This is a genomic window from Massilimicrobiota sp. SW1139, assembly GCF_012027715.1.
GTDB lineage: Bacteria > Bacillota_I > Bacilli_A > Erysipelotrichales > Coprobacillaceae > Allocoprobacillus > Allocoprobacillus merdigallinarum.
In genome coordinates, this window is the sequence record NZ_SJOR01000014.1 from 1 (window position 1) to 54,028 (window position 54,028).

The 54,028-nt window shown below is 32.7% G+C and carries 56 protein-coding genes, 1 riboswitch and 3 other annotated features; of the genes, 46 read left to right on the forward strand and 10 right to left on the reverse strand.

Features of this window, described 5'->3' with window-relative positions:
- The 7 genes from E0K96_RS08305 to greA all read left to right on the forward strand — a co-directional run.
- Positions 1 to 920: IS1595 family transposase (locus E0K96_RS08305; RefSeq protein WP_168082500.1), on the forward strand; the 920-nt coding region annotated here is incomplete at its 5' end.
- Between the two features lie 322 nt (positions 921 to 1,242).
- The gene (mltG, locus tag E0K96_RS08310; protein WP_168082502.1) at positions 1,243 to 2,283 is read left to right on the forward strand and encodes an endolytic transglycosylase MltG; all 1,041 of its coding nucleotides are present in this window, start codon (positions 1,243 to 1,245) and stop codon (positions 2,281 to 2,283) included.
- Position 2,284: 1 nt separating this feature from the next.
- The gene (locus E0K96_RS08315; RefSeq protein WP_087243150.1) at positions 2,285 to 2,884 is read left to right on the forward strand and encodes an O-methyltransferase; all 600 of its coding nucleotides are present in this window, start codon (positions 2,285 to 2,287) and stop codon (positions 2,882 to 2,884) included.
- A complete protein-coding gene (locus tag E0K96_RS08320; protein WP_168082504.1) occupies positions 2,881 to 3,813 on the forward strand; it encodes a peptidase U32 family protein in 933 nt (310 codons plus the stop codon). Before E0K96_RS08315 ends, E0K96_RS08320 begins: the two co-directional genes overlap by 4 nt.
- Positions 3,788 to 5,038, forward strand: coding sequence for a peptidase U32 family protein (locus E0K96_RS08325; RefSeq protein ID WP_168082506.1), 1,251 nt, complete (start codon positions 3,788 to 3,790; stop codon positions 5,036 to 5,038). Before E0K96_RS08320 ends, E0K96_RS08325 begins: the two co-directional genes overlap by 26 nt.
- Positions 5,035 to 5,661 carry a uridine kinase gene (udk, locus tag E0K96_RS08330; RefSeq protein ID WP_087243153.1) on the forward strand — a complete coding sequence of 209 codons (627 nt, stop codon included), beginning with the start codon at positions 5,035 to 5,037 and terminating at the stop codon, positions 5,659 to 5,661. Before E0K96_RS08325 ends, udk begins: the two co-directional genes overlap by 4 nt.
- A 73-nt stretch (positions 5,662 to 5,734) precedes the next feature.
- On the forward strand, positions 5,735 to 6,220 hold the full coding sequence (gene greA, locus E0K96_RS08335) for a transcription elongation factor GreA (RefSeq protein ID WP_087297165.1): 486 nt from the start codon (positions 5,735 to 5,737) through the stop codon (positions 6,218 to 6,220).
- A 46-nt stretch (positions 6,221 to 6,266) separates the two neighbouring features.
- On the opposite strand, the gene E0K96_RS08340 is transcribed toward greA, so the two are convergent.
- Entirely contained in the window at positions 6,267 to 6,587 is a 321-nt protein-coding gene (locus tag E0K96_RS08340) for a PTS sugar transporter subunit IIB (protein WP_087297164.1), read from the reverse strand.
- A gap of 108 nt (positions 6,588 to 6,695) precedes the next feature.
- On the opposite strand from E0K96_RS08340, the gene E0K96_RS08345 reads away from it, so the two are divergent.
- The gene (locus tag E0K96_RS08345; RefSeq protein WP_206080660.1) at positions 6,696 to 7,040 is read left to right on the forward strand and encodes a hypothetical protein; all 345 of its coding nucleotides are present in this window, start codon (positions 6,696 to 6,698) and stop codon (positions 7,038 to 7,040) included.
- Between the two features lie 65 nt (positions 7,041 to 7,105).
- On the opposite strand, the gene E0K96_RS08350 is transcribed toward E0K96_RS08345, so the two are convergent.
- The gene (locus E0K96_RS08350) at positions 7,106 to 7,459 is read right to left on the reverse strand and encodes a DUF3792 domain-containing protein (RefSeq protein WP_168082510.1); all 354 of its coding nucleotides are present in this window, start codon (positions 7,457 to 7,459) and stop codon (positions 7,106 to 7,108) included.
- Positions 7,460 to 7,500: 41 nt separating this feature from the next.
- Between E0K96_RS08350 and E0K96_RS08355 the strand changes: the two genes are divergently transcribed.
- Positions 7,501 to 8,145 carry a DUF421 domain-containing protein gene (locus E0K96_RS08355; protein WP_087243158.1) on the forward strand — a complete coding sequence of 215 codons (645 nt, stop codon included), beginning with the start codon at positions 7,501 to 7,503 and terminating at the stop codon, positions 8,143 to 8,145.
- Here E0K96_RS08355 and E0K96_RS08360 read toward each other — a convergent pair.
- From E0K96_RS08360 to glmS, 6 genes are all read right to left on the reverse strand, one after another.
- Positions 8,142 to 8,936 carry an ABC transporter ATP-binding protein gene (locus E0K96_RS08360; protein ID WP_087243159.1) on the reverse strand — a complete coding sequence of 265 codons (795 nt, stop codon included), beginning with the start codon at positions 8,934 to 8,936 and terminating at the stop codon, positions 8,142 to 8,144. The genes E0K96_RS08355 and E0K96_RS08360 overlap by 4 nt on opposite strands.
- Positions 8,929 to 9,855 carry an ABC transporter permease gene (locus E0K96_RS08365; RefSeq protein WP_168082512.1) on the reverse strand — a complete coding sequence of 309 codons (927 nt, stop codon included), beginning with the start codon at positions 9,853 to 9,855 and terminating at the stop codon, positions 8,929 to 8,931. The genes E0K96_RS08360 and E0K96_RS08365 overlap by 8 nt, the downstream gene beginning before the upstream one ends.
- Before the next feature lie 2 nt (positions 9,856 to 9,857).
- The gene (locus E0K96_RS08370; RefSeq protein WP_206080662.1) at positions 9,858 to 10,835 is read right to left on the reverse strand and encodes an ABC transporter substrate-binding protein; all 978 of its coding nucleotides are present in this window, start codon (positions 10,833 to 10,835) and stop codon (positions 9,858 to 9,860) included.
- Between the two features lie 48 nt (positions 10,836 to 10,883).
- Positions 10,884 to 11,106, reverse strand: a binding site (T-box leader).
- A 127-nt stretch (positions 11,107 to 11,233) separates the two neighbouring features.
- Entirely contained in the window at positions 11,234 to 12,022 is a 789-nt protein-coding gene (locus E0K96_RS08375; protein ID WP_168082514.1) for a ZIP family metal transporter, read from the reverse strand.
- A 69-nt stretch (positions 12,023 to 12,091) separates the two neighbouring features.
- Entirely contained in the window at positions 12,092 to 13,345 is a 1,254-nt protein-coding gene (locus E0K96_RS08380; RefSeq protein ID WP_087243162.1) for a hypothetical protein, read from the reverse strand.
- A 142-nt stretch (positions 13,346 to 13,487) separates the two neighbouring features.
- Entirely contained in the window at positions 13,488 to 15,290 is a 1,803-nt protein-coding gene (glmS, locus tag E0K96_RS08385; RefSeq protein ID WP_168082516.1) for a glutamine--fructose-6-phosphate transaminase (isomerizing), read from the reverse strand.
- Positions 15,291 to 15,660: 370 nt separating this feature from the next.
- Here glmS and E0K96_RS08390 point away from each other — a divergent pair, with 370 nt between their 5' ends.
- The 4 genes from E0K96_RS08390 to E0K96_RS08405 all read left to right on the forward strand — a co-directional run bounded on the left by E0K96_RS08390 (position 15,661) and on the right by E0K96_RS08405 (position 21,758).
- Positions 15,661 to 16,182: a hypothetical protein gene (locus tag E0K96_RS08390; RefSeq protein ID WP_087243164.1), complete on the forward strand. Its 522-nt coding sequence runs from the start codon at positions 15,661 to 15,663 to the stop codon at positions 16,180 to 16,182.
- 40 nt (positions 16,183 to 16,222) lie between these two features.
- The gene (locus tag E0K96_RS08395; protein ID WP_087243165.1) at positions 16,223 to 16,918 is read left to right on the forward strand and encodes an AzlC family ABC transporter permease; all 696 of its coding nucleotides are present in this window, start codon (positions 16,223 to 16,225) and stop codon (positions 16,916 to 16,918) included.
- Positions 16,918 to 17,229, forward strand: a complete 312-nt coding sequence (locus E0K96_RS08400; protein ID WP_087243166.1) for an AzlD domain-containing protein — start codon at positions 16,918 to 16,920, stop codon at positions 17,227 to 17,229. The genes E0K96_RS08395 and E0K96_RS08400 overlap by 1 nt, the downstream gene beginning before the upstream one ends.
- Positions 17,230 to 17,381: 152 nt before the next feature.
- Positions 17,382 to 21,758, forward strand: coding sequence for an MSCRAMM family protein (locus E0K96_RS08405; RefSeq protein WP_168082518.1), 4,377 nt, complete (start codon positions 17,382 to 17,384; stop codon positions 21,756 to 21,758).
- A 63-nt stretch (positions 21,759 to 21,821) separates the two neighbouring features.
- On the opposite strand, the gene E0K96_RS08410 is transcribed toward E0K96_RS08405, so the two are convergent.
- Entirely contained in the window at positions 21,822 to 23,012 is a 1,191-nt protein-coding gene (locus E0K96_RS08410; RefSeq protein WP_087243168.1) for an acetate/propionate family kinase, read from the reverse strand.
- Positions 23,013 to 23,122: 110 nt separating this feature from the next.
- Positions 23,123 to 23,222: riboswitch (TPP riboswitch) on the forward strand.
- 66 nt (positions 23,223 to 23,288) lie between these two features.
- Between E0K96_RS08410 and E0K96_RS08415 the strand changes: the two genes are divergently transcribed.
- The 24 genes from E0K96_RS08415 to E0K96_RS08530 all read left to right on the forward strand — a co-directional run bounded on the left by E0K96_RS08415 (position 23,289) and on the right by E0K96_RS08530 (position 45,045).
- Positions 23,289 to 23,837 carry an energy-coupled thiamine transporter ThiT gene (locus E0K96_RS08415; RefSeq protein ID WP_158093962.1) on the forward strand — a complete coding sequence of 183 codons (549 nt, stop codon included), beginning with the start codon at positions 23,289 to 23,291 and terminating at the stop codon, positions 23,835 to 23,837.
- Between the two features lie 108 nt (positions 23,838 to 23,945).
- Positions 23,946 to 24,509: a DUF402 domain-containing protein gene (locus E0K96_RS08420; protein WP_087243171.1), complete on the forward strand. Its 564-nt coding sequence runs from the start codon at positions 23,946 to 23,948 to the stop codon at positions 24,507 to 24,509.
- A gap of 7 nt (positions 24,510 to 24,516) precedes the next feature.
- Positions 24,517 to 24,945: a tRNA (adenosine(37)-N6)-threonylcarbamoyltransferase complex ATPase subunit type 1 TsaE gene (gene tsaE, locus E0K96_RS08425; RefSeq protein ID WP_206080666.1), complete on the forward strand. Its 429-nt coding sequence runs from the start codon at positions 24,517 to 24,519 to the stop codon at positions 24,943 to 24,945.
- Positions 24,930 to 25,535, forward strand: a complete 606-nt coding sequence (gene tsaB / locus E0K96_RS08430) for a tRNA (adenosine(37)-N6)-threonylcarbamoyltransferase complex dimerization subunit type 1 TsaB (RefSeq protein ID WP_087243172.1) — start codon at positions 24,930 to 24,932, stop codon at positions 25,533 to 25,535. Before tsaE ends, tsaB begins: the two co-directional genes overlap by 16 nt.
- Positions 25,526 to 25,975: a ribosomal protein S18-alanine N-acetyltransferase gene (gene rimI / locus E0K96_RS08435; protein ID WP_168082520.1), complete on the forward strand. Its 450-nt coding sequence runs from the start codon at positions 25,526 to 25,528 to the stop codon at positions 25,973 to 25,975. Before tsaB ends, rimI begins: the two co-directional genes overlap by 10 nt.
- Entirely contained in the window at positions 25,972 to 26,982 is a 1,011-nt protein-coding gene (tsaD, locus tag E0K96_RS08440) for a tRNA (adenosine(37)-N6)-threonylcarbamoyltransferase complex transferase subunit TsaD (RefSeq protein ID WP_087243174.1), read from the forward strand. The genes rimI and tsaD overlap by 4 nt, the downstream gene beginning before the upstream one ends.
- Entirely contained in the window at positions 26,982 to 27,620 is a 639-nt protein-coding gene (locus E0K96_RS08445) for a redox-sensing transcriptional repressor Rex (RefSeq protein WP_087297153.1), read from the forward strand. Before tsaD ends, E0K96_RS08445 begins: the two co-directional genes overlap by 1 nt.
- A gap of 38 nt (positions 27,621 to 27,658) precedes the next feature.
- Positions 27,659 to 27,871, forward strand: a binding site (T-box leader).
- Between the two features lie 38 nt (positions 27,872 to 27,909).
- Entirely contained in the window at positions 27,910 to 29,295 is a 1,386-nt protein-coding gene (gene asnS, locus E0K96_RS08450; protein ID WP_087243176.1) for an asparagine--tRNA ligase, read from the forward strand.
- An 82-nt stretch (positions 29,296 to 29,377) separates the two neighbouring features.
- Entirely contained in the window at positions 29,378 to 30,859 is a 1,482-nt protein-coding gene (locus E0K96_RS08455) for a metallophosphoesterase family protein (RefSeq protein WP_168082522.1), read from the forward strand.
- Positions 30,831 to 32,225, forward strand: a complete 1,395-nt coding sequence (locus tag E0K96_RS08460; RefSeq protein ID WP_168082524.1) for a D-2-hydroxyacid dehydrogenase — start codon at positions 30,831 to 30,833, stop codon at positions 32,223 to 32,225. Before E0K96_RS08455 ends, E0K96_RS08460 begins: the two co-directional genes overlap by 29 nt.
- A 144-nt stretch (positions 32,226 to 32,369) precedes the next feature.
- Positions 32,370 to 33,185, forward strand: coding sequence for a folate family ECF transporter S component (locus E0K96_RS08465; RefSeq protein WP_168082526.1), 816 nt, complete (start codon positions 32,370 to 32,372; stop codon positions 33,183 to 33,185).
- Between the two features lie 202 nt (positions 33,186 to 33,387).
- Positions 33,388 to 33,831: a stage V sporulation protein AC gene (spoVAC, locus tag E0K96_RS08470; protein WP_087243180.1), complete on the forward strand. Its 444-nt coding sequence runs from the start codon at positions 33,388 to 33,390 to the stop codon at positions 33,829 to 33,831.
- Positions 33,809 to 34,816: a stage V sporulation protein AD gene (gene spoVAD, locus E0K96_RS08475; protein ID WP_087243181.1), complete on the forward strand. Its 1,008-nt coding sequence runs from the start codon at positions 33,809 to 33,811 to the stop codon at positions 34,814 to 34,816. Before spoVAC ends, spoVAD begins: the two co-directional genes overlap by 23 nt.
- Positions 34,813 to 35,163, forward strand: coding sequence for a stage V sporulation protein AE (spoVAE, locus tag E0K96_RS08480; protein ID WP_087297148.1), 351 nt, complete (start codon positions 34,813 to 34,815; stop codon positions 35,161 to 35,163). Before spoVAD ends, spoVAE begins: the two co-directional genes overlap by 4 nt.
- Positions 35,160 to 36,431: a spore germination protein gene (locus E0K96_RS08485; RefSeq protein ID WP_168082528.1), complete on the forward strand. Its 1,272-nt coding sequence runs from the start codon at positions 35,160 to 35,162 to the stop codon at positions 36,429 to 36,431. The genes spoVAE and E0K96_RS08485 overlap by 4 nt, the downstream gene beginning before the upstream one ends.
- A 67-nt stretch (positions 36,432 to 36,498) precedes the next feature.
- Complete coding sequence (locus E0K96_RS08490; RefSeq protein WP_168082530.1) at positions 36,499 to 36,855, forward strand: hypothetical protein; 357 nt, start codon at positions 36,499 to 36,501, stop codon at positions 36,853 to 36,855.
- Between the two features lie 73 nt (positions 36,856 to 36,928).
- Positions 36,929 to 38,197, forward strand: coding sequence for an L-cysteine desulfidase family protein (locus tag E0K96_RS08495; protein WP_168082532.1), 1,269 nt, complete (start codon positions 36,929 to 36,931; stop codon positions 38,195 to 38,197).
- A gap of 585 nt (positions 38,198 to 38,782) precedes the next feature.
- Positions 38,783 to 39,511, forward strand: coding sequence for a segregation/condensation protein A (locus E0K96_RS08500; RefSeq protein ID WP_087297145.1), 729 nt, complete (start codon positions 38,783 to 38,785; stop codon positions 39,509 to 39,511).
- The gene (gene scpB / locus E0K96_RS08505; RefSeq protein ID WP_087243187.1) at positions 39,511 to 40,077 is read left to right on the forward strand and encodes an SMC-Scp complex subunit ScpB; all 567 of its coding nucleotides are present in this window, start codon (positions 39,511 to 39,513) and stop codon (positions 40,075 to 40,077) included. Before E0K96_RS08500 ends, scpB begins: the two co-directional genes overlap by 1 nt.
- Positions 40,078 to 40,099: 22 nt before the next feature.
- The gene (locus tag E0K96_RS08510; protein ID WP_168082534.1) at positions 40,100 to 40,915 is read left to right on the forward strand and encodes a metallophosphoesterase; all 816 of its coding nucleotides are present in this window, start codon (positions 40,100 to 40,102) and stop codon (positions 40,913 to 40,915) included.
- Positions 40,916 to 41,012: 97 nt separating this feature from the next.
- Positions 41,013 to 42,734 (forward strand): ABC transporter ATP-binding protein/permease, encoded by a 1,722-nt coding sequence (locus tag E0K96_RS08515; RefSeq protein ID WP_168082536.1) that lies wholly within the window; start codon positions 41,013 to 41,015, stop codon positions 42,732 to 42,734.
- Positions 42,727 to 44,376, forward strand: a complete 1,650-nt coding sequence (locus E0K96_RS08520; RefSeq protein WP_168082538.1) for an amino acid ABC transporter ATP-binding/permease protein — start codon at positions 42,727 to 42,729, stop codon at positions 44,374 to 44,376. The genes E0K96_RS08515 and E0K96_RS08520 overlap by 8 nt, the downstream gene beginning before the upstream one ends.
- Positions 44,376 to 44,663 (forward strand): nitrous oxide-stimulated promoter family protein, encoded by a 288-nt coding sequence (locus tag E0K96_RS08525; protein WP_087243191.1) that lies wholly within the window; start codon positions 44,376 to 44,378, stop codon positions 44,661 to 44,663. The genes E0K96_RS08520 and E0K96_RS08525 overlap by 1 nt, the downstream gene beginning before the upstream one ends.
- A gap of 10 nt (positions 44,664 to 44,673) precedes the next feature.
- Entirely contained in the window at positions 44,674 to 45,045 is a 372-nt protein-coding gene (locus tag E0K96_RS08530) for a YbaN family protein (protein ID WP_168082540.1), read from the forward strand.
- A gap of 33 nt (positions 45,046 to 45,078) precedes the next feature.
- Here E0K96_RS08530 and E0K96_RS08535 read toward each other — a convergent pair whose 3' ends face one another.
- Positions 45,079 to 45,288 (reverse strand): cold-shock protein, encoded by a 210-nt coding sequence (locus E0K96_RS08535; RefSeq protein ID WP_087304846.1) that lies wholly within the window; start codon positions 45,286 to 45,288, stop codon positions 45,079 to 45,081.
- 215 nt (positions 45,289 to 45,503) lie between these two features.
- Between E0K96_RS08535 and E0K96_RS08540 the strand changes: the two genes are divergently transcribed.
- The 9 genes from E0K96_RS08540 to rplT all read left to right on the forward strand — a co-directional run bounded on the left by E0K96_RS08540 (position 45,504) and on the right by rplT (position 54,018).
- Entirely contained in the window at positions 45,504 to 46,721 is a 1,218-nt protein-coding gene (locus tag E0K96_RS08540; RefSeq protein WP_168082542.1) for an aminopeptidase, read from the forward strand.
- A gap of 61 nt (positions 46,722 to 46,782) precedes the next feature.
- Positions 46,783 to 48,372, forward strand: a complete 1,590-nt coding sequence (locus tag E0K96_RS08545) for a peptide chain release factor 3 (RefSeq protein WP_087243195.1) — start codon at positions 46,783 to 46,785, stop codon at positions 48,370 to 48,372.
- 77 nt (positions 48,373 to 48,449) lie between these two features.
- Positions 48,450 to 48,692, forward strand: a complete 243-nt coding sequence (locus E0K96_RS08550; RefSeq protein ID WP_087297141.1) for a hypothetical protein — start codon at positions 48,450 to 48,452, stop codon at positions 48,690 to 48,692.
- Between the two features lie 56 nt (positions 48,693 to 48,748).
- The gene (locus tag E0K96_RS08555; RefSeq protein ID WP_224759472.1) at positions 48,749 to 50,692 is read left to right on the forward strand and encodes a P-type ATPase actuator domain-containing protein; all 1,944 of its coding nucleotides are present in this window, start codon (positions 48,749 to 48,751) and stop codon (positions 50,690 to 50,692) included.
- A 36-nt stretch (positions 50,693 to 50,728) separates the two neighbouring features.
- Positions 50,729 to 51,850, forward strand: a complete 1,122-nt coding sequence (locus E0K96_RS08560; RefSeq protein ID WP_168082544.1) for a glycerate kinase — start codon at positions 50,729 to 50,731, stop codon at positions 51,848 to 51,850.
- Complete coding sequence (locus tag E0K96_RS08565; protein ID WP_168082546.1) at positions 51,840 to 52,676, forward strand: RluA family pseudouridine synthase; 837 nt, start codon at positions 51,840 to 51,842, stop codon at positions 52,674 to 52,676. Before E0K96_RS08560 ends, E0K96_RS08565 begins: the two co-directional genes overlap by 11 nt.
- A 77-nt stretch (positions 52,677 to 52,753) precedes the next feature.
- Positions 52,754 to 52,874, forward strand: a sequence feature (ribosomal protein L20 leader region).
- A gap of 16 nt (positions 52,875 to 52,890) precedes the next feature.
- On the forward strand, positions 52,891 to 53,430 hold the full coding sequence (gene infC, locus E0K96_RS08570) for a translation initiation factor IF-3 (RefSeq protein ID WP_087243199.1): 540 nt from the start codon (positions 52,891 to 52,893) through the stop codon (positions 53,428 to 53,430).
- Between the two features lie 15 nt (positions 53,431 to 53,445).
- A complete protein-coding gene (rpmI, locus tag E0K96_RS08575) occupies positions 53,446 to 53,640 on the forward strand; it encodes a 50S ribosomal protein L35 (protein ID WP_087243200.1) in 195 nt (64 codons plus the stop codon).
- Positions 53,641 to 53,658: 18 nt separating this feature from the next.
- A complete protein-coding gene (rplT, locus tag E0K96_RS08580) occupies positions 53,659 to 54,018 on the forward strand; it encodes a 50S ribosomal protein L20 (protein WP_087243201.1) in 360 nt (119 codons plus the stop codon).
- Positions 54,019 to 54,028 lie beyond the last annotated feature (10 nt).

Sequence of the window (54,028 nt, forward strand, 5' to 3'; positions counted from 1 at the left end):
CTTTCAATAAGCTTTTCTTCAATAATGATGATATGTGTAGAAATTTCTTTTTGAATGTTTTTCATCCTTTAGGACTTGTTTGTCCTGAATGTGGTTGTGTTCATTTTACTTTACTCAAGTGTAGAAATAATGTCTACACTTGTTCTCAATGTTCACATCAAGTCTATCTTTTTGCAGGAACTATCTTTCAGGACAGCAAATTACCATTAAATACACTTCATTATGGTATATTCCTTTTTATCACTTCTACAAAGGGTATTTCCGCAGAAGAACTGTCACGTCAACTGGGCATCAACAGAAAAAGTGCTCAGTTGCTATGCCAAAAACTGCGTTATTTGATGTCTTTGGATAATGGCTGTTTTGATTTGAAATCAAAATTCATTGAAATAGATGGATTTCACATTGGTGGCAAATCTCATAATGGTAAGAGAGGGTTGGGAACTGACAAACAACCCTTTTTAGTGGCTCTTGGTACAGATCAGCTTAACAACTATCCCAATAGAATAAAACTGCTTCAAGTAAAAAGCGAAAACAAGGAAGAAGTAAAAAGGCTCATGAAACATATCTATTACGATAAGGATACAACAATATGCACTGATGGTGACCCGGCATATCACTATTTAAAGGATAGAGTACATCTTATCAATGGCGTTATAGATTACAGAGAATCAGATCATCTTATGTATTGGATAAATATACAGATATCAAATATAAAAAGTAATATAGATGGAATCTATCATGGCATAGCGAAAAAATATATCAATGGATATATACAGGAACATGCCTGGAGATTCAATCATAGATATAGAGGGTTCAAGCTTATGTTTTCCATGATGAGAATTATCAGTTACTCAATTGTAATGACTAGAAAGATGCTTAAAGATTACTACAATAAAGCAAGTGTGTCTGATGGTCTATGATAAAATAATTAATCTTAAATATCAAATTAAAAAATATGTATGGTCCATAAAATGGTCCGTAAAATGGTCCGTAAACAAGTAAATGGTCCATAAAATGGTCCGTAAACAAGTAAATAGTTAAAAATAGAAGATTCCATAATCTCATTATACAAAAACGACAATGATAATCATTAAAGATATTCAATGTCGTTTTCTTATTTAAATGACCATACTAATATTTATTTTGTTACAGCCTCTTTTTTATCTATGATGATAAAAAAAGAAGGAAAGTTGATAAATCCTGTCAAATAACCTATAATAAATAAATGATGGAGGATATTTTATGAAGAATAAAAAAATCATTTATATTGTTGGTGGCATCATTATTGCTTGCATGATTGGTATAATAGTTTTCTATAATTGGGGTATTTCTGCATCTTCATCAAAAGATGAAGAAGTGATTGTAACCATTGAACAAGGTTCAACAGCTTCACAGATGCTTAATACTTTAGAAGATGCTGGACTTGTGAACAATAAATTATGTGGTCAGATTTTTCTCAAATTAAATCACTATGATCGTTTACAGGCCAATACATATGTACTCAATAAAAATATGTCATTATCTGAGATTTTCTCTATTATTGAAAATCCAGACTTTAAGTATATATTGTCGTCTAAATTGACAATTAAGGAAGGAACAACGATTCCAGAAGTTGCTGAAAGTTTTGCTGAAATTTTAAATATATCTGCTGATGAAGTGATTAAGCAGTGGGATGATCAGGAATATTTACAGTCATTAACTGAAGAATACTGGTTTTTAGATGAAAGTATTTTAGATAAAGATATTTTATATCCATTGGAAGGTTATCTCTATCCTGAAACTTATTATATTACAGAACAGGAACCTGATTTAAAAAGTATGACAAAACTCGCATTAGATATGATGGATGAGCGTTTATCTGAATATAAGGATGATATTGAAAAATTAGGTTGGACACCACATCAGTTTTTAACATTTGCTTCTATTGTAGAAAGAGAATCATTATTTGATGAAGATCGTCCTAAAATTGCAGGTGTTTTTATCAATCGTTTAAATAAAGATATGTTATTACAAAGTGACATTACAGTGAATTATGCATGGCAAAGAACTGGAGTTGATGTGAGTGTTTCACATACACAAATTGACTCTCGATATAATACATATAAATATACTGGATTACCAATAGGACCTATTAGTACAATCTCTAAAGTCACAATAGAAGCATGTATTCAATATGAACATCATGATTACTATTACTTCTTTGCAAAAGAAGATGGTACAGTGATTTATAGTCGTACTTATAAGGAACACCAGAAAATAGTAGAGGAGAATAGATGGTATTAATATGATGACATTAGAAGAATTAGAACAGGATGCATTAAAAAGAAATATACCAGTTATGCAAAAAGAGGGAATCCTCTTTTTGATTGAACAACTTCAAGAAAGAAAAGCAACATCATGTCTGGAAATAGGTTCTGCTATTGGTTATTCAGCGATGATGATGACAACACATGTTGAACATTTATGTGTAGAAACCATTGAACTTGATGAACAGCGTTATTTAGAAGCTGTAAGGCATATTCATGAACATGGATTAGAAAAAAGAATTACAATTCATCATGATGATGCTTTAACTTTTCAAACAGATAAACTTCAATTCGCTCCTTATGATTGTTTGTTTATTGATGCTGCTAAGGCTCAGTATCAGAAGTTTTTTGAAAAATATGTTCCTTTTGTGAAAAAAAATGGAATCATTATTGTTGATAATTTAGATTTTCATGGTATGATTTTTGATATTGATCATATTAAAAATCGTAATACACGACAGTTAGTTAAAAAAATCAAAAGATTCAAGGACTGGATTTTTCAACATGATGCATATGATGTTGAATATTATGCAGTTGGTGATGGAATCTGTGTAATTCGAAGAAAGGATGAACAATGAAATTAATAATATCACTCAATCGTAAAGAAAGACTTTATGACTATGTATCTATGGGTATTGATTGTTTTATATTAGGTGGCCAATATTCTTTCTATGCTCCCTCTTATTTTTCATTAGATGATATATATCAAATGGTGAAACAATACCCACAGTGCTCATTTTATGTGGCAGTGAATGCTTTATATGATGAACATGAAATTGAAGCAGTTGAAGCTTATATAGAGGCTTTATCAAAGATGGCAATACATGGCATTTTATTCCAAGATTTTGGTGTTTTACAGATTGTGAAAAATAAGGGATATCACTTTGATATGATGTATGCCCCAGAAACATTAAATACCAATGCTATGACATTAAATGTCTTAAAGCAACAAGGTGTGACAAGTGCTCAACTGGCACGTGTCATTCCATTAGAAGAGCAGTTATCAATTCATCAGCAAGTTCACATGCCATTGATGCTACAAGTTCATGGTGTAGAATATATTGCAGCAAGTAAACGTGCTTTATTGACAAATTATCAGGAAGCATCAGGATTGGCTTTTGATCATAAGAGTCAGACACGTTTAACTATTCAACCACGAAATTCAGATTATGTTTTTCATATTTATGAAAATGAAAGAGGAACACATATTTTTTCAAAGACAAGATTATATATGTTAGATTTATTGAATCAAATTCAAAGTTTTGAATATTTATACATTGAAACTTTGATGATGAGTGATGAAGAGGCTATTGAAGTTGCTTCGTTATATAGTGATGCTTTAAAGAGCTTTGAAAAACAGACTTATGATAGAGATGTCAAAGCTTATATGCAACTTCTTTATCAGTTAAAAACACCTATTGATCGTGGCTTTTTATTTGACCAGACAGTTTATAAATTAGAAGATGTAAGGAAGATGGATCATGAGAAAAATCAGTCAAATCATTAATGGAAAAAGAAAAATTATAAAAAAGCCAGAGTTGCTTGCGCCAGCAGGAAACTTAGAAAAATTAAAGGTGGCTATTATGTATGGGGCTGATGCTGTATTTGTAGGTGGAAAAGAATTTTCGTTACGTTCTCAGGCTTCAAACTTTTCGTTAGAAGATATTCAAGAAGGTGTAGAATTTGCGAAAAAGTATGGAGCGCATATTCATGTCACTTGTAATATTATTTTACATCAGGATAATTTAGAGGGATTAAAAGATTATTTAAAAAAATTAGATGAGATAGGGGTAACAGCTATTATTGTGGCAGACCCATATATCATGAAAATAGCTAAAGATATGAAACTTGGTTTGGAAGTTCATGTGTCTACACAGCTTTCGACTTTAAATAGTCAGGCGATTTCTTTTTATCAGAATATGGGAATGGATCGTGTTGTCTTAGGGCGTGAAGTGACATATGATGATTTAAAATGTATTATGGATAAAGTTGATGTGGATATCGAATATTTTATCCATGGAGCCATGTGTATCCATTATTCAGGAAGATGTATGCTTTCTAATTATTTAAGTCGACGTGATGCCAATCGTGGCGGTTGCTCACAGTCTTGTCGCTGGTATTATGACTTGTATCAGGATGGTGAATTGGTTAATCAGGAAAATGATATGCCATTTAGTATGTCCAGCAAAGATATGTCACTTGTTGCACATATTGGAGAGCTTATTGAGCTGGGAGTAGATTCATTTAAGATTGAAGGAAGAATGAAATCAGTTCATTATATTGCGACAGTCGTATCGACTTACCGTAAATTAATAGATACCTATTGTGAAGATCCTGATCATTTCCAACAAAGTGATTATTTTGAAAAAGAATTGTTGAAAGCAGCCAATCGTGCTTTCTGTCATGGTTTTTATTATGAACATCCTACTGTCAATGAACAGTTGTTTAATATGCGTGATGAACATCCAACACAGGAATTTGTTATGCGTATTGTAGATTATGATAAAGAAACAAATCTGGCTAAGATTGAACAGAGAAACTATTTTAAACTCGGTGATCAGATTGAAGTTTTCTCACCTCATCATGATAATCTTTGCTTTACTGTCAAAAAACTTTATAATGAAGATATGGAAGAGATTGATGTAGCTAATCATCCAATGGAAATTCTTTATGTAGAAATACCTTATCAGGTTTTAAGCAATGATATGGGAAGAAAGGTGAGAAATGTATGAGAGAGCAAGCCGTTATTATTGGAATAGCAGGAGGAAGTGCATCGGGGAAGACGTCTATCGCAAAGCAACTTTATGATTATTTTAAAGGGCATCACAAAGTCAAAATTATCAGACAAGATGACTATTATAAAGATCAGAGTCATCTCACTTTTGAACAACGTGTAAAAACAAATTATGATCATCCACTGGCTTTTGATACAGATTTATTAGTCATGCATTTAAAGAAGTTGAAGAATAAAGAACGTATAGAAAAACCAACATATGATTATACTTTACATACACGTAGTCAAGTCACAGAAGTGATTGAAGGTCGCGATGTTATTATTTTGGAAGGAATCTTTGTTTTGGCTGAACCGACTGTAAGGGAACTTTGTGATATTTTGGTTTATGTAGATACTGATAGTGATATTCGCTTTATTCGACGTTTAAGACGTGATATTGAAGAAAGAGGAAGAAGTTTGGACTCAGTATGTCAACAGTATTTAAAGACTGTTAGACCAATGCATGAACAGTTTATAGAGCCATCTAAAAAATATGCACATATTATCATTCCAGAGGGTGGAAGTAATCATGTTGCTGTTGATTTATTGATGACAAAGATTAAAAGTATTGTCGATGAATAATGAAAATTTACATGAGAAATGCTAGTATTTTCAAGGTATTTATGTTATAGTATAGTCTGCGAGGTGAATAGATATGGATCATGATGCAGTTTTATTAACCCAAAGTGGGGTTGAAAAATTAAAACAGGAAAAAGAACAATTAATTAATGTTGAAAGACCAAAAGTTATTGAAGAGTTGCAATTAGCACGTTCTCAAGGTGACTTGTCAGAAAATGCTGATTATGATGCAGCTAGAGATAAACAGGCACATATTGAAGCGAGAATCAAAGAAATTGATCAAATGTTACTACATGTGCAAATTATTGATGAATCACAATTAGATAGCACTGTTGCGAAACCTGGTGCTACTGTTACAATTTTAGATTTATCTGAAGCAGATGCTCAAGAAGAAACTTTTACAATTGTTGGGACATTTGAAACAGATCCATTAAATGGTAAAATTTCAAATGAATCACCTCTAGCAAAAGCTATTCTTGATCATGGTATCAATGAAATTGTTTCAGTCGGGGTGGCTGAACCATATGAAGTCAAAATTTTAAAGATTGAATATATGGCTTAGATGATGTACTGACATCATCTTTTTTTATTTCAATAAAAAAAGATGGTTATCCCATCTCATCCGATTTATTTTGTTCAATCATTGCCATAGCATTTTGGAATACGTTTTTACCATTCATTGTTCCATAATCACGCATAGAAATATCCATAACTGGTATATCTGGTAAAGCTTTTTGTAATTGTTTTTTAATATATTTCACTTGTGGAGCTAATAAAATGATATTGGCATCTGTAGCCTGATGAACATCATGAACTCCAACAGCTCTTATATCAACACGAATTCCTTGGTAATCCGCTTCTCTTTTCATTTTTTCTACCAATAAGCTTGTTGACATGGCAGCTGCACAGCATAAGACAATATGTATCATTGACAACCCCTCACTTTCAATTTTTCATATTTCTTTCTTATATTATAGGGGAATTTAATAAAAAATCCAATAATTTTATAGTGAAACGTTTGTATGTTTGTTATTTTTATGAAAATAGTATATAATAATTATGGCAAAGAAGTAGGTGGTGATCATATGCAAGAAAGTCGTCAATTTAATCGAACAGTGTTAACATTGTGGGTTGTCTTTTTAATCATTGTTGTTGTTGTCAACGGCATCTATGCTTTTATTCTTCCTATGAGTACACTGGAACTTTATTTGGGACCATTAAATTTCTTTAATATTGCTCCAGCAACATTGTTTGTAGGAGTATTAGAAGATTCTATGGTTAATGATTTAAAGAAAAATACAGCGTTGGCTTGTTTAGTACGTATACCTTATGTCATATTAATAGTAGTAGCAGTATTCTTTTCATGCTTATTATTATTTTAAAAAGGAACTGTCCTGAAGTGAATCTTTATGATTGAATTTGGATTCATTTCAGATAAGTTCCTTTTTTATGCAATCTTACGTGTTTTGATTTCTTTAAAAAAGCCAATCAATAAAAATATGCATGACTTGAAAATCAAATGTACATATTGAATATCATCAAGATGAAGGCATAAGCTTATTAAAAAATACAAGAGAGAAAAGAATAAACAGTGTTTCATGCGATGATCAGGTAAATGTGATGTCAAATATAACGCTGCAATAATAAGTGTCATATAAGCGAATACTTGCAGAATGATTTGAATAAATAAATGATTGATTTGCATGAAATAAGATAAAAGGGAAAGAATAAGAGAGATAAGTATAAAAGGAATAAGAAAAATTAAACATGTATAAATATAAGTACGTAGTGTTTGTTTCATGGTTTCCTCCTAATATACTGTATGCAAAGGAGTTTTCTTTTATGAAATATATAGAAATCTTTATAGAAAGTTTTGGAACGTATATTTTACTTGTCTTGATGATTCGTTTTTTAGGTAAAAAAGAAATGAGTAAACTCAGTGTTTCAGATTTAATTGTATTTTTAATTATTAGTGAATTGATGACAATTTCAATTGGAAATGAAAATGTTAACTTTTTACAGGCAGCACTTGCAGTTTTAGTCATTGTTTTTATGGATAAGCTATTTACGCTGATTTCATTAAAGAGTCCATTTTTTAAAAAGATGGTAGAAGGACATCCAACCTTTATTGTCTTTCAAGGAAAACTGAATCAAAAGAAAATGGCTTCATTAAAATATAGTGTTGATGATCTTTGTCATCATTTAAGAGAGCAGGGGATTGGCTCTTTATCAGAAGTTGACTTTGCAGTGTTAGAAACAGATGGTCAGTTATCTGTGATTGAAACGAAAAACAGTGAAGTGAAAGCACCAGCAGCCATTATTAGTGATGGTCAAATTAATTATGAAATCTTGCAGTTAATGAATCGTGATGAAAATTGGTTGATTAAAAAGTTGAAAGAAGCTGGAATTCATGATTATCATGAGGTTTTTTATTGTGTTGTGGAAAAAGAACGTTTATTTGTCATTAAAAAAAGGCTAGATAACTAGCCTAATAACATTCTATCATTGACAAATTCTTCACCAATGGCTTCTTCAAATTTCTTAAGTAAATCATTCACAGTTAATTGTTTTTTCTCTTCACCCTGAACATCATAAATAATACGACCATCATACATCATAATGAGACGATTTCCAATATCTATGGCATCTTTCATATTATGTGTAACCATCATGGCAGTTAAATGTTGCTCAGTCACGATCTGTTTTGTCAGAGTTAAAACTTTTGTACTGGTAGCAGGATCTAATGCTGCTGTATGCTCATCCAGTAATAACAGCTTAGGTTTATTGAGCGTAGCCATTAAAAGTGTTAAGGCTTGACGCTGTCCACCTGATAATAAGCCAACTTTCGTTGTTAAACGGTCTTCTAAGCCTAACCCTAATGCTTTAACAATTTCATAGTATTCTTCTTTTTCTTTTTTTGTTACACCCCAGTGTAAACTACGTTTTTGACCACGACGTGCAGCCATCGCCAGATTTTCAATAATTTGCATATCAGAAGCCGTCCCCATCATAGGATCTTGAAAAACACGCCCAATGAATTTGGCACGCTGATATTCAGGCGATAAAGATATATCTTGACCATCTAAAGTCATGATTCCACAATCAATAGGATAAACCCCAGCAATAAGGTTTAAAAGGGTACTTTTCCCAGCACCATTGCCACCTATCACAGTCACAAAATCTCCCTGTTTGAGTTCTAAATCTAGTTTGTTAATGACACATTTTTCATTTGGAGTTCCAACATGGAAAGATTTAGAAACTTTTTCTAATTTAAGCATGATTTTCAAATTCCTTTCCTGTTAATTTTTTATACATTGTTAAACGTTTCTTTTTATCAATAATGACAGGAACAGTCAGTGCAATGGCAACAATCAAAGCAGTTAAAAGCTTTAAATCATCTGTATTTAATCCCATCTGTAAAACAATTGCTACAATCATACGATAGATAATAGAACCCACAACAATAGATGTTAAACGTAATTTAAAACCAGCTTTTTTACCAAAAATCACTTCACCAATGACAATGGAAGCCAAACCAATGACAATGGCACCTGTTCCCATTTTGACATCAGCTACACTTTGTTGTTGAGTGACCAAAGCACCACTCATAGCGACAAGTCCATTACTTAACATTAAACCAAAAAGTTTCATCGTATCAGTATTGACACCATTGGCTCTCACCATATTTTCATTATTTCCAGTTGCTCTTAAACATGAACCAAATTCGGTTCCTAAAAACCAGTAAATACCAGCCACGACAATGAAACTAAAGACAAGACCGATACAGATTGTAATCCATTGTGATGTTAATGGAATGACATTAGCTAAATCTTTAAAAAGCGTCGAAGACTGTAATAATGGAATATTACTTTTTCCCATGATTCTTAAATTAATAGAATAGAGTGCAAGCTGTGTTAATATCCCAGCTAAAATGGCAGGCATTTGACATTTGGTATGCAAAAATCCTGTTATAAATCCTGCTAAAAAACCAGCCAGTGTTGCCAAAAAGATGGCAACTAAGGGATGTACACCAGCGACCAGTGCAACAGCACAAACGGCTCCTCCGGTCGCAAAACTGCCATCAACTGATAAATCAGCAATATCTAAAATGCGAAAAGTTAAATAAATGCCTAGAGCCATAATTCCCCATAAAATACCTTGACCAATGGCTCCCTGTAAAGATAATAATATCGCCATAATTATTCTCCAATCATAGTTGCATTCAGTTCAGTAGGAATATCAATACCTAATTGAGTAGCTACTTTTTGATTAATAAAATATTGACAGTCTTTTCCTTCAACAAAAGTGACAGGTGTTTCTTCTACTTGAGCTTCACCATTAAGAATAGCTAAAGCCTGTTTTCCAGCATTTTGACCAACAGTATAGTAATCTAAACTCAAAGTTGCAAGACCACCATTTTCACACATACTTTCTTCACCAACGATCACTGGCAGATTGTTTTCATTTGTTACTTGTGCAACAGTTGCCATATTAGAAGCAAGAAGATTGTCAGTTGGAATATAGACAGCATCATAATGACCAATCATAGATTGTGCAACCTGTTGAATAGCACTCGAATCATTAGATACTGTCACTTCACTGGCTTCTAGTCCTAAATCTTTTGCAGCCTGTAAAGCAATTTCTCCTTGATATACGGAGTTTGCTTCATCGCTACAATAGAAAATTGCGATTTTCTTAGCATCAGGAATCAATGTCTTTAAGAGTTCTAATTGTTCCTTGATTGGATTTAAATCACTAGCTCCAGTGACATTTGTTTCTGGTTTTTCATTGGATTTGACAACGCCAGCTGTTTCAAAATCAGTAACAGCAGCTCCTACAATAGGAATATCAGTTGTTTTATTAGCAGCAGCCTGTAAGGCATCAGTTGCGATAGCATAAATCAAGTCATCACCATCATTGACAAATTTTTCAGCAATTGTCTGGCAGTTGGAAGGATCACCACTGGCATTTTGAAAATCAATGTTTTCTTCTTTGACACCAGCTTCGATTAAAGTATCTTTAAATCCTTCATATGCTTTATCTAATGCAGGATGTTGTGCAAACTGTATAGCCCCAATCTTGACTTCAGATAATTCTTTTGTTCCAGTTGTTTCACTGGCACATCCTGTTAAAAGCAACCCCATTGTCAATAATAATACAGATAGTTTTTTGATCATATTTTATTCCTCCTCATTTTTAAGATTATAAAACAAAAAAACCCGTCCCAAGAGGGCGAGTGAACGCGGTACCACCTCAATTTATTATAATCTCACAATTATAACCTTTATAAGTTGAATAACTTTACATAAATAACGTTATGTCCCCGATTACCCCTTATCAAAGTAATAGCTCCGTGGTGTATTCAAAATTTCTTTTCGTATGATTCGCACCAGCCATCATATCTCTTATGTCACAGAAATTTTTACTTCGTCACATCATTGCTTTTTGTTTTATATATCATCTATCATAAATAAATGAAAATTGTTTGTCAATCATTTTTTAAAAAATAAAATAAAAATAAGTATTTAAAGAATTATTTTTATAAAATTTGTTAAAATAGCAAAAAATAGAGTGGTTAAGATAACATTATATCTAAAATCATCATCACTACAAAGCCAATCATGCAAGACAGGGCACCTATATCAATCTGATGTTGGCAACAGGCTTCTGGGATCATATCTTCCACACAGACAAATAGCATCGCACCAGCTGCAAAACTTAAGGCAAATGGAAGAATATTTTGAATCAAAGAAGCAAAGATATATCCAAGGATAGCTGAAGGAATTTCAATAATCCCTGAAAATTGTCCGTACATCATAGATATGAATTTACTCTTTCCATATTGATGCATAGGGAGTGCAATGGCAGTCCCTTCAGGAAAATTCTGAATACCTATTCCAATAGAAAGAACCAATGCTGGAATAAACTGTTGATGCGCACTAGCAAAAGCGACGCCAACAGCCAAGCCTTCAGGAATATTGTGCAATGTCATAGCAAGCATTAATAATTGATTCTTAGAAAAACGTGATTGAAGACCTTCTATTTCACCTGATATCATATGTTTATGTGGCAAGAAATGATCACATAAAGCTAAAAATGCAACACCACATAAAAAACCAAATGGAATAATCATAAGATACCATTTATTCATATTTTCTAAAAGGTTCATTGCAGGTAAAATTAAGGAAAAAAATGAAGCAGCAATCATAATACCTGCACTGCTTCCTAAAGCAATAGAGACCAGATGTTTATTTTCTTTATTTGTGAAATAAACCAAAGAAGCACCTAAAAAGGTAGAAAACCAATTAAAAATAATAGCTCCGATAAAAATAAGAACAGGCATTTCTTGTAATATTGATAACACATTTTCACCTCATTATAGAGTATGAAAAAGACAGTTTTGTGTGACAAAAAAAGCTATGCAGGGCATAGCTTAGTATTGAATATCTTCATATAAAGTTTTAATTAAAATGGCTTTTGAAGATGGTTGTTGTTTTTTGAAATCAAATGTTTTCATTAAGCTATATTCAACAACATCATATTTTTCAACCATTTCATCATAAATATAATCAGATTGTCTAAAGAACAAATGATCACCACTATCATTATCTTGATCGATACTACCAAATTCTTTATCTTTGTTGTAATAAACAACTTTTCCTTCAAAACGATCAATATATTCATCAAGATGTTCCATTAACTGATTATATAAGCGATCATATAAAGAGCTACTATCCGTATCTTGATATTGTTCAGAAATTGAATTTTGAGAAACATCTTTTTGATTTTCAGCTTTAAGCTGATAAACAAAAGCATTTGCTAAATCAATCACTTCCTGATTTTGACCAGTTTTCACCATATCTAAAATCATTTCATATAATCCCAATTCATCAAGATTATATCCAGCTTTAAAGAATTTATAAACAAGATTTGTATAAGCTTCTTTCACTTTACCAGTATTCATATATAAATCATAAAGCACTTGGAATGAATCAACGTTTGGAATCTTGTTTCCTAATGATAAGAATTCATTTTCAGCTTCTTCATATCTTTTTAAATGTACAAGTGAAGATGCACGATAGTATTTAACCCAATTTAAATTGTTATAATGCCATTTAATAGGTTGTGTAAAAGCCATGTTTGCATATTCTACACAAGATTTATAATCTTCCATTTCATAAGAACATCTAACTTTTAAACGATACCATTTTTCTTTCTTTGATTCATATTCTTTACCTGCACTATTAACAAAAGGTTCAATGCTAAGTGTCTGAACATCAAGTTTATCTAAAAGTTCAGATAATTTTTGATAACGAACAGGTTTTTGATTCATGACATACTTCATAGCTTTATTGATTGTCGCTTCTAAAGGAGAATATTTTTCTTGTTTACATAAGTTTGTGATTTCATCAACAATAGAGAAAAATAAATCTTCTTTTTCTTTGATTTTATCGTCATCAATATTAATGTATTTATTATAAAGTGCATAACCATAATGATTAATAAAACCACTTAATCCTTCTCCAACTTGCAAGAAAGTCTTACCTACTTCAATTGCATCATCAGTACGACCTTGATTTTTCAATTCTTTTACATAATCCATAGCTTGAAAATCATTAAATGAGCTTGGATCTTCTTCAAAACGTTTATCATAATTTGTTAAATCTTTTGGTTCACGTTTTTCCACGATTCATCACCTCGATTATTATTATATCAATTTCATAACTTCTTGTGAAGAATAAAGATTTATTTTTCAAAATCAATCATAAAAATGAACCTCTATTATTGGGGTGTCCAAATAATGAGGTTCATTTTAATCTGATGTTTTTTTATTCGACAGTTACAGATTTTGCAAGATTACGTGGTTTATCAACATCACAACCTTTAATGCATGCTGTGTAGTAGGCAATAAGCTGTAAAGGGACAGCAACCAATATTGTCTGAAGAGTAGGGTCAATATCAGGAAGTTCATATACGTTTTGAACATTTTTCACTTCCATATTTTGAGTTGTCAGTAATATAACACGTGCTCCTCTGGCCATTGTTTCTTGAATATTGCTGATTGTTTTTTGTGCAATATGTGGTTGAGTGGCTACTGCAATAACAACAGAATCGTTTTCTATTAAAGCAATAGGACCATGTTTTAATTCACCGGCTACATAAGCATCAGCATGGACATATGACACTTCTTTTAATTTTAAAGCACCTTCTAAGACACTGGCATAATCTAAATTTCTACCAATAAAGTAGGCATCATGTTGATTTTCCAACATTTTTGCATACTGGGCAAAAAGATTTTCATCCTTTAAAATAGTATCTACATGTTGAGGAATAGACATTAATTGTTGAATAACCTGTTTGTTGATGTCCCTGCCAAGCTGTTGAGCAATATAATAAGCTAACAGAATCAATAAAACCAATTGTGTTGTATAAGCCTTTGTTGATGCTACTGCAATCTCTGGACCTGCACATGTATATAAAACATAGTCACTATCACGAGAAATTGTACTTCCTAATACATTTGCAATAGCAATTGTTGTTGCCTTTTTTTCTTTTGCCAGACGTAAAGCGGCTAAAGTATCAGCTGTTTCTCCAGATTGAGAAACAAAGATTGCTAAAGTCTTTTCATCTACAAAAGGATCATCATAACGAAATTCACTGGCAACTTCGCTTAAAACAGGAATGTCTAATACTTTTTTAAGAATATGAGCACCACACATAGATGCATGATAAGCTGTTCCACAAGCAACCAGATAGATTTTATTGAACTGAGAAAAATCAATATCTTTTAATTCATCTAAAATAATGTGATTGTGATTGATACGACCTCTTAATGTTTCAGCAATGACATGAGGCTGTTCATGAATTTCTTTCAACATAAAAGTATCATAACCATCTTTTTTAGCTGCTTCTAAATCATAAGGAATAGTTGTTGTTTGTTTTTCAATCGGATGTCCGTGTTGATCATAAAATGAAATATGATCAGTTGATAAAACAGCCATTTCATAATCTTCTAAAAAATAAACTTCTTTTGTATATTCTAATAAGGCTGGGATATCACTAGCACCAACATAACCATCTTTTGTTTTCCCAATAATTAAAGGGCTGTCCTTTTTTGCAACAATGATGTGTTCTGGTTCTAATGTTGAAAGAATACACAAAGCATAGCTTCCTTTGATTTGAGCCAATACTTTTTGTGTTGCTTCTAATAGATTGCCATCATAAAGACTATCAAGAAGTTGAACAACAACTTCACTATCTGTATCAGATTGAAACTGATATCCTTTTTTTAATAATTCATCTTTTAATTCACGATAATTTTCAATAATCCCATTATGCACTAAAGCAATTGTTTCATCCTGATTGGTATGAGGATGAGAATTAAGATTAGAAGGAACACCATGAGTTGCCCATCTTGTATGACCAATCCCCACATGTCCACTTAGATGCTGATTTTTCAGTTTATTTTCTAAATTTTCTAATCGTCCTTTACATTTGACAGTGATAAGCTGATTGTTTTCAAGTGTTGTGACACCTGCACTGTCATAACCACGATACTCCAATTTAGATAAACCTTGCATTAAAAAAGGCAAAGCTTCACCTTTTCCACAATAAGCAGTAATTCCACACATAAAAAATTTCCTCCATCAATTTAATTTTTTATTATTGAATGAAGTGATGCCTAATGATATTTGTTTAATGATCACTCATTAGTTTTGCTCATTGTTCAGGTAGCATCATACCTCCAGATCATCCGCCGAATCTTTCGATAAATCTGGTCCTCGTCAACTTTATATGTATAAAGTCCTGGCGCTTTTCTTTTGTAACTTCATCAATAATAGATATTATTATACATGAAACATCATCGAATAGTTTTCATATTTTAAAAATGTTCCCATTATAATATATGAAATATAAAAATTTGATGTGAAATAAAAAAAGTTTGTTTAAAAAAAAGAAAAATGAGAAAAATATGCGTATATATATAATAGGAGGGTTATTATGAGTATACGTAATAATTTACTGGAAATGAATAAATCATTAAAAAAACTAGAAGAATCCGGTGTTTATGATGTAGAAAAATATAGCTATGCATTATTACATCAGACCAGTCAGTTAGAGTATTTTTACTGTCATTTGGTTAAGGATGGCGACTGTAATCAGACGTTCTATCATGTACATAAAAGACCACATATTCATGAATTGGCATATTTCAATATTGGACGAGGCTTCCCTAAAGAACTTATGGATGGACATTGGTGCTATGTTTTAAAAGATATGGGATATAAAATGCTTGTTGTTCCATGTACATCTATCAAAAAAGATTCAACCCCTGCTAATCCTATATTTGAAAAGGATATTAAAATAAAAACAGATACACATATAACACATTGTCGTATTCAATTGAGTGATATTCGTTCAGTTGATATCCAAAGATTAGATTTAAGAAAATCTTTTTATCAGGTATTAACATCAAGAGAAGACATTATCGAATTTATTGAAAAAAATTTGTTTGATAAGTAATTTTGATTCATGTATCATAGGGATATATGGAGGGGATTTGATGGAGGAATTTTTAAGAGGCTGTAGAAGATCTCTGCCGATTGCTTTGGGGTATTTTCCAGTTTCTTTTTCTTTTGGGGTTTTTGTTGCTTCAAGTGGTTTACCATTTGGTTTAGCAACATTGATTTCATTGACTAATTTAACATCATCGGGGCAATTTGCTGGAGTATCTTTGATGCTGGCTCAAGCTTCGTATATGGAAACTGCATTAACACTATTGATGATTAATGCAAGATATTTTTTAATGTCTTTATCTTTAAGTCAAAAGATTGATCAAAAAATGTCAACGCTGGAAAGAATGGTGATTTCTTTTGGAATTACTGATGAAACATTTAGTTTGGCATCTTTGGAACATGGAACATTATCTTTTTCTTTTATGGCAGGATTTATTTTGGTACCTATTATTGGATGGACGAGTGGTACACTTGTTGGTGAAACGCTGACAAATATTTTGCCACCTGTTTTACAAAATGCAATGGGGCTGGCTTTATATGGCATGTTTTTAGCGATTATTGTTCCAGCATCTGCCAAATCACGTGCTATATTAGAAGTTGTAGTCATAGCAGCAATTCTTTCAACAATCATGTATGAAGTGCCTTTGTTTCAAGGATTATCTAGTGGATTTCAATTGATTGTGGCTACAATACTGGGAGCTTTCTATGGGGCTTTACGTTACCCTATTGAGGAGAATGTCTAATGTCAAGCTATTTATTACTGACTGTTTTTGTGATGGCCGTTATGACCTATTTGCCAAGAATGTTGCCACTGACGTTTTTTAAAAAAGAAATCCACTCACGTTTTATACGTTCGCTTTTATATTATGTGCCTTATGCTGTTTTATCGGCATTGACATTTCCAAGTATTCTATATGCAACTGGACATATGGGCAGTGCTTTGGTTGGAGGACTGGCGGGTATTTACTTTGCTTATCGTCAAAAAGGCCTGGTTTTTGTTGCCTGTGTGACCGTTATATGCAGTTTCATTGCGCACATACTGATTCCATTTTAGATGGAATTTTTTTTATTGATTCATGATATTTTATGGTGATGGAAAATAAGGAAGATGTTTTAAGACAGGATGATGACCTGTCTTTTTTGATATGGAAAAGGAGGTGATGTGTTCGAAAACGATTATGTTTAGCTAAAAAGGAGGGAAAAAAGATGGATAAACATAAGCATTTTATAAAATTAAAGAAAGTCATACTTTTGATGTTGTCGTGTATTTTTATGTTGAACATAGGTGAAGTTTATGGAGCTTCATATGAGATGAATACTTATAATTATCTGGCAGGTATCACCACAAAAGCTGGATCCAAATTAAATGATGGAACTGTTTTGGAGGCCAGTTCATATGATGAAGGTGTGACGGTTCTTCTGACAACAAATGGACAGTATTTTTATTGTCTAGAGAATGGAAAGGCTGTTCATGATGGAACACAGTATACGCCTACTGACACAATTGAGCTTATTGAAGAAGCTCAAAAGAACAAACATTTAAGTTCGTCAGAAAAGGAAAAGCTTATTAGTCGAGTACTAAGTCTAGCACCAACAAAGATCAATGTTTCATATCATACAAATGGATCATTAAAAGCAGTGAATGGAAATGCCTATCAGTGGTATGCAGCACAAATTATTGTATGGGAAATCATGGTTGGTGAAAGAAATGCAGATGGTAGTTATCGAGGTGTGACAACCAGTGGTGCGACTTCTGTTTATAATTCTTTGAATTGGTCTAACTCTACGACAAAGTCCAATGTCAAAACATACTATGATTCTTATAGTCAGATTTTAAAGACATGGGGACAGATTCCTAGTTTTGCATCAAAGAGTGAAAGTCTTGCGAAAACATATGAAATGACTGCATTTGATGGCAATCATTATTATATGGAAATGAATGATCAAAATCAGGTTCTTGAAAGATATAATTTTAAGGCCAACGGGCTTTCGTTTGTTAAAAATGGAAATGTTTTAAAAGTCACAGCGAATGCTTCATTTGATGATACGAAAACAGTATCTGGAATCAATAGTCTTGATCTCAATAAAAGACAGCTGCTTTGTTTAGACAGTTCTGAAAGATATCAGAAAGTCGCGATTGCAGGAGAATTGGATGAAGCCTTGCCAAGTGCTTTCTTTAAGATTAAGATTGGAGCATCTGCTTTAAAGATTACTAAAAAAGATAATAAGGGTAATAATATTGCTGATGTACAGTTTCAAATTTCTTATCATGCAGACATGAGTCAAAGTCTAGGTACATATACAACTGGAAAAGATGGAACAGTTACGATTGACAAACTGCAACCAACAACCATTTATATACAGGAAATCAAGGTTCCAGATCATCTTGTCTTGGATTCAACAGTCCATTCAGTAGAGTTAAAAGCTGGTCAAACAGCTTCGTTTACGCAAACGAATAACTGGAAACAGGGTTATATTCAGGTTGTGAAAAAGGACAAAAAAACAGGTGAGGTTGTTAAGAAACCAGGTACAAAGTTTGAGGTCTTAAGTGGAAATCAGGTAGTTGCGACAATATCTACAAATAGTGAAGGTGTTGCTAAAACAGGATTACTTGATTATGGAACATATACGATTCGTGAAAAAGAAGCACCACAGAACTATGTCATTGCGACACTTGAAAAGAATCAGAGCGTGACTGAAAATGGTAAGACTTATGCCATTGAAATCTATAATGAACCAGTTCTAGGGAAAATTGAATTAGAGAAACAGGATAAAGAAACTGGGAATGTCTCTCAAGGAGATGCAACCTTGAAAGATGCAGAATATGTTTTAAAAGCCAATCAAGATATATTGAATCCATCTGATGGAACTGTGCTTTATAAGAAAGATGAAATCATCTCTCAAAAGACAGTTGGAAATGGTGTCTGGGGTGATACAGGAACAAAGAAAACAAATGATCAGGCAAAAATTTCATGGTCTAATTTACCGATGGGTGTCTATCGAGTAGAAGAAACAAAGCCAAGTGTTGGATATTTATTAGATGGGCCTCAGATAGTGACATTGACATCTTCAAATTCGAATCAGCAGGTTGTCACACAAAGTGTTGTTTCTAAAGAACAAGTCATTAAAGGAAAACTTGAAGTTGCCAAAATGGGAACTGATGGATCAAGTGGCATTACACAAGGATTGGCAGGTGTAGAATTTACTATCAAGCTTTACTCAGATGTTCAAAAGAATGGATGGGATCAGGCAAGAACTTATGATGTTCTTGTGACAGATTCAACGGGACGAGATACATCTATTGATCTGCCTTATGGTATTTATCAAATAAAGGAAACAAAAACACCAGAAAATTATTATCCTGCTGGTGATTTTTTTATTACCATTAATGAAGATCAGGAAATTGAATATAGAATGGTCAACAACGCACCATTTCAGGCATGGTTAAAAATTGTGAAAAGAGATAAAGATGGACAGAAAGTGGCTTTATCTCATGCGACATTTAAGTTAAAAGATAGCGAAGGAAATGATGTCAAACAAAAAGTTGGCATGGTTTATAAAGATGAATGGGCAACAGATGAAAATGGATATGTTGTGCTGGATGATATGGTCAAATCAGGAACATATACAATCGAAGAATTGAGAAATCCTGAAGGATTCCTTATTGGAGATGATATTCAAGTGAATATTACAGCAGATAATGATGAAATCTATTTTGATGAGGACAATCAACCTGTCATTGAAGTTTCATTTATCAATGAAAAACCAACAGGACATTTGATTCTTCATAAAGAATTTGAAAGAGAGGAAGATACAGCTGTTGGTGGAGCACAGTTTAAAGTCACTGCTGATAGTGATATTATGGATCCAGCAACAGGAAAGATGATTTACAAAAAAGGTGATCCTGTCATTATGGGGAATTCAACTGATGGTATTTATATGATTAATGAAAGTGGAAAACTGGAATTAAAAGATTTACCACTTGGAACAACGGGTGCCAGATACAAGGTTGAAGAGATTTCAACGATAGATGGATATGTTCTTTTGGATGAACCAGTCATTTTTGAGTTTGATATCAAAGACAATACGACAAAAGAATATACAGTGGAAAAGACAATAAAGAATAAGCTAACAGAAACATATTTCTCTAAACAGGATTTAAACGGAACAGAACTCAAAGGTGGAGAATATTCTGTCATTGATGCTAAAAGTGGAGAAATGATTGATCAATGGACAAGTGATGGAAGAGGTCATCTCGTTAAAGGACTTGTCATTGGAAAGGATTATATCTATCGTGAAGATTTGACACCCCTTGGATATACTTATGCCAAAGATGTGAAGTTTACAATGTCAAAAAACAAACAGACAATTGTCATGAAAGATACACAGGTGGATGTCAATAAATTAGATGTAGATGGTAACGCTGTTCAAGGAGCGACTCTTCAGATTGTCAGTGATAAGACCAAAAATATTGTTGACCAATGGGTAACTGACGGAAGTGTTCATCACGCTGAAGGACTTATTGTTGGTCAAACATATATCCTTCGAGAAATCAAAACACCAGATGGATTTGCGATGGCTAATGAAATGCAGTTTACTGTGAAAGAGAATGAAAATATGAATTTATCTATGATAGATAAGAAAGTCATTTTCTCAAAAGAGGATGCAGGTGGACAGGAAATTGAAGGTGCATCTATGCAAGTCATTGATAAAGAAACAGAAAAAATTGTTGATGAATGGATTTCTACAAAGGATAGTCATACTATAAATAATCTTATAGTAGGTAAGACTTATATTCTTCATGAAGATTTAGCACCAATTGGTAAGAATCTGGCGCAGGATATTGAGTTTAATGTCACTGATGATCAACAGAATCAGCATATCACAATGATTGATACAACAGTTGGTATTCAAAAGAAAGATGAATTAGGAAATAATGTCAAAGGTGCGACATTACAGATTGTGTCTAATAAAACAAAAAACATCATTGATCAATGGACAACAGATGGATCAGTTCATTATGCGCAAGGATTGAAGGTAGGGGAAACTTATACAATTGTTGAAGTCAAAACACCAGAAGGATATGAAACATCTCCGTCCGTGACTTTGACTGTTGATGGAAAACAGGATATGTCACTGACAATGACAGATCATCGTATTATCACTGATATTTTGATCAATAAGGTTGATAGTCAAACACATAAGAACATTGTTCATAATGATTTTGAGTTTACAATTTATTTAGATGAAAAATGTCAAAAGCCATTCAAAACATTAAAGGCTGATACAACAAAAGGGACTGTCACTTTTGAAGATTTAGAGTATGGTCAAACAGTTTATGTCAAAGAAACAAAAGCGCCAAAGGGTTATCAGTTATCTGATGAAGTTGTTAAGATTGTCATTGATGATCAGCTTGAAGGAATTGGAAAGGTGCATAGTTTTCAGTATGAAAATGAAAAGATTCCAGTTGTCGTTGTGAAAACAGGAGATACGACGCACATGTTTTATTATCTGATATTAGCTGGAGGATGTTTGATTTTCATTATAAAGCTTTGTAGAACTCAAAAAGAAACAGATAGGTAAAGAAAAAGATGCAGGGATTTTGATCCATGCATCTTCTTTTCTTTTATATTGTTTTTTTTTATTTTATAGATTTAATAAACGTTTTGTATCTCTGGCAATCACAAGTTCTTCATTTGTAGGAATGACATAAACTTTGATTTTTGATTCAGGTTTAGAAATTAAACGTTCACCTTCACCATTTTCATTAGCATCATCATCAACAACAATACCTAATGCTTCACTTACTAATGATAGAATTTCTTTTCTAGCATAAGCAGAGTTTTCTCCAATACCAGCTGTAAAGGCAATTGCATCACATCCACCTAAAGCAATAAAATATCTACCAATGTATGCAATAACTCTTCTAAAGAAAATGTCAATAGCTAACTTAGCTCTTTCGTTTCCTTCATTAGCAGCATTTAATACATCTCTAAAGTCACTTGATACACCTGATACACCAAGTAATCCAGATTCTTTATTTAACATATGAATGACATCTTTCATATCCATACCAACTTGTTCAATCAAGTAATCAATGATAGAAGGATCCAAATCTCCACTACGAGTTCCCATCATAATTCCAGCTAATGGTGTAAATCCCATAGATGTATTAATAGATTTTCCATCTTTGACAGCTGTTAAAGAACCACCAGCTCCTAAGTGAGCAACAATGATTTTAGAATGTTCAGGGTTACCTAGTTTTTCAATAACTTTTTGTGATACATAATAATGTGAAGTCCCATGTGCACCATATTTTCTCACTTTATAATCAGTATAGAAACGATATGGAATTGGGTAAATATAACATCTTGGTTCAAGTGTCTGATGGAAAGCAGTATCAAACACAGCAACAGCACCAGCATTTGGAATAGCTTCCTTAAAAGCATAATATCCTGTTAAGTGAGCAGGGTTATGTAAAGGTGCTAATGATTTTAATTCATCAATCTTGCTGACAACATCTTCATCAATAATAGCAGATTCTTTAAAATAAGAACCTCCTTGTACAACTCTATGTCCTACACCTTTAATGTCTTCCAATGAAGACACGATATTTTTTTCTAATAATGTATCTAATAATAAATGAACAGCTTCTTTATGTGTTGGAATAGGTAAAGTACGAACATCTTTTTCACCATTGAATTTAATTGTAAAAATAGAATCTTCTAAACCAATTCTTTCAATAACACCAGAAGTAATGACTGTTTCATCATCCATTTCAAATAATTGAAATTTAAGTGATGAACTACCAGCATTCACTGCAATAATTTTTGCCATTTTTCTTATCCTCCCTTAATTCCCTTTTATTATAGCATTTATTTATAAAAAAACTAGGAAAAAATGTTTTGTAAAAAATATTTGTATTTTTTCTAAAAAAGAATATAATAGATATGAGCCAGGGGCGCATTTGCTGAGAAAGGTTTTCACCTTGTCCCTTATGATCTGAACTGGGTAATGCCAGCGTAGAGAGTGCAAATAATGATTTTTGTGACTTTTTTACGTGGGTAGAAAAGTCTTTTTTATTTGTTGGCTTCAATGAAAGGGGATCGAATTATGAAAAAAATTTTAAAAGTTGATTTCACAGTCAAAAGTATGTGTCAGCTTGCAATGTTTATGGCTATTACACTGATTTTGAGCTATGTGAATGAAATTATTCCTTCTTTACCACAGGGAGGAACCATCTCTGTTGATGTCATTGCCATCATGTTATGTGGTTATTTAATGGGAGCTGGATATGGTGTCATTTGTGGAATAGGGGTATCTATTTTACAGTTTGTCTTAGGTTTAGCAACTTACTATGGACCATGGTCAGTTTTACTTGATTATGTATTACCACTTGCAGTATGTGGATTAACACCTTTGATGAAAACACAAAAAATTGGAAACCTTCCTATTTGCTGGGGTATTGTTTTTGTCATGTTTTTAAAATACTTATCTCATTTTGCTTCAGGCGCTTTCTTGTTTGCAAGTTATGCACCAGAAGGTATGAATCCAATTGTTTATTCATTAGGATATAATATTATCTATGTTGCACCAACACTTATATTATGTATGATTGTTGTTCCATTGTTATATCCTCGTTTAAAAAGAGCGTTTATGTAATCTCTCAGTATTGAGAGATTTTTTTACTATATAGAAAATAGTAAATTTGCTTTAAAAAAGAGTATAACTTGTGTATAATATTTCTGTTATAGAAAGAGGTTATTGATTATGAATAAGACATTTGTTGGTCAAAATATCCTTATTCATTGTTATAAACATGATGGAAGCATTCATCGCTGTTGGGATAAAGGACTTGTTTTAGAAGAAACACCATATCATTTTATTGTGGTGAATAATAGAACGCTTGTTACGGAATCAGATGGACGTAAATGGTATACAAGAGAACCAGCTATTTGTTATTTCCCTAAGCGAAAATGGTATAATGTCATTTGTATGATTCGTAAAACAGGGGTGCATTTTTATTGTAATATTGCATCACCAACATTGTATGATGGAGAAGCTTTAAAATACATTGATTATGATTTAGATTTAAAGGTTTTTCCAGATTATAAATATAAAATATTAGATGAAGAAGAATACCAGCAACATAAAATGATGATGAATTATGGTCAAGAACTAGATGAGATATTATATCAGCAGCTAGATCAGCTGATTGAGATGGCTATGAATATGGCAGGACCTTTTAGACCTGGTTTTGCACAACATTGGTATCATTATTATCAAAGTGGAAATTATAAAAAAAGGAGAGATCATCGTGGATTTTCAAAATGAACAAGATATGATTGATTTTGGAGAAGAACTTGCTAAACACTTATTTCCTAATGCTGTGATTACATTAGAAGGAGATTTAGGTGTTGGTAAAACAACATTTACAAAAGGAATTGGAAAAGGTCTAGGTGTTAAAAAGATTATTAATTCACCAACTTTTACGATTGTGAAGGAATATCAGGGAAGATGGCCTTTATATCATTTTGATGCTTATCGTTTAGAAGGTGAAAATGAAGAATTAGGATTTGAAGAAATGTTTGAAAATGATGGTGTTTGTGTTATTGAATGGCCAATGTATATTCAAGATATATTACCTCAAGAAAGATTAGAAATACATATGACAAAAAATAGTGATCAGACACGTCGAATGACATTTGTACCTTATGGAGAAAAATATCAGCAATTATTGGAGGAGATGAAAATATGTTACAGCTTATAATGGATACATCGAATCAATATTTAATGGTTGCTTTATATGAAGATGATCAATGTTTGTCATCTCTTCAGGAAATGGGGTCTAAACGCCAATCAGAAAATGCAATTCCCTATCTTCAAAAATTATTAGAAAAACATCAAAAGGAATTATTGGATATTGATGAAATGGTCATTACATTAGGACCTGGTTCTTATACAGGAGAAAGAGTTGCTTTAACAATAGCGAAAACATTAAGTGTTATTTCTTCAGTACATATCAAAGCTATTTCTTCTTTAGCAGCTTATGCAGGTTTACAAAAATGTGTATCTGTGATTGATGCACGTAGTCAAAAAGTTTTTGTCTGTGCTTATGAAAATGGACAGGCAGTTATTCCAGAACAAATGATAGATATTCAACAGTTTCCACAATTTATGCAAGATTATAGTGATTTTCAAGTTGTTGGACAAAATGAAGTTGTGGGGTATGAACCTAATACGGTTGATTTGGCTAAAAATTTACATGAATTAGCCAAGCAGACATCAATAGTGCAAAATGTTGATGCTTTAGTACCACGTTATCTTAAAGATGTTGAGGCTAAAAAAATATGCTTATAGAAGCTTTACAGTCAGAAGAAATTGAGACGCTCATGCAGTTAGAACACACTTTAATGACATCACCTTGGTCAAAAGAAGATTTTGAATACGAATTGTTAGAAAATCCATTTGCACATATTTTTGTTTTAAAAAAGGAAATGGAAATCATTGGATATGTTGATCTTTGGGTGATGTATGAACAGGCACAAATTGCATCTATTGGGATAAAAAAAGAAGAACAATCTCAAGGTTATGGACAAAAGCTTTTAGAATTTGCTTTATCTTATGCCAGGGATGCAGGTGTAAACACGATAAGTTTAGAAGTACGAAAATCTAATCAAAAAGCGACTAGGCTTTATCAAAAAAATGGATTTGATATTCAATCCATACGTCGAGATTATTATCAGGATAATCATGAAGATGCTTATTTAATGACAAAAGAAATGGAGGGAAAAGCATGAGTCTTATTTTAGCAATTGAATCGAGTTGCGATGAAATGGCAGTGGCAATTTTAAAGGATAAACGTGAACTTTTATGCAATGTTGTCGCATCACAAATTGATACACATCGTATGTTTGGTGGAGTTGTTCCAGAAATTGCCAGTCGTATGCACGTTGAATGTGTATCGACTGTCTTAAAGACAGCCTTAAATGAAGCCCAAATCAATATGCAGGATATAGATGCCATTGCCGTTACCAAAGGGCCTGGACTGGTAGGATCTTTACATGTTGGGATGCAGGCTGCCAAAACATTGGCATTAGCTTATCATAAACCATTGATTGGTGTACATCATATTGCTGGACATATTTATGCTAATGAACTTGTCGAAGACATTCAATATCCATGTTTGTGTCTAGTTGTCAGTGGTGGACATAGTGAACTTGTTTATATGAAACATGAATTTTCATTTGAAGTCATTGGTCAGACTTTAGATGATGCGATTGGAGAAGCTTACGATAAGGTTGGACGTGTATTACATTTACCTTATCCAGGAGGACCAGTTATTGATCGTATGGCCAAAGAAGGAAAACATACTTATGCTTTGCCATTACCCATGAATGATGAAAGCTATAATTTTTCTTTTAGTGGCTTAAAATCAGCAGTGATTAATCTTTGTCATAATGCATCACAGCGTGGTGAAGAGATTATTCCTCAAGATTTAGCATGTTCTTTTCAGGAAGTTGCTGTTGATGTTCTGGTTTCTAAAACAATCAAAGCGGCTCAGGATTATCATGTTAAACAGATTATCGTGGCTGGGGGAGTCAGTGCAAATCAGGGATTAAGACAAGCACTGACAAAGCGTAGTGAGATACCTGTTTTATTTCCACCAATGCGCTATTGCACAGATAATGCAGCTATGATTGCTTCGGCAGCACGTGTGATGTTTGAACATCAGAAATTTTCATCACTTGACTTAATGGTCAAACCGTCATATGATTTAGAAGAGGAAAGTCTTGGTGAATCTTAATGGAAAAAAAACAGCATAAAATTTCAAAAGCAACAATGTCACGTTTTCCCGTTTATTTAAAGGCATTGCGTAATATGCAACATGAAGGGCAAAACAACTTTTTATCAAGTGAATTATCTGAAGCAACAGGAATCTTGGATACAACCATTCGTCGTGATTTTAGTTTTTTGACACACAAAGAAACATTAGGTAAACGTGGTATCGGATATGATACAAAGGAAATTATCAATATTCTTAATAATGTTCTTGGTTTAGGGTTAGATGAATCTATTATTTTGATTGGTGTTGGTAACTTAGGAAGTGCCATCTTAAAATATAATCGCTGGCAATATACAGTTGGAAAAATTGTGTGTGGTTATGATTTGGATCAAAATAAAGTTGGAGAACGCTTTGGGGTTAAACTTTATCATATTGATGATTTGGAAAAAACATTTCCTCAAGGCTGCAAGATTGCGATATTGGCTATTAGTGAAAATGTTCAGGAAACAGTCGATCGTTTAATGGATTTAGGCATTAAAGGAATTGTAGATTTTACGCATACACATTTTACAGTTCATAGTGATGTTGTTGTACAGACAGTCGATGTTGTTGTGGCTATTCAGGAATTGATTTTAAAAATGCATGTCAATGATGAATAAAGTATTGAAATTTTGTGAGAAAGATGTTAATAATAGATGTACAGGTAATGATTTGAGAACGTATTATAGTGAAGTTTGATAGCGACTTTTGGATGGTGTAAGCAAAAGAAACTGTTATAATATGGAACACTCAATGAACCGGATAGGAGAAATGTAAGTAGACTATCCCGCTAAACAGCGTTATGGTAAGAGAGCATATTCATGACGAATATGAATGAGGATGGTACCGCGATATTATAGTCGTTCCTTTTAGGAACGGCTTTTTTTATAAAAAGGAGGAGAGAGAGTCATGTTTGAATTTATGACAGTCAGAGAATTGTATGAAATGGTTTTATCTGGGGAAGATTTTGAAACTGAAGGTTTAGAATATGTTGAATTAGATGGATGGGTACGTACAAATCGTGATAATGGAAAAGTTGGTTTTATTGCTTTAAACGATGGAACATATTTTAGAAACTGCCAGATTGTATATTTACAGGAAACTTTATCAAATTATGATGATATCAAACATATCAGTACGGGAAGTGCTATTCGTGTTTTAGGAAAATTAAAACTCACACCTGAAGCTAAACAGCCTTTTGAAATTGAAGCAACACAAGTTGTTGTAGAAGGTGCATGTGATGAAGATTTTCCACTTCAAAAGAAAAGACATTCTTTTGAATATATGAGAGAAATTCCTCATCTTCGTCCACGTGCCAATACATTTTACGCTATTTTTAGATTAAGAAGTGTTTTATCAATGGCTATTCATGAATTTTTCCAGTCACAAGGTTTTGTTTATGTGCATACACCAATAATTACAAGTAATGATGGTGAAGGTGCTGGAGAAATGTTTAGAGCAACAACTATTGATAATACTGAATTTGATAAAGATTTCTTTGGTAAAGAAGCATTTTTAACTGTAACAGGACAATTACATGTCGAAGCATTCTGTATGGCTTTTAGAGATGTTTATACATTTGGACCAGCTTTTAGAGCTGAAAATTCAAATACATCACGTCATGCCAGTGAATTCTGGATGATTGAACCAGAAATTGCCTTTGCAGATCTAGAAGATGATATGGATTTAATTGAAGATATGGTGAAATACTGTATTGACTATGTTTTAGAAAATGCACCTGAAGAAATGAAGTTCTTTGAACAGATGATTGATAAAGAATGTATTCAAAGAATTACTCATGTCAGAAATAGTGAATTTAAACGTATGACATATACAGAAGCTATTGATATTTTAAAACAGGCCGATGTTAAGTTTGAAAATAAAGTTGAATGGGGTATGGATCTCAATAGTGAACATGAACGCTATATCTGTGAAAAAATTGTAGGTGGACCAGTGTTCTTAACAGATTACCCAAAAGAAATTAAAGCTTTCTATATGCGTTTAAATGATGATGGCAAGACTGTTGCAGCATGTGATTTGCTGGTGCCAGGAATTGGGGAATTAGTTGGTGGAAGTCAGCGTGAAGAAAGATATGAAGTTCTAGAAAAAATCATGGATGAAAAACAAATGTCTAAAGAAGGACTTCAATGGTATATGGATTTAAGAAGATTTGGTGGATGTAAACATGCTGGATTTGGACTAGGATTTGACCGTTTCTTAATGTATTTGACAGGTATGCAAAACATTAGAGATGTTGAACCATTCCCAAGAACACCAAGAAACTTAAAATTCTAAAATATAACGGGATTCCCGTTATATTTTTTCATATTCAATTATTTCAATTTGTAGTATAATAAAATTATGAGGTGAAAAGACAGTGAATGAAATCTTCTTTATCAATACCTTTTTTAATATTGTTTATCGTAATGAATCAGCATATATGCGTGATTTATTGATGTCATATGACTATATACAAAGTTTTGTTCAATGGCTTTGCCAACGCCATATTTCGTGTGATATTTTATCTTCTATCACAAGGGATGATTATGCATTGTTGTCACGTTTTATGAAAGCTGAAGATGTGGATCATATTTTGCATAAGCCTTTTTCTAGTGAAATGGAAACAATGGCTCAAACATATCAGGATGCTATTCACATTGTTTATGTGCCTGGATTTGATGAATCTTCTTTTCAAATGACATCTTTTCCAGAGTATGAAAATATTTATTTTTATACGATTTCGGGACATTTTCAACGTGATAATTTATCTTTCTTTGATCCTTTTCCAGCCTTTTTCTGTGCTTTAAATCATGCTGATATGTGGCCAGGATGTTTAATTTTTAAAGGACAACAGGCGGTATTTGCGCCGATACATAATCAAAAAGATTTCTTGCAGTTAACATCCTATATTGAAAATCATATTTGCTTATTTGATGTCTATAATCAGTATCAGGATGATGCCTATTTCATTCAATTGAGTGATTTGCATCTCGGTAAAGATAAACGTCAAAAGGGACTGGAGCGTCTTTATGCTTCATTGGATGAACTGATTCCAAGATTACCTTCTTTATGGGCAGTTAATATTTTGATAACAGGTGATTTGATGGAATCTCCTAATCGTAAAAATATGTATTTAGCCAATGATTTTATGAATAGTCTTAAAAAGCGTTATAAGGCGAATGTGACTTTTATTTTAGGAAATCATGATGTGATTGTTCATGGCTTTAATTTTGCTAGAAATCAAAAAAGTAAAGTGATTGCTTATCTGCTTGGTGAAAATGTCAAAGTTTTAGAACAGGAAAAAATCGTTATTATTAAAATGGATACAACAAGTGAAGGAAACTTAGCGAGAGGAAAAGTAGGAAAAAGACAACTTGATGAAATAGATGATGAATTGTCAGCTATTGATCATTTAGAAGAATATACATTATTAGTGATGTTGCATCACCATGTTTATCCCATTAATAAAGCAGAGTTTATTAAAACCAAATGGCATGAAAAAACATTTATCAATCGTATTATAGAAACTTCAAAAGTTCTGGTTGATGCACCATTATTAATTGATTGGCTACAAAAACGACATATTCATTATGTGTTTCATGGCCATAAGCATTTACCTTTTTTTAAAAAAGAAGATGATTGTTATTATATTGGGGCAGGAAGTGCTACGGGTGGCTTAAAAGAAAGTCGTAGCCGTTATATTTCCTATAATGTGATGAAATATAATATTCATGAACAGAAAATGAAAATCTGTATGATTTTTTATGATGATAAAGCTAAGGCTGAAAGACAAAGAGTAGAAGTTTATTTATTTGAGGGAGGAAATAATCATGAAATTAGTAGATCGCATGAAAGATGAAGAATTAGGAACAGCTATACTGTATAATTTTACAAAAGGGTTTGGAAAACCTGTACCATTAGAATTGTATGATGTTGTTTTACCACTTCTTTATCATGATTTTATAAGAGAACATGTTTTAACATATACGTCATTACAGGAGTGTATCTATCAATGTATACAAAATGAAAAACATTTTAAACAACATCTTTTAGAAAAAATTGAAGATGATAAAACAATGACATCTAAAGCTTTAGGTGTTGCAATGATTCAGCATATTTTAAAATTTGAAATTGTAGATACTGTGATGTGTGGGGTGGCTTTACCAACTGATATTTTAGATTTAAATGAAGCTATCTGGCTTGGAAAACTTTTCCAGGATGTTTCCCCAGAAGATTTTATGACATTATTAAAACAGGAAGATACGCATATTGTTGTTTTACAAAGTGCTTCTGTTGGAAAAGATGTTGATTTGTCAAAAATTGCTTCTTTAGGACAAGTGACCATGTATGAAGATACAAAACCTTCAGAAATTAAAGGTCGTATTTTAGGTGCTGATATTGTGATTACAAATAAAAATGAAATGACAAAGGAAGTGCTGGAAGGTTTAAAACATTTGAAATTAATCTGTTTATTTGCGACAGGAACGAATAATGTTGATTTAGAATATTGTCGTGATCATGGCATTAAGGTCGCTAATGTAAAAGATTATTCGACTAAGACAGTTGCTCAACATACGTTAGCTTTATTGATGCATTTGGTAGAGAAAAATGTGACATATGATCATTTTGTTAAATCAAAAGCATATTGTCAAAGTCAGTGTTTTAGTTATTTTGATGATGTTTTCCATGATGTTGCTTCTATGACTTGGGGGATTGTCGGATTAGGTCATATAGGTCGCCAAGTCGCAGGTATCGCAAAGGCTATGGGTGCTAAAGTTCAATATTATTCGACAAGTGGTCAAAATGCAACCAGCGATTATCAGCAGGTTGACTTTGATACTTTGTTAAAGACATCAGATATTATTAGTATTCATGCACCATTAAATGAAAAGACACATTATTTATTTAATGAAGAAGCTTTAAGAAAAATGAAACCAATGGCATATCTCATCAATGTTGGACGTGGTGGTATTATAGAAGAAAAAGCTTTAGTGAAAGTCTTGAATGAAGGACATTTAGCAGGAGTTGGCTTAGATGTCTTTGAACATGAACCATTATTAGAAGATGATGTGCTTTATTCTATTCAAGATATGAATAAGGTTATCTTCACACCACATATTGCCTGGGGTTCTATTGAAGCAAGACAAAGATGCGTAGATGAAGTTTATGAAAATATACTTGCCTTCTTAAAAGGAGAAGAAAGAAATATTGTCAATAATGAATAAATCGTGTATGATAGAAAAAAATAAAAAAAGAAGGAGGAGTCTACGTCAGTAGCAAAGCATGTACGGTCTTATGATCGGAATTAACGCCTGTGGACTAGAAATGAGGATGAAGCAGGAAAATTTTGTTATATGTAGCATGATGTTATGGAACAAATTATTATTGCAATCATTATTATTGCACTCGGTTTTTATGTATTTAAGTTTTATCCTTTTGAAAAAGGAAATGTCATGAAATTAGTGATAGCAGCTATTTTTATTATCTTAACAGCTATCTGTAAAAGATTGGCTATTATGATTCCGTTGTTTGGAGCTGAAAGTCTTAAAATTGGATTTGAATATATTCCCTTGATGTTAGCGGGATATTTCTTATCACCAAGTTATGCCTTTATTGTTGGTTTGTGTAGCGATGTGATTGGTTTGATTTTAGTGCCTACAGGATTTCCATTCTTTGGATTTACCTTAGGAACAATTCTTGTCAGTGTCATTCCGTCATTGATTCATGAACATTCAAAAAATATCAGCCCACAAAATGTTTTACGCATTGTGATTGGACTGATTTTGGTATTAGGTATTGGTGCTTCCATTTATATTGGACAGCTTGATTCAGTGAGTATTTCTGAAACAGTGTATCATCTTCAATCACAAGATAAAATCACACTGATAAGTATTTGTCTGTTGTTATCATTGATATTTATGATAGTGATTGCATTTTTAAAACGTAAAATTAATGCACAGGAAGCCAAAACCTTTTCAACATGGGTTTTATGTGTTGTCCTTACGGAATTGGTTGCCACTTTATGTTTAACACCATTATGGTTAGATATGATGTATCAGATTCCTTGGACAATCTCACTATGTATAAGAGTTGTTAAGGAATGTGCAGTTTTACCAATTGAAATTTTTATCGGTTATATTCTGATTCCTATTTTAAATAGAATATGGGTACGTTTAGAAAAATGACAACAAGAATTAAGATTCTTGTTGTTTTTTGATTTCATGTCCATCTTCATCAACTTCAATCACTTCAAAAAAGTATTCAAAGATACGCGTTAAAAATTTTTTCATGATTCATCATTTCCTTTCAAGAAGAGTATATGTACAACAAAAAAAATCATGTTTGAAAAGTCAAAAAATGTAAACACTATGTAAGAGGTGATGAAAAATGGATCGTAAAGAATATGATCAGTTGGCTGAATCTTTGAAACCAACTGGACATAAGATGAAAAATGCGTTTTATGCATTTTTGTATGGAGGTGTCATTGGTGCTATTGCACAAGGTGTTTTAGAGTTTTTTATGAATGTTTATCATGTTAAACAAGAAGATGCAACACCTATGATGATTATTACATTAGTTTTTATAAGCTGTTTGTTAACGGGATTAGGTATTTATGATAAATTGGCTCAAAAAGCAGGAGCAGGGACATTTATTCCCATTACTGGTTTTGCTAATAGTATGACATCATGTGCTTTAGATAGTCAAAGTGAAGGATTGATTATGGGGATTGGCAGCAATATGTTTAAGCTAGGAGGAACTGTCATTACATATGGCATTGTCAGTTCAGCACTGCTGGGAGTGATTCGTTATGTCATTACACTTTTTGGGTAATTCGGTGACTTTAGAAAATGTCTATATTGCTTCTTCGGGAACAGTCTGTGGACCATTGGAATATTTAGGACCATTAGGAAGTTGTTTTGATAAAAGTTTACAGGATTATCATTATGGTGAAAAATCATTTGAAAAAGCCGAACGTAAAATGTTAAGAGATGCCTTGGATATTTGTTTGAAAAGAGAAAAACTGAAATATAAAGATATTGATTTATATTTAGGAAGTGATTTGTTAAATCAGATTACATCTGTCAACTATCTGGCAAGAGAACTGCCTCAACCCTTTGTTGGATTATATGGCGCATGTTCAGGTTTTGCCTTGTCCATGGCGATGGCTGGCTTGTTGATAGATGCTGGCTATGTAGACAAAATTGTGACAATGGTATCAAGTCATAATGCAACCGCTGAAAGACAATACCGTTATCCTGTTGAATATGGTGTCCAAAAAAAAGACACAACAACCTTTACAGCGACCGGAGCTGTGTCCACTTTATTAACCAATCAGCCACAGTCTGTAAGAGTTGAAGCTATCACATTAGGACGTGTCATAGATTACTCGCAGAATGATGCTAATGATATGGGACGTGCCATGGCACCAGCGGCCTTTGATACTCTCATGAATCATTTTCAGGATTTAAAACGCACTTTTCATGATTATGATTTGGTTGTGACAGGAGATTTATCTATGTATGGTCATCAGATTTTAAAAGAAATGCTGCAACGTCATAAAATGGATGTTGTGCGATATAACGATTGTGGATGCATGTTATATGATTTATCTTCACAGCCTGTTTTTCAAGGTGGCAGTGGCTGTGCCTGTAGTGCTTTGGTGACAATGGGTTCATTATATCCACAACTTAAAGACAAAAAATTAAAACGTGTGCTAGTTGTTTCAACAGGAGCCTTATTATCACCAATGATGAGTGCACAAAAAGAAAGTATTCCATGCATTGCTCATGCCATCAGTTTGGAGGCGATAGAATGAATTATATCATGGCTTTTTTGTTTAGTGGTTTTGTTTGTCTGATAGCTCAACTTATTTATGATCATAGTCGTTTGACACCTGGTCATATTACCAGTTTATTTGTTGTTTTAGGGTCATTTTTAGATCTTTTCCATATTTATGATCGTCTGGTTGATATTTTTCATGCAGGAGCATTAATACCTATTACCAGTTTTGGACATTCTTTAATGCATGGAGCCATGGCAGCTACCAAAGAGTATGGTGTTTTTGGTATTGCAATGGGAATGTTTGATTTAACAGCGGCTGGAATTAGTGCAGCTATTCTCTTTGGATTCCTTGTGGCTATTCTTTTTAAACCGAAATCATGAATAATTCTTATGATTTGAAACATCGTATTTTAAATTTTAAAGGAAGACTGGTTCATCTTTATTTTTTAGCCAGTTTATCTAACGATGTTTTGATTTCACGACTGGTAGAAGGTATTGAAAATAGAGAAGGAAAAGATTTAGAAAACTGTATCAACATGGGAGATGTTGAAATCGTTTCTACAAATCAGATTCAAAAAATTCAAAAAGCTGTTCTTGGTGGTAATAGTGCTTTATTTGATGGTGAAATCACCTATTTAATGGATACCAAAAATTTTCCGAATCGTGCTATTCAAGAACCAGAAACAGAAAAAAGTGTCCGTGGAGCTAAGGATGGCTTTAATGAGTCTATCTTAAATAATACAGGGTTGATTCGTCGTCGTATTCGTTCACCTGAATTATGTTTTCATTTAACAACAATGGGAACGCAAAATCCCATTGATATTGCCGTGGCTTATCTGGAAGATAAAGTTGATCGACAAGTCTTACAACAACTTTTAACTCGTATTTCTCAAGTTCAAACTCAAGAATTTATCATGACTGATCGTGCTATTGAAGAAGTTTTATTGAATCAGGGATATAACCCTTTTCCTTTAGTGCGATATAGTGAAAGACCTGATATTGTTGCAACCCATATTCAACATGGTTATATTGCGATTATATGTGATACATCTTCTTCTATAGTGATGTTGCCAACAACTCTTTTTGAAATCTTAGAACATGTTGAAGAACATCGTCAGACACCATTGATTGGGACATTTATACGATTAATACGTATGATTGCAGTTTTTTTATCCATATATCTTGTTCCTATTTTTGCTTTAAGTTCATCCTTTTTACAATGGGATTATTCCTTTTTTATACAGATTCTTATTATGGAATTATCTATTGAACTCTTACGTATTGCGACTGTTCATACGCCACAATCATTGTCTAATGCGATGGGATTAATTGCAGCTATCTTACTTGGAGAATTTGCTATTCAGCTTGGCTTTTTTTCAGAAGATATTTTGATGTTTTGTGCGATTGGAACCGTAGGTGGTTTTGCAACCCCTAATTATGAATTATCACTGACCAATAAATATATCAAAATCATGATGATTATCGCCGTTATGTTATTGAATATTTATGGATTTATTATGTTTAATCTGATTTTTTGGATCAGTTTAGCACGTATCAAAACCTTTGGCGTTTCTTATTTATATCCCTTGTATCCTTTCCATGGTAAAGAATTATTACGCTTTTTTATTAGACAACCTAAAAAAGATTAATATCTTCTTAATCATTTCTTAAAGAAGATATTTTTTTATTTTGATAAACTCTTATAGGGTGATCAATATGACACATAGATTGATGAACGCTTTTTTGATTAGTATGTTGCCATTGTTTTTTATACAATATAATCCATTATATAAAATGGTTGTGATAGATTGGTTAAATCTTTTAGCGTGTATAGGTATTCTCTTTTATTTGATAGGTGTATGGTCTCATCTTTATCAAAGAAGACATGGCTGGTTTTATACATTTTTAGGTTCTTTTGTACTTGTTGTCGCAAAGATGGGCTTATTGATTGTTTTTTCACAGGAAAAATATTTGATGAATGCTATGCTTTTTTATAATGTTTATGTTATATTTTCAATAGGATTGATGTTTTATGTGATTTGGTGCTATGTTGATGAGCAATCACAATGTTGAGATTTGTCAGATAATGGTATTTCATATCTTCTTAAATAATGTTAGAATAAGAAAGTAACGGGGAGAAGAGAATATGGAAGAAAAAAATTATCGTCATTATATACAGATTTTAAAAGAAGAACTGGTTCCTGCTATGGGATGTACAGAACCTATTGCTTTGGCTTATTGTGCAAGTAAATGTCGTGATGTTTTGGATGATGACATTGTAAAAGCTAAAGTCAAAGTCAGTGGGAATATTATTAAAAATGTTAAAAGTGTTGTTGTTCCTAATACTGGAGGTTTAAAAGGAATTCCTTCAAGTATTGGAGCTGGTGTAGTGGCAGGAATTACAGAAAATGTATTAGAAGTCATTGCACATGTGACTGATCAGCAAAAAAAGGAAATGCAACAATGGTTGAGTCGAACACCTATTGAAATTATACCTATAGAAAGTGAATATGCATTAGACATCTGTGTTGAATTAATTGGTCAAAATCATCGTGCAAAAGTACGTATTGCTGGTTTTCATACCAATATTGTGTATATTGAAAAAGATCAGGAAGTCCTTTTCCAGATGGGAGTCGTTGCTTCTACGGATCAGACTTTAACAGATCGTAGTTTATTGAATATTCGTGATATTTATGAGTTTGCAAAAAATGTAAAGATTGAAGAAGTGCAAGATATTTTACAGCGACAAATTGATTATAATTATGCTATTGCATGTGAAGGACTAAAAAATGACTGGGGTGCACATATTGGCCAGATTTTATTAAAGACATATGGTGATGATGTCAAAGTCAAAGCCAAGGCCTATGCAGCAGCTGGAAGTGATGCCAGAATGAGTGGCTGTGAAATGCCAGTCATTATTAATTCGGGAAGTGGTAATCAGGGAATGACAGCATCTTTACCAGTCATTGTATATGCCAAAGAATATCATAAAAGCCAAGAAGAACTTTATCGTGCATTGATTGTATCTAATTTATGTACAATTCATCAAAAAACAGGGATTGGAAGACTATCTGCCTATTGTGGGGCTGTCAGCGCTGGAATTGGAGCAGGATGTGGAATTGCCTATTTGCTTGGTGGTGACTATGAAGCTCTTTGTCATACAATGGTTAATGGATTGGCTATTGTATCTGGTATTATCTGTGATGGGGCGAAACCATCATGTGCTGGAAAGATTGCTGCCAGTGTGGATGCAGGAATATTAGGATACTATATGTATAAAAATGGCTGTGAATTTAAAGACGGTGAAGGTCTTGTTTTAAAAGGTGTAGAAAATACGATTCGTAATATTGGTCAACTATCAAGAGAAGGTATGAAAGAAACAGACAAAGAAATTATTAAATTGATGTGTCGATAAGAAAAAGTCCTTTGTAAAAAGGATTTTTAATTTATCAAAAAGTATGCTATAAGCAAATATTATGTTATAATATCTATAAAGATAAAAAAGTATGTCATATAAAATGCGTATATAAATAATAGGAGGAGCTATCATTATGATAAATTTTAGAAATTGATTTGATACGCATATTAAGAATTATTTTTGTCATTCTGACTGTTTTGCTGATCTTTTGAATGGTCTTACGTTTCAAGAAAGGTGTGTCATTGATGAGAGTCATGTGCAGATAGTTGATGCCAATGTCAGTACAACATTTCTCCGTCAGCATGAAGTCATGTCTATAATGAAAGAATATTTGATGTTTATTGGTCTTGATGAAAAGTAGTTTTAAAACAAGAATAAAAGAGATTTGATCTATGGATTAAAGATATTCAATAGAAGAATACCGATAGAAAAGGAATTGACTGTTAGTCATCAAGACATGAAAATTATGTAAAAGATGTTTTCTTTAAAAAACAACAATCTCATAGAAAAATATTTAGGTATTCTATATAGTCATGGCATTGGACTTTATGTTATAATACATAAGTTAGTGGAGGTGGAAGCATGGCATATGAAGTTGTTCTTGAAGATTTTCAGGGTCCATTAGATTTATTGTTGCATTTAATTAAAGAAAAGGAAATGGATTTGGAAACTTTGGAAGTCTCAGTTATTACTGATCAATATCTTGCTTATATTGATCAAATGGATGCTCAGCAATTGGAAACAATGTCAGAATATTTAGTCATGGCAGCACAGTTAATTGAGATGAAAAGTAAAATGCTTTTACCAGCCCAAAAGGTTGAATTGGAAGATGATTATCAGGAAGATCCAAGAGAACAGTTAATCAAACGATTAATTGAATATAAAAAATATAAAGATGTCTTAGATGAATTTAAAGAAAAATATGAACAAAGACAATATATTCATACAAAAGCTCCTGCTTTTATGGATGAATATGTTATTGATACAACAGAAATGATTCCAGATAATTTGGAAGTCTATGATTTAATTAGAGCTATGCAAAAGATGTTTCAAAGAAAAGCATTATTAGCACCATTAGAATCTAAAATAGCACGTGTTGAGATTTCTATTGATGAACGTAGTGATCAGATTAGACAGTATTTTCGTATACATAAAAATCAAAGAGTCAAGTTAGAAGATTTGTTTGAGGAACCAACAAAAATCTTCTTTGTGATTACTTTTTTATCTGTTCTTGTTTTAGTCAATAAAAATGAACTGGTTATTGAACAGGATGGAAACTTTGAAGATATCTATTTAAAGGAGAGAGTTTGATGGACAAAAATGAAATATTAAGTGTGATAGAAGGTATGTTGTTTTTATCAGGAGATGAAGGTTTAACAATCAAACAAATCTCTTCTGTTTTAAAATTAAGTAAAAAAGAAGCGACACAATATGTTGATGAACTGATTCAAATTGAAAATGATAAGACAATCAAAGGGTTTGAACTGGTTAATTTTGGTGGTGTCTATAAATTTGCCACACTTGCCAAACATCATGAATATTATCAAAGAATGATTGAACAAAGTGAAAATACATTGTCTAATGCAGCATTAGAAACTTTAGCAATCATTGCTTATAATCAACCTGTTACACGTGTACGTATTGAAGAAATACGTGGTGTTGGATGTGATGCGATGATTAGAAAACTAGCTGCGAAAGCTTTAATTAAAGAAGTTGGACGAGAAGATACACCTGGTAAACCCATCTTATATGGAGTGACAGATGAATTTATGGATGCATTTTCATTGACTTCCTTAGATGAATTACCTGAATTAAAAGAAATGAAGGAAGATTTTGATCAGGAAGATATTTTTAATACGAAATATACAGAAGAATAATATTGTAGGGTAGGAAGATATCATGGCATATATTTATGCAATTTCAGATATTCATGGAAGATATGATTTATTAAAGAATGTTGTTGATGAATGGGTCCGTTTTGAAGCTGGTGATCAATTGATTTTAGTTGGTGATTATATTGATGGTGATCGTCATGGAAATTCATGTCTGACACTGCAATATATTTATCAGCTACAAATTGCATATCCTCAACAGGTGATTGTTTTACAAGGAAACCATGAAGAATGGTTACTATCTTTTTTAGAAGATCGTGAAACTTATTTGGATACGCAAATAGATATGTCTTTTTCAACGTTAGAAAGTTTTACAGGTGAAGAAGAAATGACATCCATCTATCAACGAGCATCTGCTTATCATCAAGATCGTTTCTCTATAATAGAAGATATGTATCATCAATGCCGTGAACTGATATGTCAAAAACATGCTTCTGTTATGAACTGGTTAAAACATTTACCTTATTATTACGAAAATGATCATCAGATCTTTGTGCATGCTGGTATTGAAGTCATTGATTATCAACCAGAACTATGGAAACAGGTATCATCAGTCAATACCTATTTGATGAAATATCCTGCCTCGCAAGGACAATTTTATAAAAAAGTCATTGCTGGACATATTGGTACACATCAAGTATCGGGTCAATCTGATTTTCATCAGATCTGTTGTTTAGGTGATTTTATATATTTAGATTCTTCTGTGATCACAACACAATTTTTAAATGTTTTACAATATGATTGTCAAACATGTCGTTATCAGGGATTGATCAAAAAGAATCAACAATGGCAAACATATGATATAGCTCATTTTAACAAGTGATAGGATATTCTATCACTTTTTTATTGACTTACGAGTTACTCCATGCTAACATTTGGATGCTTCGGTTAGATAAGACTAACAGAAAAGGAGAGTATTCATGTTTGACAAGAGATTATTAAAAGAAATGCCAGATGCAAAATCATATATATGGAAACAGGTATTTTGTCAATGGATAGCTTTATTGATGAATATTATGTTGACGTTATTGATATGTGTTTTGTTTATACAGTTGTTTGATCAACAACTTTCTATAGAAAAAGTTGTTTTGATTTTACTTGTGATGATGATATCTTTGATAATACGTGCTTATGTTTTAAAAAAGGCAACTTATTATTCTTTTAAAGGAGCAAGTCTTGTGAAAAAGACTTTAAGACAGCGTCTTTTTGAAAAAGTTTTAAGTTTAGGAAGTCATTATCAAGATCATGTTAGAACAAGTGAATTGGTTCAATTATCAGTGGAAGGTATTAATCAGTTAGAAACTTATTTTTCATTATATTTACCACAATTATTTTATAGTGTTTTAGCACCAGTCACATTATTTGTTTTGACAGCTTTCTTAGACTGGAAAAGTGCTTTAGTTTTATTTGTCTGTGTTCCATTGATTCCTGTTTCGATTATTTTCTTACAGAAGTTTGTCAAAAAACTGCTTTCTAAATATTGGAACAGCTATACAACACTAGGAGATAGTTTTTTAGAAAATCTTCAAGCACTCACAACATTAAAAATTTATCAAAGTGATGCTTATAAACAACAACAGATGAATCAGGAAGCAGAGAATTTTAGACGTATTACAATGCGTGTCTTGATTATGCAATTAAATAGTATCAGTATTATGGATATTGTTGCCTATGGTGGGGCAGGATTAGGATGCTTTTTTGCGATTACACATTTTCAAAATCAGACTTTATCATTGTTTGGCGCATTGTTTATTGTTTTGATGTCTTTTGAGTTCTTTATTCCATTAAGACAGTTAGGCTCTTTCTTTCATATTGCGATGAATGGTATTGCTGCGAGTGATAAAATCTTTAAAATCTTAGATTTGCCTGTATCATCGGATGGTCAATATGATTTAGATACTTCCTTTGATATCAGACTTGAACATGTTTCTTTTCAATATGATGACAAAAGACCTATTTTAAAGGATGTATCTTTACATATTCAGCCACATCAATTTATTGGTATTGTTGGAGAAAGTGGTTCAGGAAAAAGTACAATAGCCAAGTTAATGATGGGCTATCACCGTTGTTTAGAAGGACATCTTTATATGGGTGAGCATCAACGTAGTGATATTCGTGATGAGAGTTTTATGGAACATGTGATGTATGTGACACATGATCCTATGATATTGAAAGGAACGGTTAGAGAAAATCTCAATATGTTTTCACAATATCGTGATGAACAGTTATGGGATGTATTAAAGCAAGTGCGTTTAGATGGCTTTTTCCATGAACAAATGGGATTGGATACGCCTTTATTAGAAAATGGAAGTAATTTATCTGGTGGACAAAAACAACGATTGAATCTTGCCAGAGCATTACTTAAAAACGTAGATGTCTATATTTTTGATGAAGCCACAAGTAATATTGATGTAGAGAGTGAAAACCATATTTTAAATGTCATTGAGACATTAATACAAACAAAAACGGTTATTTTCATTACCCATCGTTTACAAAGTGTGATTCATTGTGATGAGATTTATGTGATGCAACAAGGGGCTTTGGTAGAACAGGGAACACATCAAAAGCTTATGCATCAAGAAGGCATTTATCATCATATGTATCAAAGTCAACAGGAATTGGAGGTGTATAGCCATGAATAATGTACAATTGATATGGAAAATGTTAAAACTTGTCAAACCATTAACACTTCCAATGTTAGGAGCTGTTTTGTTAGGTGTTTTAGGTTTTCTTTGTGCGATTGGCATTCCCGTTATAGCGGTGATGGCTATTTTACAGACAACGGGGATGTATGCACACTTTCCTCTTTCATGGGTTTTAGGTATTTTGCTATGTTTGGCAATACTAAGAGGTGTCCTTCATTATGGTGAACAGGCATTGAATCACTATATTGCGTTTAAACTTCTAGCGATTATACGTGATCATGTATACACGGCATTAAGACGTCTGGCACCAGCCAAATTGGATGGTAAAGACAAAGGCAACTTAATTTCTATTATTACCAATGATATTGAGTTACTTGAAGTTTTCTATGCTCATACGATTTCACCAGTTTTGATTGCTTTTTTCACATCCTTGATTTTATTGAAATTTTTTGCTCATATACATATATTCGCTATGATGATTGCCTTGATTGCTTATTTGATGATGGCCATTGTGATTCCCTTTTATGTCAATCACAAAGGGCAGGAGATAGGGCAAAAGAATCGTGATGAAATTGGCAATATGAGCAGTTTCCTATTAGAAAGCTATCGTGGTTTATCAACACTTTTACAATATCATGCTGGAAACAAACGTCTTGAACAGATGAATGAGCGTAGTGATTGTATTGAGGATATGCAAGGACAGATGAAAAATATTGAAGCTACACAAATTGTATGTTCACAATTGCTGATATCTATCTTTGCTTTTGTTATGTTTATCGTGATGTATATTTTATATTTACAAAATCAAATCAATGTTTATCATGTCATAACGGCAGTAGTACTGATGCTTTCAAGCTTTGGACCAGTGATGGCTTTGTCTAATCTGGCAAATAATTTACTTTCTACATTAAGTAGTGGCCGTCGTGTCATGGCCATTTTAGAAGAAAAGGAAGCTATCTGTGAAGTGACGGGACAACCTCATATATCATTTGATGATATTCATGTGGATGATGTGACGTTTGCTTATCAAGAAGATGATCCTATTTTACAGAATCTTCATCTTCATTTTGATAAAGGGAAAGTGACAGGTATTATTGGAAAGAGTGGTAGTGGAAAATCGACTTTATTAAAGTTGCTTATGCGTTTCTATGATCCTCTTCGTGGTGTGATCCAAATAGGTCAAACACCTTTAACAGATATCAATACATCCAATATGCGTCATATGTTTGCTTATGTGACACAGGAAACTGTGTTATTCCATGATTCGATTGAAAATAATATTAAGATTGCAAAACTGGATGCCACAAGTGATGAGATTCAAGCCGCCTGTCAAAAAGCCAGTCTGCATGATTGGATTATGTCCTTACCTGAGGGTTATCAGACACCTGTTAGTGAACTGGGGTCATCATTATCAGGCGGAGAAAGACAAAGAATTTCACTTGCAAGAGCATTTCTTAGCCAGGCAGAATGTATTTTATTGGATGAACCAACAAGTAATTTAGATGTTTTAAATGAAGGGATTATTTTAAAAGCATTACAAAATGAAAAAGAGAGAACCATTATTCTTGTTTCTCATCGTGAATCGACAATGAAGATTGTCAATCAAACAATCAAAATGGATCAAGGTAGGGTCAGCTAATGAATATTGAAAAGAAACGACAAAGAGAAATGAAAGTTGTGGCTTTGATGATTCATTTATATTGTTTGCATCATGATGATATAGATGAAAAGACTTTAGTCAATTATGCTTTGAAGCGTATTGAAAAATGTCCCATGATGAAAGATAAAACATTTTGTAGTCAATGTCATATTCATTGTTATGAAAAGAATATGCAAAAGCAAATCAAAAAAGTCATGCGTTATAGTGGACCGAGAATGATTTTTTATCATCCTCTATTGGCTTTACGTCATGCTTTGAAAATTTAGGAGGAAACGTATGCGTTATATTTATTTGATGATAGGAATGATTAGCTTTGGTCTAGGATTTATTGGGATTGTATTGCCTATATTACCAACAACACCCTTTCTTTTACTGGCTGGCTTTTGTTTTGCAAGAAGCTCTAAGCGTGTGCATAACTGGTTTGTATCTACAAAGGCTTATCAAAGACATTTAGAACCATTTGTTCAAAAAAGAGCAATGACTTTAAAAACAAAAATCTGTATTTTAAGTCTTGCCAGTTTCATGCTTGCTTTTCCATTGTTTTTGACAGACTTATGGTGGTTAAGAGTCTTTATTATTGGATTATATATTTTTAAATATTATTATTTCTTTTTTAAAATCAAAACAATCAAGTTAGAACACATATAAAAAACACATCCGAAGATGTGTTTTTTATATGGTTTAATCATCAATAACTGTTACGTTAGTAGCTTGAGGTCCTCTATCTCCTTCAACGATATCAAATTCAACAGTTTGACCTTCCTGTAAAGTTTTAAATCCTTCAGCGTTAATAGAAGAGAAATGAACAAAGATATCTTTGTCTTGACCTTCCATAGTAATAAAACCATACCCTTTGTCAGATTTAAACCATTTCACTTTACCTGTACTCATTATGAAGTACCTCCTTAAAAGATTTCGCAAAAAACCAGTACTTCATTTTTAAACGACTAATAAATCTTTGCTTTGAAGAATAACTAATACTTTTAAAAATACGTGCTATGTTCCTTTGCTTGTTTATTATAACATAGAGTTGTTTATGGCACAAGTTCTTGTTGACAATAGAACAAAATAGGGTATCATTTGATTAGATAGAAAGGTGGATAATCATGTTAGAAAAATATGCTGAACTTATTATTAAACAAGGTGTGAATTTACAAAAAGGACAGGACTTATTCATTGAAGCGTCTATTGACAGTTATCAGCTTGTCCGTTTATTAGCCAAAAAAGCTTATGAAGTGGGTGCAAAGGATGTGATTGTCAATTATCGTGATGAAGAAGTGACACGTTTAAGATATGAAAATTGTGATCAAAAACATTTTGAAACAGTTCCACTTTATATTCAGGAAATGAGAAACCAATATGCGCTTCAACATGCAGCTTTGATTTCTATTGAATCATCTGATCCTGAATCATTGAAAGATATCGATCCATTAAAAATTCAAACTTGGAGTAAAGCGGTGCGTCAGGCTTGTCAGCCATTTTATGATGCATTAGATTTAGGGATTAATCGCTGGTGTATTGTGGGCGCTCCAAGTATTGGATGGGCAAATAAAGTCTTTCCAGAAATGAGTGACAGGGAAGCGGTTGATGCTTTATGGAAAGCTATTTTCAAGGTGACACGCTGTGATCAGGAAGATCCTATTGAAGCGTGGAATGAACATCGTCGTTCATTTGAAAGACGTGTTCGTATTTTAAATGAAAAGAAAATTAAATCTTTACATTATTCTAATAGTCTTGGAACAGATTTAACAATTGGTATGAATCCTCAATATTTATTTGCTGGAGGAGGAAGTTATACCACTGATGGGATTTATTCTTTCCCTAATATACCAACTGAAGAAATCTTTACTTCACCTGATTTCCATCAGGTCAATGGCGTTGTTTATAGCTCTATGCCTTTACATTATCAGGGGCATATTGTTGATGAATTTAATATCACTTTCGAAAATGGACGTATTGTGGATTATCATGCTAAAGTGGGACAGGATGTCTTAAAAAGCATTATTGAAACGGATGAAGGCAGTCATTATTTAGGTGAAGTGGCTTTCGTTCCTTATGATTCACCTATTCGCCAGTTAAATCTGATTTTCTATAATACATTATTTGATGAAAATGCATCTTGTCATTTGGCTATTGGTAAAGGTTTTGGTGAATGTATCAAAGATGGTCTTCAAATGAGTAAAAAGGAACTTTATCAACAAGGTATTAATGATTCTTTGACACATGTTGATTTTATGATGGGGACAAAAGATTTGTCTATTGAAGCTACTTTAGAAGATGGATCAACATTTATGATTTTTAAAGATGGAAACTTTGCATTTTAAAATTGACAAATGATAAGATTTTCATTAATATGATTTCTTAGAGACGTTAAGGAGGAAAATCATGTCAGAATTCAAAGAAGAAGTGCAAAAACGTAGAACTTTTGCGATCATTTCGCATCCAGATGCTGGGAAGACAACATTAACTGAAAAGTTTCTTCTTTATGGAGGAGCTATTCAGGAAGCTGGTATGGTCAAAGGAAAAAAGCAATCTAAACATGCTGTCAGTGACTGGATGGAAATTGAAAAACAAAGAGGAATTTCAGTCACATCATCTGTATTACAATTTAATTATGATGGTTTTTGTATTAATATTTTGGATACACCAGGGCATCAGGACTTCTCAGAAGATACGTATCGTACATTGATGGCGGCAGATAGTGCTGTCATGGTTATTGATGGTTCAAAAGGGGTCGAAGATCAGACACGTAAGCTATTTAAAGTTTGTGCTATGCGTCATATTCCTATTTTTACTTTTATTAATAAAATGGATAGGGAAGCTAAAGATCCTTATGAATTAATGGAAGAAATTGAACGTGAATTGGGAGTCGAAACATGTGCTGTTAACTGGCCAATTGGTTGTGGTAAAGAATTTAAGGGCGTTTATGAACGTCAAAAAGAAGAAGTTATTCGCTTTATTCCAGTTCAGGGTGGTAAAAAAGAAGTGGATGTTGAAGTTTGTGATGCGCATGATGAACAGTTAAAACAACATCTTGGGGAAACTTTGTATCAACAATTACAAGATGATATTGAGTTATTAGATGGAGCAGGGGCACAGTTTGATATTGAACGTGTCCACAAAGGTGAACTTTCACCTGTCTGCTTTGGCTCAGCACTTACAAATTTTGGTGTTGAACCATTCTTGAAACATTTCTTGTCAATGTCAACATCACCATTGCCTCGTCAAAGCAATATAGGTGAAATAGATCCATTTTCTGAAGATTTTAGTGCTTTTGTTTTTAAGATTCAGGCCAATATGAATAAAGCACATCGTGACCGTATGGCCTTTATGCGTGTTTGTTCAGGAAAGTTTACAAAAGGTATGGAAGTCTTCCACTATCAGGGTAATAAAAAGATTAAGTTAAATCAATCTAAACAACTGATGGCTGAAAATCGTGAAGAAATCGAAGAAGCTTATTCAGGAGATATTATTGGTGTTTTTGATCCAGGTATTTTTTCGATTGGTGATACATTATGCACGGCTAAAAATAAATTTGCCTATGAAGGTATTCCGACTTTTGCGCCAGAACATTTTTCAACAATCAGAAATAAAGATACAATGAAACGTAAACAGTTTGTTAAAGGTGTAGAACAGATTGCTCAAGAGGGAGCTATTCAGATTTTTACTGAGCTTGGTGGCGGTATGGAAGAAATTATCGTTGGAGTTGTTGGAGTCTTACAGTTTGAGGTTTTAACATATCGTTTAAAAAATGAGTACAATGTTGACATTGTCAGTACCCCTCTTCCATATCAATATATTCGTTGGATTAAAAATGATCAGGTTGATTTTAAGAAATTGAATCTTTCATCAGATACAAAGAAAGTTCAAGATTTAAAAGGACAATATTTATTACTGTTCTCTAATGAATGGGGTGTTCGTTGGGCAACAGATAAAAATCCTGATCTTGTTTTAGCAGAATTTTCACAAAACTAAATGATACTCACATGGGTATCATTTTTCTTTTTTAGCCATATGAAAAATGATAGAATATCTTTAAGGAGGTGTCACCTGTGGCTAATGAAGGAAAACGCTGTTATTGTCGCTGTGTTCAGGATATGCGTATGCAAATTGGTAAAGAAGAACTGATTATTTTTAAAAAAGGTCAAGTTTATTTATGTATGATTCGTACAGGTGACATGGAAGTTTCTTTTTATAAAATTTATGGAGAAGAGTTTTCTTTAAGTTGCAGTGAAGCTGAATTTAAAGAGTATTTTCAATTAGTAAAACATGCTCAATCTTATGAGAAATCATGATGTTTCTTTGTTTTTTATAAAAAATATGTTATGATGTCGTAGAAAGGGTGATTGTATTGACAAAAAAGACTTTTGAAATCTCTCATATTCAATCGGTTGAAGAATTGAATCATTTAAGTTTGAAATTAAATGAAAAAGAACAAGTTTCGCATATTAAGGTTAATAAAGATAGTATTGTTTTTCATTGTCTTGATATTGATGCTTTATTAAGTCTTATTCAAAGTATAAATAAAGATTTGGTTGTCAAAGAGGTCATTGATGGTAAAAAACGTGAATATGATTTTGCGAAAAAGAAAGATCGTCAATATTATTTCATGTTTAAAAATATGATTACAGAAGATGATATTTATGTTCTTGTTGAAAGAATAGAAAAAGATCATAGATATCAAAATGTACGTTATGATGCACAAAACAAGCTGTTATTACTGACATCTAATCAACGTGATGTTTTAAGTTTATTAAGAAAAGAATTGTTTAAGATCAATCCTTCTGTGGAAATCATTGAACATCATCGTCCTATTCGTTCACAGGATGTCTTTAATGAAAAATATTTGCATACATATATTCGTGTGGGAATATTATTGGTTGTAATTGCTTTGGCTTTGGTAACATCTAAAGATCATACATGGATGACACCTGTTTTATGGTTGGTGACAGTCATTTTATTAGGGACACCTTTATTAAAAAAAGCTTGGGGAGATATTTTATCTAAGAAGTTTTTGAGTGAATCTCTTATCATATTTATAGCGATGGTTTTTGGAATTGTTTCAGGAGCTTACATTGAAACATGTTTTGCTTTGATTCTTTATGAACTGTCGACACCATTTTTAAATAAAGTTCTAGAACGTTCTTTACTTAAAATTGATAACGCTGTGGAAATGCCTGAAACAGGAATCAAATGGAAAGATGATACAGAAGAAAAAGTTTCTTTATACGATGTAGAAATTGGTGATATTCTGGTGGTTAAACCAGGAGAAACTGTTTCTATTCCAGGGACTATTCATAAAGGTGTTTCAGCAATGAGCACTTATTCTAATACCAGTACATATGAACCTGTTGTTGTGAAAGAAGGAAGTCATGTGCGTAGTGGTGATGTCAATGTTGGTGATATGCCTATTTATGTGCAGGTTGATGAAACTTACGAAAGTTCTAACTACATGAATTTAATGAATATTGCCAGTGTAGCACCAGTCTATGAATCAAAAGTAGAAAAATATACAAAACGTTTAGCGCAATTTTATACACCTGTTATGACTATTCTAGGACTTCTTTTAGGTATTGTTTTACCACTTGTTAATTTTGAAGATTATGGAGCATATATTCATGTTGGAGCCATCTTCCTTGTTATATCTGGTGCTTTATCAAGTGATCAGGCAACATCTTTAGGGATGTTGGCAGGATTTGCGAAAGCATTTCAAAATGGAATTATTGTTGAATCATCAATGGGGCTAGATTCAGTGAATGCAGCTCAGACTATTGTTTATGACCGTTTTGATGGGGTAGAGGTCACAAATGAGGAATTAAATCTGTTTAAAAAGCTATCTCATATGGGAAGAACATTAGTTATTTATAATGATGGTCCAGTGGCATTAGAAGATGATCAATATATGATTTATAACAATCTGACAAATGAAGAAAAAATGGAAAAAATGGATTCTTTAACAGGACCAGTTGTATATATTGGTGATACTTTTAAGGATATTGAACTTTTACAGAAAAGTTATGTCGGTATTTCTCGTGGTGGACTTGCTGATCCAAAAGTTGTAGAAAATAGTGATATTGTATTGATTGATGCCAATTTAAATAGAGTTTATGAAACTTTTGTTATTGCACGTCATATGCGTACAATTGCAGTTATGAATAATATTTTAACTGTTGTTGTTAAGATAGCAATGTTAATTGTCGCATTAAGCTGGACAGCTATTCCTTTATGGATTATTGTCTTGATTGAGATTTTATTAAAAGCTTTTGTAATGAGAAATTCAACATGTATTTTATAGAGTAGAATAATCTACTCTTTTTTTGGAGGTGGAGAAATGAAGATTGTGATTGCGCCTGATTCTTTTAAGGAAAGTATGAGTGCTTTAGAAGCTAGTATGCAAATCAAACAGGCTATTCAAGATTATGATGATGCGATTGTCACACAATGTCTACCACTGGCAGATGGTGGAGAAGGAACGCTAGAAACATTGATTCATTCTATGAATGGACGTATTTACGAATATGAAGTGACAGGTGTTTGTTTTAAAAAGCGAAAAGCGCCATTAGGAATTGTTGGAGATTTGGCTATTATAGAATGTGCTCAGGTTTGCGGATTAGAACTTTTAGATGAAAAAGATAAAAACCCATATTTGACCACAACATATGGATTAGGAGAATTGATTTTAAAGGCTCTAGAGTTTCCTATATCACGTATCATGATTTGTTTAGGAGGCAGTGCAACAAATGATGGAGGCATTGGTATGTTAGCGGCTTTAGGTGTATCTTTTTTCAATGACCAGCATCTCACGGTCCCATTGACAATGGCTGGACTTGAAGAGATTGTTTCTATGGATTGGAGTCATTTCCAAAAACGACTCAAAGATATTGAAATCATAGGTGTTTGTGATGTTTCCAATCCTTTATATGGACAACAGGGTGCAACATATGTTTATGGCCCACAAAAAGGATTAGCTACTCATGATTGTCAAAAAATTGATCAGGCCATGAAACATTATAGTGATCTTATTGAAAAGCAGCTAGGTGTGTCATTTCATAACGAACCAGGAGCAGGAGCAGCAGGAGGACTCGGTTATGCATTGTTGTTGTGTCAGGGACATTTAAAACGTGGTTTTGATATTGTTAGTGAAATGGTCGGTTTAGAATTGGCTATTGCCTCATGTGATTGTGTGATTGTAGGTGAAGGCAAGATGGATTATCAGACACAATATGGAAAAACACCTTATGGTGTTTTACAGCTGGCTCAAAAATATCATAAAAATGTTTATGCTTTTTGTGGTCGTGTGGAAGACTTGGATGTATTAAAGACGTTAGGTTTTCAAAATGTCTGGAGCATAACACCATCATCTATGCCATTATCACAAGCTCTTCAAAAAGGCAAAGAGAATTTAAAGAATTGTGTTTATGATCATATGGAGGAAATGATTCATGGAATATAAAGTCGAAACGTCAACGACATTACTACCGTTTTTATTAGAACAAACATCTAAGAAACGTTCTGAACTAAAAAATCTTCTCAAATTTCAATGTATTTATGTAGATGGACATATTCAGACGCATTATGCATATCCTTTAAAGAAGGGGCAAATTGTTTCTATTGAAAAAAAGAAAGATGCTTTGCCTTTTCCAATTCTTTATGAAGATAAAGAATTGATAGTTATTGATAAACCATGTGGTTTATTAAGTGAAGCGACAGCCAAAGAAAGTCAAAAGACGGCCTATGCTATTGTGAAAAAGTATTTAACATCAAAAAATGAAAATATCTTTTTGGTTCATCGCTTAGATCAATATACTTCTGGGATTTTGATGTTTGTCAAATCAAAAAAGTTATATGATATTTTAACTCATCATTGGAATCAATATGTCAAAACAAGAGGTTATATTGCGATTGTGGAAGGAAAAATGTCAAAACCATCAGGAACTATAGATAATTATCTGGCAGAATCGAAAACTCAAAATGTTTATATAACAAGCAAACAAAATGGAAAAAGAGCCATTACACATTATCGCGTGATTCGCTCTTGTCCAAAATGGAGTATGCTGGAAGTTTATTTGGATACAGGACGTAAAAATCAGATACGTGTCCATCTTTCTTCATTACATCATCCTATTGTGGGTGATGACAAATATCATTCTACTTCAAATCCTTTAAAAAGACTGGGATTGCATGCGCATGAATTTATGTTTATTCATCCTTTGACTAAAAAGGAGATGCGTTTTGTATCACCAACACCACAAAGTTTTGAAAAACTATTCAAAAAATGATAAACTCAACAATATTATTAAGAAAAAGATTGACATATCATCAAAAATCTATTATGATATGACAGTAAATGAAAAGTAGTGGAAAGAAGAAGTGCCTACTTCTCGCCTGAGTGTTTATGATGCTAGGCTTATGTCACTAAGATGAATATCTTAATGTCAATATGTGGGTGCTTTATGTGCTCACTTTTTGTTTAAACTACACAATTTATAGGAGGTGGCTATTATTAGCAAGTATAACAATCAATCAAATGACGATTTAGTGAATGAAAAGATTCGTTTCAAAGAAGTTCTAGTGATTGATCAAAATGGGGACCAGTTAGGTGTCATGTCACGTAATCAGGCTATTAACACAGCATATGATGAAGATTTAGACTTAGTGTGTGTTGCACCAAAAGCCAAAACACCAGTATGTCGTATTATGGATTATGGAAAATATCGTTTTGAACAACAAAAGAAACAAAAAGAAATGAAGAAAAATTCTAAAACTGTTTCTTTAAAAGAAACGCAATTATCACCAACGATTGATGTTCATGACAAAAATGTCAAATTAAAAAGAACATTGAAATGGCTAGAAGCTGGTGATAAAGTCAAAATTGCGGTTCGCTTTAGAGGTAGACAGCTCGCTCATATTGATATTGGTCAAAAAATACTAGATGATTTCGTCGCTGAATGTGCAGATTATTGTGTGATTGAAAAACCTGCCAAATTAGAGGGACGAACATTAACTGCTATATTAGCACCAAAGAAAAAATAACAGGAGGATATTATTATGCCAAAAATGAAATCTCATAGTGGACTTAAAAAACGTTTAAAAAGAACTGGTTCAGGAAAATATAAACGTGGACATGCGTATGTTTCACATTTATCTCATAACAAGACTCATAAACAAAAGAAACATTTAGCAAAAGCAACTTTAGTACACCCTTCAGATATGAAACGTATTAAATCTAGATTACAAGGGTAATGAATAGGAGGATAAAAAATGGCAAGAGTTAAAGGTGGATATACAACTAGACGTAGAAGAAAGAAAGTCTTAAAATTAGCCAAAGGATATTTTGGTTCTAAACATGCGTTATATAAAACAGCTCATGAACAAGTCATGAACTCTTTAGAATATGCATATAGAGATAGAAGAAATTTAAAACGTGAAATGAGAAAATTATGGATTGCACGTATTAATGCAGCTGCAAGAATGAATGATATTTCTTATTCAAAATTAATGCATGGTTTAAAATTAGCTAATGTAGAAATTAACAGAAAAATGTTATCTGAAATCGCAATTGCAGATCCTCAAGGATTTACTGCTATTGTAGATACAGCAAAAAAAGCTTTAGCAAAATAAAGAGGGATTT

Bases quoted from the DNA above. Each gene is read 5' to 3' on its own strand.
- mltG (WP_168082502.1), top strand. From the start codon at position 1,243: ATGAAGAATAAAAAAATCATTTATATTGTTGGTGGCATCATTATTGCT.
- E0K96_RS08315 (WP_087243150.1), top strand. From the start codon at position 2,285: ATGATGACATTAGAAGAATTAGAACAGGATGCATTAAAAAGAAATATA.
- E0K96_RS08320 (WP_168082504.1), top strand. From the start codon at position 2,881: ATGAAATTAATAATATCACTCAATCGTAAAGAAAGACTTTATGACTAT.
- E0K96_RS08325 (WP_168082506.1), top strand. From the start codon at position 3,788: ATGAGAAAAATCAGTCAAATCATTAATGGAAAAAGAAAAATTATAAAA.
- udk (WP_087243153.1), top strand. From the start codon at position 5,035: ATGAGAGAGCAAGCCGTTATTATTGGAATAGCAGGAGGAAGTGCATCG.
- greA (WP_087297165.1), top strand. From the start codon at position 5,735: ATGGATCATGATGCAGTTTTATTAACCCAAAGTGGGGTTGAAAAATTA.
- E0K96_RS08340 (WP_087297164.1), bottom strand. From the start codon at position 6,587: ATGATACATATTGTCTTATGCTGTGCAGCTGCCATGTCAACAAGCTTA.
- E0K96_RS08345 (WP_206080660.1), top strand. From the start codon at position 6,696: ATGAAAATAGTATATAATAATTATGGCAAAGAAGTAGGTGGTGATCAT.
- E0K96_RS08350 (WP_168082510.1), bottom strand. From the start codon at position 7,459: ATGAAACAAACACTACGTACTTATATTTATACATGTTTAATTTTTCTT.
- E0K96_RS08355 (WP_087243158.1), top strand. From the start codon at position 7,501: ATGAAATATATAGAAATCTTTATAGAAAGTTTTGGAACGTATATTTTA.
- E0K96_RS08360 (WP_087243159.1), bottom strand. From the start codon at position 8,936: ATGCTTAAATTAGAAAAAGTTTCTAAATCTTTCCATGTTGGAACTCCA.
- E0K96_RS08365 (WP_168082512.1), bottom strand. From the start codon at position 9,855: ATGGCGATATTATTATCTTTACAGGGAGCCATTGGTCAAGGTATTTTA.
- E0K96_RS08370 (WP_206080662.1), bottom strand. From the start codon at position 10,835: ATGATCAAAAAACTATCTGTATTATTATTGACAATGGGGTTGCTTTTA.
- glmS (WP_168082516.1), bottom strand. From the start codon at position 15,290: ATGTGTGGAATTACTGCTTATTGTGGAAAAGGTGAAGCTTTGCCTTTT.
- E0K96_RS08390 (WP_087243164.1), top strand. From the start codon at position 15,661: ATGAGTATACGTAATAATTTACTGGAAATGAATAAATCATTAAAAAAA.
- E0K96_RS08395 (WP_087243165.1), top strand. From the start codon at position 16,223: ATGGAGGAATTTTTAAGAGGCTGTAGAAGATCTCTGCCGATTGCTTTG.
- E0K96_RS08400 (WP_087243166.1), top strand. From the start codon at position 16,918: ATGTCAAGCTATTTATTACTGACTGTTTTTGTGATGGCCGTTATGACC.
- E0K96_RS08405 (WP_168082518.1), top strand. From the start codon at position 17,382: ATGGATAAACATAAGCATTTTATAAAATTAAAGAAAGTCATACTTTTG.
- E0K96_RS08410 (WP_087243168.1), bottom strand. From the start codon at position 23,012: ATGGCAAAAATTATTGCAGTGAATGCTGGTAGTTCATCACTTAAATTT.
- E0K96_RS08415 (WP_158093962.1), top strand. From the start codon at position 23,289: ATGAAAAAAATTTTAAAAGTTGATTTCACAGTCAAAAGTATGTGTCAG.
- E0K96_RS08420 (WP_087243171.1), top strand. From the start codon at position 23,946: ATGAATAAGACATTTGTTGGTCAAAATATCCTTATTCATTGTTATAAA.
- tsaE (WP_206080666.1), top strand. From the start codon at position 24,517: ATGATTGATTTTGGAGAAGAACTTGCTAAACACTTATTTCCTAATGCT.
- tsaB (WP_087243172.1), top strand. From the start codon at position 24,930: ATGTTACAGCTTATAATGGATACATCGAATCAATATTTAATGGTTGCT.
- rimI (WP_168082520.1), top strand. From the start codon at position 25,526: ATGCTTATAGAAGCTTTACAGTCAGAAGAAATTGAGACGCTCATGCAG.
- tsaD (WP_087243174.1), top strand. From the start codon at position 25,972: ATGAGTCTTATTTTAGCAATTGAATCGAGTTGCGATGAAATGGCAGTG.
- E0K96_RS08445 (WP_087297153.1), top strand. From the start codon at position 26,982: ATGGAAAAAAAACAGCATAAAATTTCAAAAGCAACAATGTCACGTTTT.
- asnS (WP_087243176.1), top strand. From the start codon at position 27,910: ATGTTTGAATTTATGACAGTCAGAGAATTGTATGAAATGGTTTTATCT.
- E0K96_RS08460 (WP_168082524.1), top strand. From the start codon at position 30,831: ATGAAATTAGTAGATCGCATGAAAGATGAAGAATTAGGAACAGCTATA.
- E0K96_RS08465 (WP_168082526.1), top strand. From the start codon at position 32,370: ATGGAACAAATTATTATTGCAATCATTATTATTGCACTCGGTTTTTAT.
- spoVAC (WP_087243180.1), top strand. From the start codon at position 33,388: ATGGATCGTAAAGAATATGATCAGTTGGCTGAATCTTTGAAACCAACT.
- spoVAD (WP_087243181.1), top strand. From the start codon at position 33,809: ATGTCATTACACTTTTTGGGTAATTCGGTGACTTTAGAAAATGTCTAT.
- spoVAE (WP_087297148.1), top strand. From the start codon at position 34,813: ATGAATTATATCATGGCTTTTTTGTTTAGTGGTTTTGTTTGTCTGATA.
- E0K96_RS08485 (WP_168082528.1), top strand. From the start codon at position 35,160: ATGAATAATTCTTATGATTTGAAACATCGTATTTTAAATTTTAAAGGA.
- E0K96_RS08490 (WP_168082530.1), top strand. From the start codon at position 36,499: ATGACACATAGATTGATGAACGCTTTTTTGATTAGTATGTTGCCATTG.
- E0K96_RS08495 (WP_168082532.1), top strand. From the start codon at position 36,929: ATGGAAGAAAAAAATTATCGTCATTATATACAGATTTTAAAAGAAGAA.
- E0K96_RS08500 (WP_087297145.1), top strand. From the start codon at position 38,783: ATGGCATATGAAGTTGTTCTTGAAGATTTTCAGGGTCCATTAGATTTA.
- scpB (WP_087243187.1), top strand. From the start codon at position 39,511: ATGGACAAAAATGAAATATTAAGTGTGATAGAAGGTATGTTGTTTTTA.
- E0K96_RS08510 (WP_168082534.1), top strand. From the start codon at position 40,100: ATGGCATATATTTATGCAATTTCAGATATTCATGGAAGATATGATTTA.
- E0K96_RS08515 (WP_168082536.1), top strand. From the start codon at position 41,013: ATGTTTGACAAGAGATTATTAAAAGAAATGCCAGATGCAAAATCATAT.
- E0K96_RS08520 (WP_168082538.1), top strand. From the start codon at position 42,727: ATGAATAATGTACAATTGATATGGAAAATGTTAAAACTTGTCAAACCA.
- E0K96_RS08525 (WP_087243191.1), top strand. From the start codon at position 44,376: ATGAATATTGAAAAGAAACGACAAAGAGAAATGAAAGTTGTGGCTTTG.
- E0K96_RS08530 (WP_168082540.1), top strand. From the start codon at position 44,674: ATGCGTTATATTTATTTGATGATAGGAATGATTAGCTTTGGTCTAGGA.
- E0K96_RS08535 (WP_087304846.1), bottom strand. From the start codon at position 45,288: ATGAGTACAGGTAAAGTGAAATGGTTTAAATCTGACAAAGGGTATGGT.
- E0K96_RS08540 (WP_168082542.1), top strand. From the start codon at position 45,504: ATGTTAGAAAAATATGCTGAACTTATTATTAAACAAGGTGTGAATTTA.
- E0K96_RS08545 (WP_087243195.1), top strand. From the start codon at position 46,783: ATGTCAGAATTCAAAGAAGAAGTGCAAAAACGTAGAACTTTTGCGATC.
- E0K96_RS08560 (WP_168082544.1), top strand. From the start codon at position 50,729: ATGAAGATTGTGATTGCGCCTGATTCTTTTAAGGAAAGTATGAGTGCT.
- E0K96_RS08565 (WP_168082546.1), top strand. From the start codon at position 51,840: ATGGAATATAAAGTCGAAACGTCAACGACATTACTACCGTTTTTATTA.
- rpmI (WP_087243200.1), top strand. From the start codon at position 53,446: ATGCCAAAAATGAAATCTCATAGTGGACTTAAAAAACGTTTAAAAAGA.
- rplT (WP_087243201.1), top strand. From the start codon at position 53,659: ATGGCAAGAGTTAAAGGTGGATATACAACTAGACGTAGAAGAAAGAAA.